The sequence below is a fragment of the Streptomyces sp. NPDC090077 genome (assembly GCF_044747545.1).
GTDB lineage: Bacteria > Actinomycetota > Actinomycetes > Streptomycetales > Streptomycetaceae > Streptomyces.
This window is the reverse complement of record NZ_JBIVEG010000004.1, coordinates 313,494-366,484: the sequence shown is the minus strand read 5'-3', so window position 1 is coordinate 366,484 and position 52,991 is coordinate 313,494. Positions and strand designations below refer to the sequence as shown.

The following is a 52,991-nucleotide window of genomic DNA, read 5'->3' as shown; positions in this document are numbered from 1 at the left end:
GCAACACCCCGTCACACCGCGCCGGGCGCGTCATACGTGACATTCCGATCGACGAGGAGCCGTGCCGTGCCGGAGGCCGTGACCGTGCGGGAGCTGTGGGACCGGACCCATCTGGCCCTGCTCCCCTGGACCCGCGTGCCCGCGGCCGAGCTGCACGCACGCTCCGCGGAGGCGGTCACCGCTGCGGTGGCCGTGCTGTGGGGCGGCTGTGACGACGCCCTCCTCGACGCGCCGGCCACGGACGTGCAGGTCCACGCACTCGTCGGCGCGGCGACGGCGTACGGGCTCGGCTGGCGCGACGCGCTGCTCGGCGACGTCGCGGCGGACGCGCGGGCCGCGGGGCTGGGCCCGGGCCCGGCCGGCCTGTGGACTCCGGCCGGACAGTGGAACCGCGGCCGGGGGCGGGCGTTCCGCTCCACCCTCCGCCAGAACCTGGAGTTCTTCGCCCGGCATCCCTGGGCGACGGAACTGGCGCTCCTGCGGGCCGTACGGAACGCCGTCGAGGCCTCCCCGGCCGACCCGCGGGCCGCTCTCGGCTCGCTCTACCGCACGGCATGGGCCGACGGGGCCACCGAGCGCCTGGGATGGGACGACGCCGAATGGTGGCAGTACCTGGACGTCGCCGGGCTGGCGTCATGGGCGGTGGTCGCGCTCGGCCTGCCCGCGGAGGACCCCGCGAGCGCGGGCCAGGCGGTCGAGGAAGCCGCCGAGGCGGTCAGTCCGCACGGCTGGACCCGGGCGGGGACGGACCTGCCGGAGGGCTTCCTCGACGCGGCCTGCGCAGCGCTCGGAGCGTGACTCCGTCGGCCGGTGCGCGGCGCGGCGCGACAGACGCCCCCTAGTGTCCGGTGGTGGTCACCGTTGCGGTGAAGCCGCCGTCCTCGAAGGTGCGGATGCGGTCCCCCGTCACCTTCGTGATCTTCACCTGGTCCAGCCGGACGGTGGTGTCGACGACCGACGCGATGGCCGCGACCCCTCCCCCGCCGCCCCGGACGACGTCCTTGACCGCGGTGAACCTGCCGTCCTGGAAGGCCATCGCGAAGTACTCGTTGTCGATGAAGGTGTTGTGGCGGGTCTCCATCACCCCGAAGGCGTAGAGGCCCAGCTGGTTGCCCACGAGGCGGTTCCCGGTGACCGTGACGCCCGTGTTCGCGAGGATGCCCGCGTGCTGGGTCTCGGTGAAGAAGTCGGTGCCGCACCCCTCGTCCGGCTCGCGGCAGGCGTTGTCGCTCACCGTGTTCCCCTCGGCCCGGCCGGTGGCCTCGACGTACTCGATGCCGTCGGTGGAGATGGTCTTCTGCCCGGTGACGACGTTGCGCAGGACGGTGGCCTTCGAGTCGGCGCCGAGCACGACGATGCCGGAACCCTGGTAGTCCGTGATCCGGGAGTCCCGGATGTCCGCGGATCCGGCGCCGACGGGGAAGTCCCCGATGAGGACGGCGCTGGCGCTCCGGAAGCAGGGGGCCATCGGCGTGTCCTTGATGTGGCTCACCGCCGCGTGGCTCAGGTCCAGGTGCGCTCCGCCCAGGACCCGGATGCCCGCTCCGAGCGCACCCTCGTCACAGGTGCCGGATCCCGGCCCGCTCACCGACAGGCGGGAGATCTTCACGGACGCCGCGTTGTCGAGGGAGACGATCGAGTTGCGGCCGTCGGGGCCCTGCACCAGTTGCCCGGGGGCGAGGATGGTGGTCCTGCCCGCGCCCGCCCCCGTGAGGGTCAGGTCCTTGCGGATCGTCACCTGCTCCCGGTAGACGCCGGGACGCAGCGCGATGCGGTCCCCCGGGCCGGCGGCGTCCACCGCGGACTGGACGGTGGGGTACGCGGCCGAGGGGACCACCAGTTCGCGCGGCTGGGAGGCGGCGGACGAGGGGGCGAGGGAGCCGAGGGCCACCGAGGCGAGCAGCGTTGCGGCGGCCGCCGCGCAGCGTGAGCGGAGGGGGTTCATTGCGTTCTCCTGCCGTGGGGAGGGCCGCCGGCCGCGCGTGGCCGCCCGGCGCCGTGGGACACGTGGCGGAGCGGCGGGAGCAGCCGGTTCGCACGGGGCCACCCGAGCACAGGGCGGGCGTGATCCACTGGGGCCGTGCCGCAGCGGTGGGCCGTCCGGAGCAGCGGGACCACACGGCCAGGCCGTGCCCAGGCCCGGACACGGCCCGGGCGGGCGGGCGGCCTACTGCTCGGCGGACGGGGTGCGGTGCGGGTCCGGGCGGAAGCCGACGGCCAGGACCACCGCGCCGGCGAGGGCGAAGCCGGCCGTCCAGAGCGCGCCGACGTGCATGGCGTGGAAGAACGCGGCGTCGGCCGCCCCGGCGAGCCGGGCGTCGTGCGTGGCGGCCGCCACGTGCCGGGCCAGCTCCGCCGAGACCCGGGCCGGGGCTCGTACGTCGTCCGGGAGGCCGGTCAGGGAGCCTTCGATCGCGCGCCGGTAGACGATCGAGGTGATCGTGCCGCCGGCCGCGATGCCCAGGACGCTGCCGGTCTGGCGCAGGGCGCTGTTGACGGCGCTGCCGGCGCCGGCGCGTTCCAGCGGCAGGGAGCCGAGTACCGCGCCCGTGACGGGTGCGATGACCATGCCGACGGCGGTGCCCTGGACCGCCATCACCGCGGTGTACCAGGCGATCGGCGTGGTCGCCCCGAAGAGCGCCGGAGCCGCCATGGCCAGGGCCGCCACGGCGAGCGAGACGGAGGAGACGAGCCGTACGGAGGTGCGGCGGGCCAGCCGGACGGCGACCGGCGAGCCGACGACCACTCCGAGCGCGGCGGGGAGCCCGAGCAGCGCGGCCTCGAAGGCCGAGTAGTGGCGGGCGCCCTGGAGGTAGAAGGCGAGGTAGAACGATCCGGACGTCAGGGTCAGGAAGACCAGCATCAGGGTCAGGTTCCCGGTGGCGAACCCGCGCTGGGCCAGCAGCCGGGGGTCGAAGCCCGGGTGGGCGGTCCGCAGCTCCGCGACGACGAACGCGCCGAGCAGGCCGATGCCCGCGGCGGTGCTGCCCCAGACGCCCGGGTGGGCGAAGGACGCGTCCTGGCCGGCCCGGATCAGGCCGTACGCGAGAAGGCCGAGGCCGCTCGTGGACAGGAGCAGCCCGGCCGGGTCGAGGGGCCGGACCTGCGGGCTGCGGAAGTTGGGGACGCAGCGCGCGACGAAACCGAGGCCGACGAGGACCACCGGTACGTTGACCAGGAACACCGAGCCCCACCAGAACGCCGCGAGCAGCGCCCCGGCGAGGATCGGCCCGGCCGCGAGTCCGACCCCGGCGAAGGACGACAGGGTGCCGAAGGCGGCCGGGCGCTGCGCGGGCTCGAAGGTCCAGCCGACCATCGCCATGGTGGCCGGGACGAGCAGTGCGGCGCCGGCTCCCATCACGGCGCGGCCGGCGATGAGCTGGGCGGGGCCGGCCGCGTAGGCGGCAAGGACGGATGCCGCGCCGAACAGGGCCATGCCCGCCAGGAGGGTGTTGCGGTGGCCGAAGCGGTCGCCGAGCGCGCCTCCGGTGAACATCAGGCCGGCGAAGGCCAGTGTGTAGGCGCCCGTGGCCCATTGGAGCTGGCCGGGGGTGGCCCCTAATCCCCTGACGGGGTCGGACAGCGTCTCGAAGGCCGTGGACAGGATGGTTCCGTCGAGCCAGATGAGGAGCTGGGAGAAGACGAGGACGCCGAGGACGAGGCGGCGGCGGGCCGGCGGGAGGGGCGACCGGGCCTGCGTCGGCGCGGGTGCGGCGGTCGGTGGTGTGGCGGATGGCATGCGTGACTGCTTCCGGTTCGGGGCGGGTTCGGGACGGGTTCGGCGCGGGCCGCGGCGTATGATCGTCAAGTACCTGACGGTTGCCTCATCGTGACAAGTCGTCAAGTACCTGTCAATCATGAATGCGGAGGTCGCCCATGGGCGAGCAGAACCAGGGCCGGGTGCTGAGCTTCCTGGTCCGCCACACCTGGCTCGGCATGCGGGCGGCGATCGGGGCCGAACTGGCGGAGTTCGGGCTGACCGTCCCGCAGTTCGCGACGCTGATGATGGTCAGGGCGTCGCCGGGCATGTCCGTGGCGCAGCTGGCCCGTTCGGTCGGGAGCACCCGCCAGGCGGCGAACGAGATGCTCACGGCCCTGGAGCGGGACGGCCTGATCTCCCGCTCCCCGCACCCCACCGACCGCAGGACGCACCAGCTGCACGTGACCGCCCTCGGGAGCGACCGCTACGAGCGGGCGCTGCCGGCCGTCGTCCGCCGGGAGGCCGAGCTGGAGCAGGGGCTGGGCCCGGAGCAGCGGGAGGCCGCCCTCGCCTGGATGTCGGCCGTCACGGCGGCCTGCGAGGCGCCAGGGGGCGGGTGCGACGCGTGATCCCGCCGCCGGGACCCTACCGCGTCCGCTCCACGGCCACCGTCCAGGCGGCCACGTCCGCGGCGGTGGCCGGGCGGGGTTCGGCGTCGTAGAGCTGGGCCACGCCCTCGTCGGGGCGGGTGGCGGGGTTGGTCGCCCAGAAGTACGTCTGCCCCACCTGGTACTTGTGGGCGGACTCGTCGCTCTGGCTGACCAGCACCTCCCCCGAGGCGCTGCCCTTGAGGACGTGCCCGACGCGCACCCGGTAGGCGTCGGAGGGCAGGCCTTCGACGGTGCGGCGGCCGAGGTCCTCGACGACCGTGCCGGTGAACACGGCGGTGGCGTCCGGGGCGACGAGGAGCGGGTCGGTGGTGTCGAAGGCGTGGACGGCCTCGCCCTCGGTGTGTGCGTCGCGGTACCGCTCCCAGCCCAGCCAGGCCCCGCCGACGAGTGCCGCCGCGGCGGCGGCCGGGACGGCGGCCGCGAGCAGCAGCCTGTTCACGGCCGTCCCCACAGCCGGTGGTAGGAGATGCGGTCGTTGGCGGTGACCCGGTCGATGCCGAAGCGGGCGGCCTCCGCGTTGTCGGCCCACATGATCGAGCCCGCCTCCGTGCTCTTGTGGCAGAACCCCAGCGCGTGGCCCAGTTCGTGGGTGGCGACGCGGCGCCGGTGGGCGGTCGTGCCGCGCGTGCCGCCGGCGTCGAGGTAGTGGCGGTTCATCGTGATGGTGTCCGTCCCCGGGCGGCCGGTCCAGCGGGCGAGGACGTTCTTCCAGTCGCCGCCGCTCGACCGGGTGTCGTTCCACTCCAGGTCGGCGATCTCCGATGCCGTGTCCGGACGGAAGGCGACCTTGTGGAGGCTGCCGCCGGTCCACTGGCCGACGGCATGGGCCCGCGCGTCGTCGAATACGGTGTCGTCCTCCCAGGCGATGACCCCGTGGTCCACGGAGGACCGTCCCCGGGAGTCGTGGCCGGAGGGGACGCACGCCTCGGGCCCCCGGCCGGGGGCCGGACCGGGATGCGGCAGCGACAGCAGGACCGTCGCGGCGGTGGAGGCCGCCAGCCCGCTCAGGAAGAGGAACACCCGGGAACGTTACCCAAGGTCAGCCCCCGTGCACAAAATGTGGCCGCGGGGCCCGCGACCCCGGGGCGCGTGCGGGATCGGCAGCGTGGGGCGGAGCGGTCGGGAGGGTGCGGGAGACCCGGTCTTCCGTGCCGGGTTCGACGATCACGAACTGCCCCATCATGCCCCGGTCCTCGTGGCGCAGGATGTGGCAGTGGAACATGTAGGGCGTCACGGGATCGGTGAAGCGGCCGAACTCGACGGCGAGCCTCGCCGTGGACTTCGCGGGCACGAAGACGGTGTCCTTCTGCGACTGGTACCAGGCCGGGGGCTGCCTGCCGTCGATGTCGAGGACCCGGAGGGCCACCTCGTGGATGTGGAAGTTGTGCGCGTGGTCCCGGGCTTCGACCTCCCAGATCTCCCTGGCCCCGGCCGGCACGACCTCGTCGATACGCCCCATGTCGTAGTCGCGGCCGCCGATCGCGTCGTCCCCGTCGAGCCGGAACCTGCGCACCCGGGCTCCCGCGGGGACCTCGATCGGCGGGGTCGACGCCAGGCGGGCGGGCACCTCCGGTGACGGGCGCAGCCGCTCGGCGGCGATGAACTCCAGCAGGTCGAAGTCCCCCTTGTCGATCTCGTCCCGGCCTCCGAAGCCGCGCATGACGACGCTCTCCCCCGGGGAGAAGGCGACGACGATCTCGGCCCGTTCGGCCGGACTCAGCGAGATCCGGTCCACCCGTACCGGCGCGGGGAGCAGCCCGGCGTCGGCCCCGACGACCTGGAACGCGCGGCCGTCGGCGAACCCGAGGTGGAAGAGGCGGGCGTTGGAGGCGTTGAGGATCCTCAGGCGCACCCGCCGGGTCCCGACTTCCAGGTGGGGGGCGAGGGTTCCGTTCACAAGGGTCCGGTTGCCGAGGAAGAACACCGAGGAGTCGAGCCCGTCCTCGGACAGGGTGCCGTCGTCGTTGAGGACCTTGTCCTGCACGATCAGGGGGAAGTCGTCGACGCCGTAGGTCCGGGGCAGGTCCAGGGCCCGGGATGCCGGGTCGTCGAGCAGGAACATCCCGGCCAGGCCCCGGTACACGTGCTGGACGGTGTAGCCGTGGGGGTGGGGGTGGTACCAGGTGGTGGCGGCGGGCTGGTCGACCGTCCAGTGCGGGGTCCAGGTGGCGCCCGGTGCGATGGTCCGCTGGGGTCCGCCGTCCATCAGGGCCGGAACCCTCATGCCGTGCCAGTGGACGGTGGTTTCCTCGCCGAGCCGGTTGACGACCTCCAGCCTGACCCGGTCCCCGCGCGAGGCGCGCAGCGTCGGGCCCAGGTAGGACCCGTTGAACCCCCAGGTCGGGGCGGGCCTGCCGGGCAGGAACTCGGTCCTGCCCCGCTGTGCCGTCAGGGTGAAGGTCTTCACCCCGGACCCGTCCACGACGGGTTCCAGCAGGGGCGGGATCCGCAGCGGGTTGGCGAAGCCGGGGGCGCCGCCGCCGGTCGGCCTGGCGGTCGCCGGGCGGTCGGGGCCGCCCGCGGGCGCTCCGCAGCCCTGGAGGCCGGCTGCGGCTGCCGCCGCGGCGGTGGCGGTCAGCAGGATGAACTCGCGACGCTTCACTTGATCAATATGGGGCAAGGGGTGCCGCATCCCCCGTATCCGCCCGTCGGTGCGGGTGTCGGGACCGCACCCCCGCTCCCCCTGCCCGCCGCCGTGCTACATGCGGGCCGGGGCGGGGTCGGAATCGTTCAGCTCGGCGATCAGGGCGTTGCGGCCGGCCAGCATCTCCGTGAGGATCCGCCGTGCGGCGCGCAGGAGTTCGGCGACGTCGCCGCCGGCGAGGGCGTACGTGACGGTCGAGCCCTCGCGGGTGGAGACGACGATGCCGGAGCGGCGCAGGACGCCCAGCTGCTGCGACAGGTTGGACGCCTCGACGTCGATCTCGGCCAGCAGGTCCCGTACGGGCATCGGGCCGTCCTGGAGGAGCTCCAGCACGCGGATGCGTACCGGGTGACCGAGCATCCGGAAGAACTCGGCCTTGGCCTGGTACAGCGGGACCTGCATTCCCACGACGCTCCTGTTCTCCTCTTCGAACGGACCCCGGCTCGGGCGGGGGGCCACCGCCCCCACCCATCGTGGCGTCCTGTCGGCCCACGCGGAACCGATGATGACTGGTTTCACATGTTCCGAGTTGAAGAGTTCTTCAACTCATGGGCATGCGTGGGCCCGACGGACGCCGCGGCTAGACCTCCAGCTCGGCTTCGATGCGGCTGAGCTGGTGGCGGGCCATCGCCAGGTTCGACCGGCCCCGGTCCAGGACCAGGTAGAGGAACAGACCGCCGCCGGAGCGGCTGCGCCGGATCCGGATCAGGTGGTACTGACCGCCCAGGGTGATCAGCACGTCCTCGATGTCGTCCTGCATGCCGAGCATCTCCATCGTGCGCAGCTTGGCCCGGATGACGTCGGTGTTCCCTGCGGCCGCCACCGTCAGGTCCAGGTCCTTGCCCCCGCCGAGCGTGCCCAGGGCCATCCCGCTGGCGTAGTCCACCAGGGCCACTCCCAGGGCCCCTTCGATCGAGGTCATCGCTTCCTTCAGTGACACTTCCACGTTCGCCATGGCTGTTCTCCGTTGGTGTCGGGTGCCGGGCGCGGCACGGATCTTCCGTACCGGGACGCTACCGATCGCGCGGCTCCGTCTGGCGGGATCAACGGAATTGGCCGGATTCCGCTGCCGTCACGCGGCGCGGGCGGCGGGCTCGCGCAGCCGTGCCGCCGCCGTGCGCCAGGCGTCGGTGACGGCCTCGTGCGCCTGGCGGGTGCGGGCGGCGGTGTCGCCGGTCAGTTCCAGCGGGCGTCCGACGTGGACGTGCAGCCGGGGCCGCCGCAGCGGGGCGGTGACGAGGCCGGCGACCTGCTTGGCGGTGCCTCCGGAGGTGATGCGCCGGGCCCCGGCGTGGCCCACCGGTACGACGGGCGCCCCGGTGCGGGCGACGAGCCGCGCGAGCCCGCTGCGGAAGGCGAGGGGCGCGGCCTCGGCGGCGTCGCGGCGGGAGGGGATGCCGCCTTCGGCGTACATGAGCACCGAGCGTCCCGCCGCGAGGGCGGACGCGGCGTGGTCGAGCGCCTCGGCGGCCCGCCGGTCCCCGCGGTGGACGGGGATGTGGCCCTCCCGGACGAGCAGGCGGCCCAGGAGCGGGGCCCGCCACAGGCCGGCGGCGGCCATCACGACGGGCTCGACGCCGCAGCGGCGCAGGGCGGCGAGGACCACGGCGGGGTCGGCGAGGGAGGTGTGGTTGGCGACGATGACGCTGCCGGGCGGCACGTGGGCGTCGGGTTCGGTGGTGACGCGGACGTGCCCGAAGGTGGGGACGAGGAGTTGGGCGAGACGGCTGAGCATGGCGTTCTTCCCGTTCGTGACGGCGGCTGCGGCGGCTGCGGTGGGTGCTCCCAGGGTCGCCGCCGCGCGCCGGGCCCGCCTGAGTCGTCCTACTCAGGCCCAACGGGTCGCGCTACCCAGAGGATGCGCGTGACCGGCTGCGCGGGGAGGCCGCGCCGGCGGCTCAGCGGCGCCGGCCGCGCAGCCCCTCGGGACCGACGAACCCGCTCTCGTCGTGGCCGGCTCCGAGGAACGCGTCCACCTGCGGGGCGGAGGCGAGCCGGGCCTGCCAGGTGGTGACGACCTCGTACGGCCCGGCGAGGGAGAACGTGCGGCGGGACTCCTCCAGCGCCCGCGCCCATTCCTCCTCGAAGGCCGGCACCCAGCGCTCGCCCCGGCGGTCGGCGCGCAGGGCCGCGAGGAGTTCGGCCGGGGCGCCGGGCGCGGGGGCCCGGTGCGGGGCGGGTACGTGTTCGGGCTGTGCGCTCACGGCTCCTCCAGGCGGTCGTCCCCCCACGGTAGCCGCCGGGGGTCCGGCCGGAGGGCGCGTCGGACGCCCCCGCGTCCGTCAGGCGCCGGCCGGTGCGGCAGGTTCCCGGCGGTGTTCCAGCCAGGTGCGGCCCAGGTCGTCCCAGATCATCTGGTACCGGCCGAAGACCTCGTCGAGCTGGGCGAAGGTGAGTTCCTCGGGGGAGGTCGAGGCCACGAGGTATTCGAGGTCGTCGGCGAGCCGCCGGAAGCGGTACTGCGCCTCTTCCATCAGGACCGACCGGGAACGCCAGTTGAAGAACGGCTCGACGGCTCCCAGCAGGGTCACCGGTGCCCCGCACGCCAGGGCCGGACGAATATTCGGTGTCCGAGGACCTGATCATGGTGGTAGACAGGCGCGGTGCAAAACACTTTTGACTTCACCGACCTCCTGCGGCTCATAGACGAACGGTCGACCGCGTTCCGTGCCGTGGTGGCCTCCGCGCCCGATCTCGACGCGCAGGTGCCCAGCTGCCCCGAGTGGAAGCTGTTCGACCTCGTCCGGCACCTCGGCGGCGGCGACCGCTTCTGGGCCGCCATCGTCGCCGCGGGCCCCGCCGACGGTCCCCCGGCCGGGGCCGCCGAGGCGCGCGCCGCGCTGGTCGTCCCGCGGGAGCGCGAGGCGCTGGCGGCGTGGCTGGACGAGTCGACGCGGCAGCTGCTGGACGCACTGCGGGAGGCGGGCCCCGACGCCGGCTGCTGGGCGTGGTGGGAGGAAGTGCAGTCGCCGCTGACCGCCGGGACGGTCGCCCGGCACCGGGTCCAGGAGACCACGGTCCACACCTACGACGCCCAACTCGCCCTCGGAGAGCCGCAGCCGCTGCCGGAGGAGGTGACGCTGGACGGTCTCGAGGAGTTCCTGACCACCTGCGTCGCCACCGCCGCCGCCTGGCCTCACAAGCCCGCCGTCCTCGACTTCCGCACCACCGAGGGCCCCGTCTGGCGCCTGACGCTGGACGGTTCCGGCGCCCGGGTCACCCTCCTGCCGGCCGGCGCCGAAGCGGCGGACCAGGACCCGGCAGCGGCCTGGGCCGGCCTCCACGGCACGGCCGGCGAGCTGGTGCTCGCCCTCTACGACCGCATCCCGTTGGACTCCCTGCGGGTCGACGGGGACGCGGCACTGTGGGACCAGCTCCGCGACTGGGACCCGACGGCCTGAGAGGCGTACGCCACCCCCGCGTCCCGGAGGCGCGGGGGCGGCGGTGCTGCCCCCTCAGGCGACGGCGGTGCCGTCCAGCTCGACCATCAGGCCGGGGATCGCCAGCCGCGTCACCCCGAGCATGGTGCTGGCCGGCGCCACCCGGGCGGCGGCCAGCCGCCCGGCCAGCACGCCGTAGTGCCGGAAGAGCAGGTCGACGTCGGTCGTGTAGACGTTGAGGCGGATCAGGTTCGACAGGGACATGCCGGCCTCGGCGAGCACGGACTCCAGGTTGTCGACGCTCAGCGCCAACTGCGCCTCCATGTCGCCCTCGTGCTGCGGCTTGCCGTCGGCGCTCATCGCGGTCTGCCCGGATACGTACAGGGTCCGGGTGTGCCCCGTGACCAACTCCCCCTGGTTGAATCCCAGTTCCGTCGACCACGACACCGGGTTGACCGCCGTTCGTTCCATCGCCACGTCAGCTCCATTCGATCCGCTGGAAGTTCGTACGCACACAAGTCCGCCGGCCCGGCAACCGCCGGCCCCGGCCTCGTGGGAACGAGCCTCGCAGCGAATCACGACATCCTCCGTCAGGTATTCCGTTAGGGTTCCGGCATGCGCGCCGACCGGCTGGTCTCCCTGGTGCTGCTGCTGCGGCAGCGGGGTCGGCTGACCGCGGACGCCCTGGCCCGTGAGCTGGACGTGTCCACCCGCACCGTGCTGCGCGACATCGAGGCGCTGTCCGCGGCCGGTGTCCCCGTCTACGCCGAGCGCGGCCGGCACGGCGGCTTCTCGCTGCTGCCCGGCTTCCGGACCGAGCTCACCGGGCTCAACCACGACGAGGCCCTCGCCCTGCTGACCGCCGGACCGGGGCGCGGCGAGCCGGTGTTCGGCCTCGGCTCGGCACTCGCGTCGGCCATGCGCAAGGTCGTCGACGCGCTGCCCGAGGGCCACCGGGCCGTCGCGAGCGACGCGGCCCAGCGGTTCCTCGTCGATCCCGAGACCGACCTGCTCTCGCGCCGCTCCGCCGCCGAGGAGATACCCGGCACCGTGTTGACCGAGGTCCGGCGGGCGGTGCTGGCGGGGCAGAAGCTGCGCATCCGCTACGCGGCCACGGGCGAGGCGCCCCGGTGGCGTACGGTCGACCCGATCGGGCTGGTCACCGTACGCGACCGGAGCTACCTCCTGGCCGCGCGCGAGGGCGCCGACCGTACGTACCGGCTGTCGCGGATGCCGGCGGCCGAGGTGCTGCCCGAGCCCGCCGAGCGGCCGGACCGGGTCGATCTGGACCGGATCTGGCGGGAGCGCTCCGCGCGGTTCCTCTCCGGCAGCGAGCACCTCGCCGTGCGGGTACGGGTGGACCCGGCGCACCGCGAGGAACTGCTGGACACCGCGTTGGCCGTCCGCGCGGAAGAACCCGCCGCGGACGACGGCTGGGCACGGCTGGAGGTGACCTTCCAGGACTCCCGGCACGCCGAATGGGCCCTGTGGCGGCTCGGCACGGCGGCCGAGGCCCTGACCCCGCACTCCCTCCGCGCCGCCCTCCAAGCCCGCGCCACCGCACTCGCCACCCGCTACGCGGCCCCGCCCGGGGAGTGAGGACCCGCCTCCTGCGGCCGGTGGCTAGGGGGTGTCCGGGGTGGGTACGGGGATGGTCAGGCGGGTGGCCACGGTGGTGAGGGAGGGGCCCAGGGGGAGGGCGATGCGGGTGGTGGCGTCGCGGTCGCCGCGGGTCGGGTCCTGGTTGACGATCAGGACCGGTTTGCCGGCGCGGGCCGCCTCGCGGACGAAGCGGAGCCCGGACATCACCGTCAGGGAGGAGCCCAGGACCAGCAGGGAGGCCGCCCCTTCGAGGAGGGCGCGGCAGTGTGCGACCCGCTGCGGCGGGACGGATTCGCCGAAGAACACCACGTCGGGTTTGAGGATGCCGCCGCATTCCGCGCACGGCACCACGCGGAAGTCCGCGACCTGCTCGTCCGTGAGGTCGGCGTCACCGTCCGGGTTCATCGCGGCGGCCACCGGCTCGAATCCCGGGTTGGCCGCCTCCAGCCGGCGGGCGAGGTCGCCGCGCGTCCCGGTGGCGCCGCAGGTGAGGCAGACGACCCGGGCGAGGCTGCCGTGGAGCTCCACCACCGGGTCGCTGCCGGCGGCCTGGTGGAGGCCGTCGACGTTCTGGGTGATGACCCCGGCGAGCAGCCCGTGCCGTCCGAACGCCGCCACGGCCCGGTGCCCGGCGTTGGGGCGGGCGCGGCCGAAGGTGCGCCAGCCGAGGTGGCTGCGGGCCCAGTAGCGGCGGCGGGCCCGGTCGCCGGCGGTGAAGTCCTGGTAGGTCATGGGGGTGTGCCGGGTGAGGCTCCCGCCCGCGCCGCGGTAGGCGGGGATGCCCGACTCGGTGGAGATCCCCGCCCCGGTGAGGACGAGGACCCCGCCCGCGCCGAGCGCGTCGGCGACGGGGCCGAGGTCCGTGGTGCCGGGCGGCAGGTCCTCGGTCGGGGTCCAGCTCAGCGTGGGGCGCGTGCGCATGCTGCCAGCGTACGGAAACTAGGCCAGCAGCCACTGGGGCGGGTGGGCGGGGTCGGCCGGGCAGGTGAAGACGTGCAGGTCGCGGTCGCGGCCGAAGCGGAGCCGGGTGGGGGCGGTGACCGAGTCGTCGCGGAGGAGCGCGTGCGGGCCCGGCCGGGACGGGTCCCGGTCCTCCAGCGGCAGCCAGCTGTGCGAGCCGCCGTCCGCCTCGCCGCCCTCGGCGGTCAGCAGCAGCCGCATCGGGGCCGTGCAGGCCGTGCAGTCGACGTCCATCGGGCCGGTGGACGCCCAGCTGGGGTAGCCGCCGACGCGCCATCCGGGCGGGATCGACAGGTCGTACTGGTAGCAGGGGGCGTCCGGGCCGTGTTCCGCGGCCTGGGCGTCGTCCCAGGCGTCGATGCGGGCGATCAGCGGGGCGGGCAGGGTGTCGTCCTCCGCCCAGGGGTAGGTGTCCACCTCCTCGGGGTGCAGGACGCACGGCTCGGGCAGTTCGTGCTCCCAGGGCAGCAGGGCCGGCTCGGGGGCGGCGGGCAGGCGTTCCGCGCGCTCGGCCTCCTCGGCGCGCCGCCACCGCAGGAGGTAGCGGCGTTCCAGGTGCCGGCCGTGCGTGCGGGGGCAGCGGAGGAGCTGGACCAGGTCGGCGCCGCCGGGTCCGGCGGCCAGGCCCGGGACGTCCCGGCGGAAGAGCTGCGCCAGTCCCGTGAACGGCACGGGGCCGCCCCCCGCCGGGGCCCCCGCGGCGGGCCACGGGCGGCTCTCCGGCCGGGTTCCGGCGGCCCGGGCGGCGCGGATCTCGTCGGGGGCGTGGCCCTCGGTCTCGGGCTGGTGGGGCTCGTGGCACAGGGGCCACGGCTCGTCGGCCGGCCAGAGCAGCGGTCCGCCGACGTGGCTGTCGTACGGGCCGGGCGATCCGCGCCGGGGGTGCAGGCGGGTGGTCCGGCCGCGGTGGGCGGCCAGTTCCGGGAACACGGCCTCCACGGACACGGGTCTGGGCGGCGTGGTCCTCGTCATGGCGCGACCGTACGGGGTGGGGGTACGGCGGCGCGAGGCATTTCGCCGGGCGGTGGCGGCGGCCCGCGCGTCCGGCAATCCCCCGGTCGGGCGACCCGGCCCCGTTCGAGCGGGTTTCAACGCTGCCGGCCCGTGCCCCGCGCGCCCGGCGGGCGGGTCTGGGACGTGCGTTCGACGGCCGTCCCCGGGCGGGCCCGTTACGGTCCGTTCCGCAGCCCGTTCCCCTGGTCCGTCCCCCGTGAGGAGTGCGCGATGACCGTTCCCGAGGAACCGCGCGGTGCCGCCGCGCTGCTGGTCGACAGCCGCGGCCGCTACCTGTTGCACCTGCGCGACGCGAACAAGAGGATCTGCGACCCGGGCACGTGGTCCATCACCGTCGGAACCGCGACGGCGCGGAGTCGGCGAAGGGATCACTTCGACGCGGCCACCGACGGGCCCGGGGACCAGCCCGGGACCGGGTTCGTCTTCCGGGCCCGGCGGTGGACCGGAACGCCCGAGGTCCGGGAGCCCGACCGGTGCGTCTCCTGGGACTGGTGGCCGGCGGACGCGCTGCCGGAGCCGGTGGTCCCGTACGCGCGGACGGCGATCGAGGGCATCCGCGCGGGCCGGCTCTACAGCGAAATCGGCCGGGAGTGAGAGCGGTTCGCCCGCTCCCCCGCCCCGCCGCGCCCCATCCCGTGACGGTCCGCCACGAGGAGGTACCCGTGCCCCTGCCCCTGCCCCTGCCCCTGCCCCTGCCCCTGCCCAGTCTGCTGGGCGTGTTCGCCCACCCCGACGACGAGGCCCTCGTCGCCGGCGGAGTCCTCGCCCAGCACGCCGCCTCGGGCGCGCGGACCGCCGTCGTCACCACCACCTGGGCCCCCGGCACCCGCCGCGCCGCCGAGCTGTCCGACGCGCTGGCGGCGCTGGGGGCCGGCGAACCCCGCCTGCTGGGGTACGCCGACCACCGGGTCCCGGACTCCGCCCCCGGCCGGCCGCGGCTCTGTGACGCGCCGCTCGACGAGGTCGTCGGGCGGCTCGTCGGACACCTCAGGCGGTTCCGGCCGCGGATCGTCGTCACCCACGACGCGTACGGCCAGCTCACCGGGCACCCCGACCACCGCCACACCCACCGGGTCACGGCCCTCGCCGTGACCGCCGCCGGGCTGGAGCACCTCTACCCGGAGGCGGGCGCCCCCTGGCAGCCCCACGCCCTGTACGCGGCCACCCACCCGCACTCCGCCGTCGCCGACCTCGCGCCCCTGCTGGCCGGGGCCCGGAAGTCCGTCCTGAGCGTGCCGGACCACCTGGTCAGCGCCACGGTCGACGTACGCCCCTGGCTCGGCGCCAAGTGGGCCGCGGTCCTCGCGCACCGCAGCGAGGCCGCCCGGGAACGGGCGCTGCCCGGGATCCTGTCCCGCCTCCCGGCCGGGACGCGGGACCGCGTCCTCGCCACCGAGTACTTCACCCGGCTCCACACCCGTCCGGCCGCGCTCGGGCTGACCGGCCTGACGGCATGAGCGCCCGTCGGGACAACGGCCGGGGAGAAGTATCCACTTGTACTCGGCGCGCCCGGTCGGCAGGGTGTCCGGATGCGGGCTGATCTTGTTGCGGGGGCCGGGGGGAACGGATGCTGACGGGGATCGTGATCGATGCGCTGGACGTCGTACGCATGGAGCGCTTCTGGCAGGAGGCGACCCGGGGCCTGACGGACGGCCTCCGGCTGCGGTTCGTGCCGGCGGCGGCGCCGAAGGCGGGCAAGAACCGGCTCCACCTCGACCTGGCCGGGGGCCCGGACTGGGAGGCGGAGGTGGCACGGCTGCTCGCGCTCGGAGCCACCCGGGCCGACATCGGCCAGGGGGGCGTCCCGTGGGACGTGCTGGCCGATCCGGAGGGCAACGAGTTCTGCGTGCTGCGGCCGGGACACCCGGGCGTGCTCGCCGACTCCGGCCTGGTCGCGGTCTGCCTCGACATCGCCGAGGAGGACCGCCCCGCCCAGGAGGCCTTCTGGCCGCCCCGGGCGGGCTGGAACGCGGTGGAGTCGCACGCTTGGGGCTTCCGGCTCCGCAGGACTCCCACCAGCACGGTCTCGCTGGTGATGGGACCGCCCGCGGCGCCGAAGGCGGGGCGGAACAGGCTGCGCCTGGAGACCGCCCGATCCGGCGGGGAGCCGGGCGAGTTCCTCGACGCCGGCGGCAACGAGTTCCACGTCACCGGCTGAGCAACGCCCGTCCGGGACCCGGCTTGAGTCTCCCTCGGGGGGGGAGAGACGTCACGCTGGGGGCATGGACAGCGACGTGCTCTCCTCCATCGGAGAACCATCCCGCCGGACCGGCGCCTGCGACGGGCCGTGCTCCGCGCGGTCGCCAGGACCGGCCCCACCACCATGGAAATGGATCTGATGCACCGACTCGCCACGCTTTCCCGGACCGAACGCCACCGGCTGGTGTCCGGCTTCATCGACGAGACCTTGGAGGGGCTCGACACCGATCCCGAGTTCGTGGCCCTGATGCGGTCCGTCATGCCCGAACTCCCGGACGATCCCGGGCCCGAGCAGGTCGAGGCCTGGGTGGAGCTCGCCGGGCTCTGCCAGAGTCCGGACTTCCGTGCCGCGATCCGCCGCACGGCGCAGGACCAGGCGCAGGAACCCTGTGCCGAGCGTTACCGGGGCCTGCTGGCCACGGTCGACGGATGGCCCGGTTCACCGGCTCTCGCCCCGGTCCGCCCCTGGTTCACCACGGCCTTCGCCGGGACCGGTGCCGGCACGGGATCGGGGGTCTGAGGCGGTGCGGACGCGTGAACTGAAGTTCGGCCTGTACGCGGACGAACAGGGCCTCGCCTGGGTACGGGGGCTCGTCGGGGAGGCGGTGGGCCGCCGCAGCGCCCGGATCACCGGGGAGAGCGTCTCCACGGACACCCTCCCCCACAGCGCGATGACGACCGCCGACCTGTACGACCACCTGGCGGAGCAGTGGGCCGTGGAGAACCCCGGGCGGAGCAGCGGATCCCGGCAACTCGTCCGGCTGTGCGTCCGCTTGGAGTGCTCCCTGCGGACGTGGCGGGCGGTGCGCACGTCGGTGATCGCGTCCATGTGCCCGGCCGGGACGGCCCCCCACGTCTGCCGGGTGCCGTGGATGGCGGGCTGACGGCGGCTTGGCGTGTCGCCGCGGAGGCCGGATGATGGCGGTCGTGACGACTGCACAGGAGACCGGGTCGGGTTCCGGCAGGCCGGTGGCGCTGGTGACGGGGGTCGGCCGCACCGTCGGGATCGGGGCCGGCATCGCCCGTGAACTGGCCGGGGCGGGCTGGGACATCGCGTTCACCTACTGGACGCCGTACGACGCGCGCATGGCCTGGGGCGTCGAGGCCGACGCGGCGGGCACCATCTCTGAGGTCCTCGCGGAGCAGGGTGCCAGGACGGTGGCGGTGGAGGCGGACCTCGCCGATCCCGGGGCTCCCGGGCGCGTGTTCGACGAGGTCGAGCGCCGGCTCGGCGGCGTCACCGCCCTGGTGATGTCGCACTGCGAGTCGGTCGACTCCGGCCTGCTCGACACCACGCTCGAAAGCTTCGACCGCCACTTCGCGGTGAACGCCCGTGCCACCTGGCTGCTGATCCGCGAGTACGGCCGCCGGTTCCGCGGTGCCGCGGGGACCGGCCGCGTGATCGGCCTGACCAGCGACCACACCGTCGGCAACCTGCCCTACGGGGCGAGCAAGGGCGCGCTGGACCGCATCGTCCTGGCCGCCGCCCATGAACTCGGCCACCTCGGGATCACCGCCAACGTGATCAACCCGGGTCCGGTCGACACCGGTTGGATGTCCGACGGCATCCGGGAGCACGTCCTCGACCGGACGCCGCCGGGCCGCCTGGGCACCCCGCAGGATGCCGCCCACCTGGTCGGGTTCCTCTGCTCGCCACAGGGGCAGTGGATCAACGGGCAACTGCTCAAGAGCGACGGCGGCTTCACCGCCTGACCTTGCCGCGTTCGCCGACCGCTGCGGCACAGCCCGGCCCGTCGGAGGACGGCACAAGCTCCCGCAGGACCGCCGCGCTGCGCTGTTCCCGGTCCTCGTCGGTTCCGTACGCCTGCGGGGCCGCGAGCGCGGCGAGGGCGGCCGCGACCACGGCGGCCCCGGCGGTGCACGACGACACCGTCCGGTTCGCACGGACCACCGTCCTCCCTCCTTCGAGCGTCCTCCGGCGTCCCGGGCGCGGCCAGTCGATCTCGGCGGTGCTTCTTCGCGGCGGTCCGTCAGGGGGCTGGGAAAACCGGTTCCCGCCGTGCCCGGGGGTGCAGCACAATCGCCGCATGGCAGACGTGGGAGTGTTCCGGCGCGCGGTCGCCGACTGGGCGGCGGGCGGCCCCGGCGGGCCGGCCGCGCGGGCGGCGGCCGAACTCGGGGTCGCGGTGGTGGTGCTGGTCGAGGGGCCCAGCGACCTCGCCGCCGTCGAGACCCTGGCGGCACGCCTGGACCGGGACCTGGCCGCCGAGGGCGTCTGCGTCGTCTCCATGGGCGGAGCGATGAACGTCGGCCGCCACGCCCGGCTCCTGGGCCCGGCCGGGCTGGGACTGCGCCTGACCGGACTGTGCGACGAGCGGGAACAGCCGTACTACGACCGCGCCTTCCGCGGGGCCGGCGCTCCCGGCCACGCGGTGTTCGTCTGTGTGCAGGACCTGGAAGAGGAGCTCATCCGCGCGCTGGGCCTGCCCGGGGTGGAAGGGGTCGTCGAGGCGGAGGGCGACCTCGTCCCGTGGCAGACCTTCGTCCGCCAGCCGGCGCAGCGGGGCCGGGACCCGCACCAGCGGATGCGGCGCTTCCTCGGGACCAGGAAGGGCCGCAAGATCCGCTACGGGCACCTCCTGGCGCAGGCCGTCGACCTCGACCTCGTTCCCGCGCCCCTCGCCGCCCTGTTCGGCGCCCTGCACCGTGCGGAGGACGCCGGTCTGGGGAGCCGCTGATCCGGCGCGCGCCCGCCCCCGGCTACGCGAGTGCGCCGTCGAGGGCGTCGAAGAGCCGCTCGACGTCCTCGTCCGTGGTGTGCAGGTGCGGGCTGATGCGGATCGACGCGCCGCGCACCCCCACGAAGACCTCCGCCGCCTCCAGCCGCGCCGCCACCCGTCCCCGCAGCTCTTCGGGGACGGCGATGCCCAGCATGTGCGGGCCGCGGGGCGCGGGGGTGGGCAGGGCCCGCTTGCGGGCCTCCTCCTCGATGCGGGCGGTGACCGCCGAGAGCGCTCCGGCGACGGCGGGAACCGTCCAGGCCGACAGCTGCCGCAGGGCGGCGACCGCCATCGGGGTGAGTTCGAACGCGGTGCGTCCGCCCGCGTCGAAGCGGCGGGCGCCCGGCTGGTAGTCGGAGCGGTAGTCGACGAGTCCGGCGAAGTCCTCGGAGCCCGCGCGCAGGATCCAGTTCTCCTCCAGCGGCCGCCCCTGGTGGTGGGCGGGAGAGGCGTAGAGGTAGCCCAGCCCGAAGGGGCCCAGGAGCCACTTGTAGCCGACGCTGACGAGGAAGTCGGGCCGGAGCACGCCCACGTCGAGCGGCACGGCCCCCGCCGACTGGCTGGCGTCGACGACGAACGCCGCGCCGGCCGCGCGGGCCGCCCGGGCGATCGGTTCCAGGTCGAGCAGGGCTCCGTCGGTCCAGTGCACCTGCGGTACGCAGACCAGGGCCACGGCCCCGTCCAGGGCGCCGAGGACGGCTTCGGTCCAGGTCGCGCCCGGTTCCCGCCGGACGGTGAGCAGGGAGGCGCCGGTGCGCTCGGCCAGCCGCCACCAGGTGTAGACGCCGGAGGGGTACTCGCCGTCGAGGACGAGGATCCGGCTCCCCGCGGGCGGGTTCAGATTGGCGGCGGCGACCGCGAGGCCGTAGCTGGTGGCGGGGACGAGGGCGATGTCGTCGGCGGTGGCGCCGATGATGCCGGCGAAGAGCGACCTGCGCTCCTCCGCCCCGTCGAACCAGTCCGCGGTGCGGATCCGCCAGGGCTGGGCCCGTCGGCGCAGGGCCGCCTCACCGGCGTCGCGGGCGGTCCGCAGGGTCGGGGCGAGCGAGGCGGTGTTGAAGTAGGCGACGTGGCCGGGGATGTCGAAGAGCTCCCGGGCGGTGCCGAACGGCGGGTGGCCGTTGGTCGTGGTCATGGCGCTCCTTGCCTGTCGGTGACGGGCTCCGCGGAGGCCGGGCCTGCCGCGTGGGTGCCGGCCCCGCCCCGCGCCGGGGCGGCCTCCCCTCCGATCATGCACGTCGTGGCCTCGGATCCGGCCGAGGCCGTCACCGGCCGGGGCCGGCCAGTCCGGTCAGCAGGACGTCGAGGGCCAGGTCGGTGGCTTCCGGGAGCGGTGTGTCGTCGAGGAGGGAGCCGACGGCCAGGGTCGCCAGGCCGTGCACGGTGGAGAAGGCGACCTGGGCGAGGCGGGCCGGGTCTCCCTCGCGGACGAGCCCCTCCGCCTGCGCCTGCGCGATGAGCCCGGCGGTGGTGTCCAGGCTGCGGTGCCCGAGCTCCCTGAGCTCGGCGCTGGAGTCGTCGGCGTGCTTGGCGCTGAACATCAGGCTCAGCAGGGGTGCGTGGGTGACGGCGAAGTCGACGTACGCCCGTCCCAGCGCGGCCAGGCGGGCGGGCACCGGGCCGGGCGCTTCGGCGGCGGCGCGCAGGCGGGCGTTGAGCCGGGTGAAGCCGCTGACGGCGAGGGCGTCCAGCAGCGCCTGCCGGTCGCGGAAGTGCCGGGACGGCGCGGCGTGGCTCACGCCGAGGTCGCGGGCCAGGGCCCGGAGGGACAGGCCGTCCGCGCCCGACTCGGTGAGGACGGTCTCCGCGCGCTCCAGCAGGGCGGTCCGGAGGTTGCCGTGGTGGTAGGGCCCCTCGGTCAAGGCGGGCTCCCCTCTCCTGATGTTGTCATTGACTGCAATGATGACGCCGCCTACATTCGAAACCGTCCACCGCGTGAAACGGAGCAGCCGACGATGCCTATGACATACCAGGGGACCGTGACCCTGATCACCGGGGCGAGCGCCGGACTCGGCGTCGAGTTCGCCCGCCAGTGGGCCGAGCGCGGAGCGGACCTCGTGCTCGTGGCCCGCCGGCTCGACCGGCTGGAGGAGCTCGCGGCGGATCTGGAGAAGCGCTACGGCGTCACCGCCCATGCGATCGCCGCGGACCTCGCCCGGCCGGGAGCCGCGGCCGCGCTGCGCGCGGAGCTCGACGCCCGCGGGATCACGGTGCACTCCCTCGTCAACAACGCCGGGTTCGGCAGCCACGGACCGTTCGTCCGCCAGGACATGGCGCAGATCAACGAGATGATCCAGCTGAACGTCACGGCCGTCACCGAGCTCACCCGGGCCTTCCTGCCCGACCTGGTGGCCGACGGCCGGGGTGCGCTGGTCACCGTCGCGAGCGCGGCGGCGTACCAGCCGACCCCCGCGATGGCGGTCTACGGCGCCAGCAAGGCCTTCGTGCTGAGCTTCACCGAGGCCGTCGGCTACGAGACCCGCTCCTCGCCGCTGCGGGTGCTCGCCGTGTCGCCGGGGCCGGTCAGCACCGAGTTCTTCGACGTCGTCGGCAGCCGGGACGCGGCCGTGGGCCGGATGGCCACGCCCGAGCAGGTGGTGACCGCGACGCGGCGCGCGCTGGAGCGCGCCAAGACCCCGCCCAGCATCGTGGCCGGCCTCGCGAACCGCGTCTCCGCCATCGCCTCAGCGCTGACGCCCCGGCGCCTCACGCTGGCCGTCTCGGGGCGGATCCTGAAGGCCTGATGCCCGGCGCCCGAGGGGGGCGCGGGTATGCGGGAACGCCCGGCCGAGGGGTCTCGGCCGGGCGTTCCCGGTACGTGCTGTGGTGTGGTCCGCCGGTGGTTTAGTACCAGTGGTTGGCCTGCCAGAAGTTCCAGGCCTCGACCGGGCTGCCGTAGCGCTCGTTCATGTAGTCCAGGCCCCACTTGATCTGGGTGGCCGGATTGGTCTTCCAGTCCGAGCCCGCCGAGGACATCTTCGACGCCGGCAGGGCCTGCACCAGGCCGTACGCGCCGGAGGAGGAGTTCGTGGCGGTGTAGTCCCAGCCGCTCTCGTGCGTGACGATCTTGTCGAAGGCGGCGAACTGGGCCGGGTCCTTGATCATCTGCTGGGCGATCGCCTTCGCACCCGACGGAGCGGCCTGCGCCGGAACGGCGGCGAGCACGGAACCCGCAACACCCAGAGCGAGGACGGAACCGGCCAGAGCCTTCTTCGAAGCGGCGATGCGGCGGATGACAGCGTTGGACACGGAGGAACCTTCCGACGGGAACAAGGACAGCCGCCGCATGCCGAAGACATGCGTGAACCACTCACACAACAGGAGAGGGGATCGACCGGCGGGGGACTCGAAGCCCCGGCCGCCTCGGCGACATCACCAGTTAGCCAGCCCGCCGCCCACCTGGCAAAGCCCCCCACCTACTAGCCCCCCTCGCAGACCCGGACCCAGGACCCGGCCCGCAAGCGGTGCGCGGGCGGGCCGGCCGGTCTACTAACCCGGGCCGGATGTGACCTGGGTCCTGTGGGCCGCCTCACCGCCCCACCCCCCGAAACTCACCCCCCGTAACCGGACGGACCCGCCGGGGTGGGTGGCCCGGGTCACTTCCGGCCCCCGAATCGAAGGAGACCGGCGCGTCGAACGCGGCTTTCCGAGTCGCGGCCCGTGCGGCTGCGGGGCTACGCCGAGCGGCGCGGCAGGCCGCTGGTCACACGGCTCCACAGGGAACGCGTGGCGCCGAAGCCGCTCTCGTGCGTCCAGACGTGGGTGCAGCCGGGGCACTGGAGGTGCAGGAGGCTGCCCTTGTTGGAGAGCAGGTAGCGCCAGTGGCGGGAGCAGGCGCGGCGCTCACCGCACGGCGCGCAGTCCCGGGTGTCCTCGCAGCCGGGGCACGGCACCCAGGCCCGGCGGCCGATCTCGGCCTGGGGGTCAAGCGGCAGCATGGCCGTCCCCGCGCCCGGGGAGCACCCCGGCCGCCACCAGTTCGTCGTACGTCCGCTGCTGCTCGGCGTCGAGGCCGGAGTAGAGCAGGTCGTACGCCGCCTCCTCGCCCCTCAGCACCTCCACCGGATCCCAGTCGGGACCGATCGCGGCCATCACCTGGGCGCGTCGGAGCATCTCCTGGGAGGTGAGGTCGACGACGAAGTCGACCGGCTCGGCGTCGTCCGGGCCGGTGGGGGGCGTGGAGGGGTGCGTGGACATGAGGCAGAACTTAGGTATGCCTTCCCTCCCGGGTCAAGGGAGGGTGGGCGGAGTCACATCCCACCCTCCAGGGGACGATCCGCGCATATCCCACCGCTCGTCAGGAGGGCGTCCCGGGACGGCCCGTCCGGGCCGGTCAGCTGCGCTCGAAGACCACCTCGGGGTCCGCCGCCGTCGGCCCGTCCAGGCGCGGCGCGGGCAGTCCCTTGAGGTGCCGGTCGAAGAAGTCGCCCGTGTAGGCCCGGGTGATCTGCTGCGACCGGATCCCCGCGAGGGGGGTCTCCGCGTGCGGGGCGCCCGCACCGTCGGCGAGGACGGGCCAGTCGGTGAATCCGGGGTGGCCCATGCCGGCGACGGTCAGCCAGCGCTTCCACCCGTCCATGCGCGGCCAGGCGTCGGCCCAGCTGGTGTCCTCGATCTCCGGCGGGGTCAGGGCCGGATCACCGCCGAGCAGCAGGAAGGGCCGTCCGCCGAGGCCGGTCTCGGGCAGCGGGGCGAAGAAGGTGCCGTCCAGGTTCACTCCGGCGGCCACCCGTGGGTCGGCGGCCATGGCGGCGGCCGCCGAGGCGCCGCCGATCGAGTGCCCGGCCATGCCGATGTGCCGGGTGTCGATCAGCCGGGAGTGGCGCCAGGCGGGGCGGTCCCCGGTGAGCCGGTCCAGCAGGAACGTCACGTCGCGCGCACGGGCGTCCGACACGCGGTGCAGCGAGCGGTCGGGAAAGACCTGCTCGCAGGCCTTGCAGCCGAGCAGCCTGCCGCCGGGGAAGGTGGTGCCGTCGGATTCGTAGGCGTGGTCGAGGGCGGCGACCACGTAGCCGCGCGAGGTCAGGTCCTCGGCGAGCCCGGTGAGCGAGGCGCGGGGCAGGGTGAACCCGGGCGAGAGGACGACGAGCGGGTACCGGCCGCCGACGCGCGGCAGCGCGCCGTCACGGGCGTGGGTGCGGACGGCGGCGACCTGTTCGGGGGTGGCGTGGCGGCCGAGCTCCCCGCGGTCCGTGAGCAGGGCGCGCGCCTCGGCCGGGCTCATGTAGGGGGCCGGGCGCCCGGTGCCGCGGACGGCGGGGTAGTAGAGGGACACCAGCAGTTCGCGGTCGGCGGCCGGGACCCAGGGGTCCTTGCGTCCGGTGTCGACGAGGTGGAGGGTGTCGCGGCCGACGGCGAAGACACCGGTGGGGCGCGGCAGTTCGAGTCGGGCGGCACCGACGGGGGCCTCGGCCCGGTCGCCGGCCGCGGGGGTGGCCGCGGTGGCGGTCGCCGGGACGGCGGCCAGCAGGAGCCCGGCCGCGGCAGTCGCGGCGAGCATGCGGATGATCTTGGTCATGCTCACACCATAAGGCGTGTTAGGCAAGGCTCACCTAACCGGATGCGAAATGGCCGGAACTGGCGATCGAGAACCGGCCATTCGGGCGCGTCGCCCCGCGAGGGCGCCCGCCGTGGACGGGGTCCGGCCGCCACACTGACGGGCATGAGGATCGCCGTCATGACAGCGGGGTCGCGCGGGGACGTCGCGCCGTACACGGGGCTGGGGGCCGGGCTGGCCCGGGCCGGACACGAGGTCACCCTGGTGACCCACGACGTGTTCGAACCGCTGGTGGCCGGGTCGGGGGTGCGCTTCCGGGCCCTCCCCGGGGACCCCAGGGCCGAGTTGCACTCGGCGCGCGGGCTCGGGCTGCACCGGAGCCGTAGCGGGGCGGCGAAGCTGCTGCGCGCGGTCGCGCTGGCGAGGCGCATCGCCCCCGAGATGACGCAGCCGCTGGTGCGTGCCGTGCGCGACGCGGACGTCGTACTGGCCGGGGGAACGGTCGCTCCGCTGGCGTACGCCATCGCCGAGGGCCTCGGTCGGCCCAGCATGGGCCTCTTCCTGCAACCCCTGCACGGCACGCGGGAGTTCCCGCCGCCGATGCTCGGCACCCGTTCCGCCGGCGGTCTGGGCAACCGGCTCGGCGGGCAGGCCGTCGTCACGGCCGTCGACCAGGTCTTCACCCGGGCCGCACGGGCACTGGCCGCCGAGCACGGCCTGCCCCGGACCCGTCTGTCCGCCGCCCGCCGCGCCCGCGAGCGGCAAGGCTGGCCTGTGTGGCACGGCTTCAGCGAGCTGGTGGTCCCCCGCCCCCGCGACTGGCGCCCCGGGCTGGAGGTCTCCGGGTACTGGTGGCCCCACGACGGCGCGGACCGCCTCCCGCCGGAGCTGGAGGAGTTCCTCGCGGCCGGGCCCGCCCCGGTCTACGTGGGCCTCGGCAGCGCCACCACGCCCGATCCGGGGCGGGTCAGCGCCGCCGTCGTCGCCGCACTGCGCGCCGCCGGCCTGCGGGGCGTGGTCCAGCGGGGGTGGGCCGGGCTGTCCGCCGCACAGGACGGCGTGATCACCATCGGGGACGTCCCGCACTCCCTGCTGTTCCCCCGCATGGCCGCCGTCGTCCACCACGCCGGGGCGGGCACCACCGGCGCGGCCCTGCGCGCGGGCGTTCCCTGCGTACCGGTGCCCGTGCAGTTCGACGCCCACTTCTGGGCGGCCCGCCTGGTGGAGTTGGGCACCGCGCCCCGTGTGCTGCCGCTGCGCCGGCTCGGTGCCGCCGCCCTCGCCTCGGCGCTCCGGGAGGCCGTGGGCGACCCGTCCTACCGGGAGCGGGCCCGGTACCTCGCCGGCCGGCTGGCGGCGGAGGACGGCGTCGCCCCCGTGGCCGCCGCGCTCGAACGGCTGGCGCGGGCCTGACGGGTACCGCTCAGCGGCGCGGCGGCTGCTGCCAGGGCTGCTGGTACTGCGGCGGCTGCTGCTGGTACTGCCCGGGGTGCTGGTACTGCGGCGGCTGCTGGTACTGGCCCGGCTGTTGATACTGGCCGGGCTGCTGGTACTGCGGCGGCTGCTGCTGGTACGGGGCCTGGGCCGAACGGGCGCCGCGCAGCAGGGCGTCGAAGCGCGCGTACAGGTCGTGGGCCGTGTCGGGCGCGGCCGCGTACGCGGTGACCGTTCCGTCGGTGAGCCGGACGGTGATCACGCTGCCGCCGCGGGAGTCGGGCTGGTGCCAGACCCCCGCGAGGGCGGTGGCCGGGACCAGGGTCCCTTCGCTGCCGTCGCTGCCGCTGCCCCAACGGCGGCGCAGGACCCGCCGGTAGCCGGGGAACAGCAGCAGGGGGAAGCTCACGACGACGAACAGGAAGAGGAAGATGCTCCCGAGCACCCCGCTGGTCCAGTGCAGCAGTGCGATGATCGCCCCGTAGCAGACCGAGGCGATCGCCACCATCAGGCAGGCCGTGACGGCGGCCTCCGGTGCCCCGTTCTTCTTGAGCACGCTGTAGAGGCCGATCGACGCGAGCATCACCAGCAGGGTGACGCAGCCGGCTCCCTCGCCGAACAGCTTCTCCGCGAGGGATTCGTCGCTCCCCTCCTGCTTGGCGGTGTAGCCGTGGTCATGGAACTGGACGGACATCCGCCCGCCCGGCGTGGCGGTCACGCCATTGATCGTGTACATGGTGATCACGCTAGCGTCGCCCTCCGGCCGGCCGGGGACCGCCCCCCGGTCAGGCAGCCCGTCAGACGGCGACGGACGCTCCGGCCCGTGCGATGACCACGTCGAGCAGGGCCAGCAGGCAGTCCCGGGCGTCCGTACGGGAGCGGGCGTCCAGCAGCAGGACGGGGGTGGCCGGGTCGCGCAGGTGCAGCGCGGCGGCGATCTCCTCGGCGGTGTAGGGCTGTTCGCCGTGGAAGCAGTTCGCGCCGACGACGAACGGCAGCCCGCGGCTCTCGAAGAAGTCGATCGCCGGGAAGCCTCGGTCCAGGCGCCGCGTATCGACGAGCACGAGGGCGCCCAGGGCCCCGTTCAGCAGGTCGTCCCACATGAACCAGAACCGCTCCTGGCCGGGCGTGCCGAACAGGTAGAGGACGACTCCCGCGTCGGTGAGGGTGATCCGGCCGAAGTCCATCGCGACGGTGGTCAGGGTCTTGGACTCGATGCCGTCGAGGTCGTCCACGCCGATCCCGGCGCTGGTGAGGCGTTCCTCCGTACGCAGCGGCTCGATCTCGGAGACCGCCTCGACCAGGGTCGTCTTGCCGACTCCGAACCCGCCGGCGATGAGGATCTTGACGGGGGCGGCCGCCCCGGCCGTCGGGGCATCCGAAGTGTCATATCCGGGCAAGGTTGTCCCTGATTTTCATGAGCAGGTGGACATTGGTGGTCTCGGCGCCCTCCAGGGGCGGCCGGTGGTGGACGAGCCCGCGGTCGGCGAGTTCGCCCAGGAGCAGCGTCATCGGGGTGAGGCGCATGTGCATGCGGGCGGCGATCTCGGCGACCGCCAGTCCGCCCGGCCGTCCGCACATGGCGAGGACGGCCTGCCATTCCGTGGCCAGACCGGCAAGGACGTCGTCGCCGACGGCCGCCGCCTCGACGGTGGTGTCCATGGTGAGGACGGTCTGCGGGGCGGCGGCCGTACGGCCGTCGGTCAGCGCGTACAGCCGTGTCCGGCGGGGGCTTCTGCGCGGCGGCTCGTCGGGCATTACGGCGTCGGCGGGGTGGTGCGCTCGGGGGTTCCCAGCCATTCGCCGAGCGCCTGGGCGGTGCGTACGGCCTCGCCCCCCAGTTCGCCGAGCCGTGCCTTGCGGGACGTGACGACGATGAGGGTGCTGCCTTCACCGCAGCCGACCACGCAGAGGTAGCGGTCGTCCATCTCCACGAGCTGGCGGATGACCCGGCCGCCGTCGATCTCCCGGGATATCGCCTTCATGGTGGAGGCGATGCCGGAGGCCGCGGCCGCGATGCGCTCCGCCTGGTCCCGCTCCAGCAGGTAGGCGCTGAGCTTGATCCCGTCGTTGGACAGGAGCACGGCTCCCTGGATGCCGGCGATCCTGCTCAGGTTGTTGTCCAGGATGCCGTAGATCATGTCGTTGGCTGTCGTCGTCATGGCTGGTCCGCTCCGAGCTCTGCTTCCACTTTCTTGGTCCCCTCTTCGTAGTCGGCCCAGGCGTCGGCCACCTCTTCGGGTGTCTCCGTGTCCCGGCCGGCTGCCGGTTCCGGGGCGCGCGGGCCCCGGAGTTGCCGGGTGAGGTGGGTCTGCGGGACGCGCTCGGGCAGGGCCGGCCGCGCGTCGGGGCCGGCCGCGGAGCGCATCGGCGCTGCGGGGGCCGGCGCGGGGGCCGGCGGGGCTCCGGCAGCCGGCGGTACCGGCTCGCGCACGGGTGTGCGTACGGGCTCGCGCACCGGTGTGCGCACGGGGTCCGGCACGGCGGCGGGCCGGGGGACCCGCTCGGGCAGCGGCCGGGGCTCCGCGGCCGGCGGCACCGGGGGCCGCTCGGCGGCGGGCACCAGCAGCACGCGCGGCAGGATCACCACGGCGGCCGTTCCCCCGTACACCGAGCGGCGCAGCGTGACCCGGGCCTGGAGCTGGTCGGCCAGGTGGCCGACGACGAAGAGGCCGAGCCGGTGCGCGTTCTCGGCGAGGACGGAGAAGGGCGGCGCCGAGTGGAGGCGCTCGTTCATGGCCTCGTACCCGGCGGCCGAGACGCGCGGGCCCCGGTCCTCGATCTCGACCGACAGGCCCTCCGCGACGAGTTCGGCGCGGACGACCACCTTCGACCGCGGCGGCGAGAAGCGGGTCGCGTTGTCCAGCAGCTCGGCGAGCAGGTGGCTGATCTGGCTGATGACGTGCGGCCGCACGCTCGCCTCGTCCAGGGCCTGGCGTTCGATGCGGCGGAAGTCCTCGACCTCCGCGGCGGCCTCGCGCAGCAGGTCGGCGACGCGCATGGGCTCGGTGTGCGGGTCCGGGATCTCGCCGCCGGCGAGGATGAGCAGGTTCTCGATCTGGCGCCGCATCCCCACCGTCAACTGGTCGGACCGCATCAACTGGGCCAGGAGCGCCTCGTCGTGGCCGAAGGTGTCCTGGAGGTCCTCGGTCAGGCTCAGCTGGCGGCTGACGAGGTTTCCGGTGCGCGAGGCGATGCCCGAGGCGAAGAGGCCGAAGCCGTGGCGCTCGGCGGCGAGCTGCCGGTGCCCGTCGACGGACACGGCGACCACGCGGGCGAAGGCGTCGGCGATCTGGCCGACCTCGTCCTCGCGTCCGTGCACGGCCGGCAGGGCCTCCGTGTCGACGGGTTCCCCGCGCTGGAGCCGGGCCACCACCTCGGGCAGGGTCTCCTCGGCGATGGCGACCGTGCGGGTGTGCAGACGGCTCAGGCGGCGCAGGACCGACCGCGTGGTGAGCACCACGACCGCGGTGACCAGCAGCAGGGCGCCGCCGCTGGCCCCGACGAGCCAGTAGACCTCGGTCTGGAGTTCGGCGGCCTTCGCGTCGGCGTGCGCGAGGACGTTCTTGGCCCGGGCCGTGTTGAGTTCGGCCAGCCGGGGCGCGAAGGTGTGGTGCGCGGCGGGCCAGTCGTCGACGTCGGCGGGCAGTTTCACGCCGGTCGGCGTGTCCTTGTGGTTGGCGATGACCGCGTTCTCGACGCGGAGCTTGGTCTGCCAGGCGTCCGAGCCGCTGAGCTTGTCGTACACGGCCAGTTCGGCGGGCGGCAGGTACGGCACGATCCAGGTGTCGTACAGGTACCGGTGGGTGCCGACGGCGTCCAGGAACTGGGAGAAGCCGGTGGCCGCCAGTTCGCGGGAGGGTCCCGCGAGCGTGAGGGCGGTGTCCTCGCGGGCGACCATCTCGGCCGCGGAGAACAGGGCCACGACGGGCTTGCTCTCCTGGGCGAGTTCGGCGTCCTCGGCGTGGCTGAATTCGTCCTGGTAGGCGCGGATGATGTCGTCGATGGCGCCGGTGTAGTAGCCGACGGCCTGGTCCGCGCTGCCGCTGTGCGCGTCGACGCGCTTGCGGTACGAGGCGAGCAGGTCGAGCCGCCCGCTCACGGAGGCGAGGCGTCCCTCGCGCTGCCCGGAGTGCTCCGCGGTGCCGCTGCCGGCGAGCCGGCGGAACTCGGCCGCGGCGCGGTCCGTCGCGGCCCGCCGGTCGCGCAGGGCCTCGTCGGCCACGGAGGATCCCGCCCACCGCGCCGCCGTCACCGCCCGCTCGGCCTGCAGCTCCGTCATCAGCCTGACCAGCGGGACTCCGATCCGTTCGCCGGCCTCCACGTCGGCGCGCAGGTGCGCCGACTGGGCCAGCAGCCGCTGTGCGGTCACGGTGACCCCGGTCCCCATCGCCACGGTCGGGACGACGGCCAGGCAGACCAGCAGCGTGCGCAGGCGTACCGTGCGGCGGCGCCGGGCGGGGGGCGGCGGGGTTGGCGGTCCTTCGGGAGCCATCGCAGACATCGGTCCTCGGGAGCGGCGGAGGGGGCGGGTCCGGACGAGGGCATGGGGGAACTGCCGACACGGCCCTGCGGGGTGAGGATGCCGATCATATCCAGCCAGTCCGAATAAACGGAGACCTTACTTCCCTGCTCCCGCGTGGTAAAAGGCCCCGGCCGGCATCGGCGGGCGGTGGCTGGGGAAGGCTGGTCGCGATCGGTACGGGTCGCCGTCACGGGAGGCGGATGGGATGCGCACGCTGACCTTTGTCGTGGGAACGGGCCGCAGCGGGTCGACGGCGCTGTCGGGCATCGTCAACGCGCACCCGGACGTGCTCAGTCTGAACGAGCTGCTGTCCTCGGTGCAGAGCCGGGGCTTCCCCGAAGGCCCCGTCACGGGTGAGGGGTTCTGGCGGCTGCTGGCCGATCCCAATCCACTGTTCGAGCGGATGATCCGCAGCGGGGTGCCGATGCCGGAGTTCGTCTACACCCGGCGCCCGGGCCGCTTCGCCACCGCCACCACCGGGATCCCCGCCCTGTCGCTGATGGTGCTCCCGCACCTGACCGAGGACCCGGACGGGCTGTTCGACGAGCTGGAGCGGGAGGTGCGCGGCTGGCCGGCCCGGACCGCCGCCGGACAGTACGAGGCGCTGTTCGGCCTGCTGTGCGCCCGGTTCGGTTCCTCGGCGGTGGTGGAGCGGTCGGGCTATTCGTCGGACCGGGTGCCGCTGCTGCGCCGGTCCTTCCCGCAGGCGCGGTTCGTGCACCTGTACCGGGACGGGCCGGACTGCGCCCTGTCCATGAGCCGGCACACCGGCTACCGGCTGATCTACCTGCTGCGGGAGATCCTCGCCCGGACGGGCGCCGAGCGGGTGGAGGAGCTGACCGGGGAACAGGTGCGGTCCCTGCCGCCCGAGCTGTCGCGGCTGCTGGCGGAGCGGTTCGACGCCTCGCTGGTGCTCGACCCCGAGCTGCCGGCGGCGGGGTTCGCCGCGCTGTGGTCGGAGCTCGTCGTGCGGGGCGTGGCGCACCTCGACGGGGTTCCGGCGCCGATGCGCACCGCGCTCTCCTACGAGGACCTCCTCGACCGGCCCCGCGAGGAGCTGGCGCGGCTGGCCGGCTTCATCGGCGTCGAGCCCCTCCCCCGCTGGCTGGACGCGGGTGCCGCGCGGCTGGACGCGGGCCGCCGGGGCGCCTCGCTACGGCTGCCTCCGGCCGAACTCGCCGCGCTGCGGGAGGAATGCGCGCCCGGCGTCCGGGCCCTGGCGGGCGCTCCGCGGTAGTCGCCCGGCCCGTGCCCGCGGGCCGCACCGCCCGGCCCGGGTCAGGAGGGCTTCGGCGGCGTCCAGTCCGGGTCGCGGCCGCTCAGCCCGATCGTCCGGTCCAGCAGCGGGGCGTCGTCCGGTACCGGCACGACGGGGCCGAAGATGCCTCCGCCGCGGTCGTCCTCCTGGGCGGCCGCGTACAGGAACTCGTACGAGACGCGCAGCGCGGCAGGGTCGGGTGCGTAGTCCTGGCCGGTGGCGCGGGCCAGGTCCCAGCCGTGGACGACCAGTTCGTCGGCGGCCACCGCGGCGGCGACGGCGCCGGGGAGGTCCACGCCGCCCGCGCGGGTCGCCCCGGTCCAGGCGGCCGGGTCCCGCCAGGCCTCGGCGAGTTCGGCGAGGAGTTCCGGCAGCCGCTCGCGCCAGTCGGCGGGCAGCAGGGGCGCGGCCGTGCCCGGGGGCGTGTCGGTGGTGGGGCCGAGGTCCTTGCGGGCGGCGTCGCGGAAGGCCGCGGCCAGGCCCGCCAGGTGGCCCAGCAGCTCGCCGACCGGATAGGCCGGGCAGGGGGTCGGCCCGGCGAGCCGGGCGTCCGGGACTCCGGTGACCAGGCGGGCCACGAGGGCCGCCTGCGGTCCGAGATCGAATTCCGTCGTGCTGTTGCCCACGACCGGAAGGGTAGGGCCGCGCCGCGGCCGGAGCGGGCCTGACATGCCCGTCCGGAAATAATCGGATGAGCCGTGCGGCCGGTGGTTGCTAGGGTGCGGAACGCCGTGACAGGACGCGAGGAGGTGACACCCATGAAGGCTGTATCGAGGTGGGTGCTCCCCAACTTCCGTCACGGTGTGCGACTGACCTAGGTGTCGTCGGGAGCGCCTCTGCAACCAGGCTCTCCTGAAAGGCGAACACCATGAACACCATGAACACCGTGATGATCGACCGGGTCGACGAGACCCGCTGGCAGGCCGTGGAAGACGGCCGGGTCGTCGGCCACGGCGACGTCGCGCAGCGGGCCGACGGACGGCTCTTCGTCAGCATCGACGTGTGGCGGGACGCGGCCTTCGAGCGGCTCGCCGCCGCGATGCTCGCGGACCTGCCGGGTCCCCTGCACACCCTGGTCGGCGAGACCGACCATGGCCAGAGCTCCCGCTGGGAACGGGCCGGCTTCGCTCCCGGACGACGCGAGTGGGAGTACGTGCTGTCCACCGATCCGCGCGAGACCGGACTCGACCCCTCGGACGTGCCCGACGGTGTGCGGATCCTGCCCGGGGCGCAGGCGGACGAAGGCCTGCTGCGCGCCCTGGACCGGGCGGTCCGCGAGGAGGTCGGGGCGGGCGCCGGCTGGCGGACCATGCCGGCCGAGGTCCTGCCCCGGCCGGACGGGCCGCTGCCGCTGGACCCTTCGCGGTGCACGGTCGCGGTCCGGGACGGCGCGTACGTGGGGCTGGTGCGGGTCGTGCCGGTCCCCCGCCGGGCGCGGATCGGGCTGGTGGCCGTACGGGCCGCCGAGCAGCGCCGGGGCATCGGCCGGGCGCTGCTGGCCCACGCCCTGGGCTCGCTGCACCGCGCCGGGACCGGCTCGGCCTGGGCCGAGGCCGACGCGTCCAACACGGCGGCGATCGCCCTGCTGGAGCGCACCGGCGCCCGCCGGGCCGGCGGCAACGTGGAGCTGGTGCGCCACTGACACCGGGCCGGCCCACCGGCCCCACACCCCCATCCACACCCGAGAGACGAGGGACATTGGCAAGAACATCGAAGGGCCTGGAGATCGAGGGCACCGTCGTCGAGTGCCTGCGCAACGCCACCTTCAAGGTGGAGCTCCAGAACGGGCACCAGGTGCTCGCACACATCAGCGGGAAGATCAGGAAGAACTACATCCGCATCCTCCCGTTCGACCGGGTGCTCGTCGAAGTGAGCACCTATGACCTGACCCGCGGCCGGATCCTGTACCGGTACCGGACCTGACGGGTCCAGGGGCGCGGTCCGTCCGGATTGCGCCCCGACTCACCCTGTTCGTAAGGGTGTTGCTCCGGCGGCCGCCGGTGGAAGAGGCGGCGCCGGAGCTCTTGTCGTGTCGTCGGGGTTCGCGAATGATGCTTCCGGCGCGGCCGCGCCGAACCCCGACGAGCCGGAGGCTGCTGTGCGGACGAGTCATCACATCCGGAGGACGGCGGTGGCCGTCGGCGCCGCCCTCGTACTGGTGGTCGCCGTACCGCAGGTGGCCTTCGCGGCTCCGCCGCCGGCCCTGCCGGTGAACGCCGACGCGATGGAGCTGGCCTTCCAGCCGGCGTACGACTACGACACGGACGGCTGCTACCCGACGCCCGCCATAGGCCCCACCGGGGTGCTGAACGGCGGGCTGAACCCCACCGGAGCGCTCAACGGCAACTGCCGCGACGCCTCGGACCTCGCCAACACCAACGGCTACTCCCGTGCCACCTGCAACAACGGCTGGTGTGCCGTGGCGTACGCGCTGTACTTCGAGAAGGACCAGGCCATCCCGGGCATCAGCCTCGGCGGCCACCGCCACGACTGGGAGCACGTGGTGGTGTGGATCCAGAACAACGAGGCGAAGTACGTCTCCGCCTCCGCCCACGGCGAGTTCAACACCTACCCCCGCGACCAGATCCGCTGGGACGGCACCCACCCGAAGATCGTCTACCACAAGGACGGCATCGGCACGCACTGCTTCCGTCCGGCCAACACCAACGACGAACCGCCCGAGAACCACCGGGGCACCTGGCAGTTCCCGGCGCTCGTCGGCTGGTCGGGCTATCCCGCGACGCTCCGGGACAAGCTCAGCCAGGCGGACTTCGGCAGCGCCCACTTCGGCCTCAAGGACGGCTCCTTCGCCTCCCACCTCGCGAAGGCCAAGCCGGCGGGCATCCCCTTCGACCCGAACCAGTAGGCCGGTCAGCGGGACGGGAAGCCGTCCCGGTCCAGGGCGTAGACGGTGCAGGGGCGGTCCAGGACGGTGTCCTCGCGCAGGCGCGTGAAGCCGAGGCGCGAGGCCACCGCGGTGGAGGCGGTGTTGCCGTGGTGGATCATGGCGGTGATCCGCGGGAGCTCCAGCGTGCCGAAGCCCCATGCGAGCACCGCTTCGGCCGCCTCGGTGGCGTAACCGCGGCCCCAGTGGGCGCGGGCGAAGGTCCAGCCGATCTCCGTCTCGTCGAACTGCTCCCACCAGTTGAGGCCGCTGCGCCCGATCGGCTCGCCGGTCTCGCGCAGTTCGACGGCGCACAGGCCGTGGCCGCGCCGCTCCCACTGGTCCTGGATCGCGCGCAGGCGTATCGCGGCCTGCTCCCGGGTGTAGCGGCCGACGAACCGGCCGACTTCCTCGTCCGCGTGCAGGCCGACCCACCAGTCGGTGTCGGCTTCGGTGAGCGGGCGCAGTCGGAGGCGTTCGGTGGTGATCACTTGCGTACGGTCCTTCGTCTCGACGGGATGTAACTGAATGGGTTACGACAGCGGCCGAAAAGGGGGCCTGCCCCGGTGGGACCGGCCTGCGCGGAGCTCGGGTCGCTCAGGTTCCGGGAACCGCCGCTCTCGCCACGTCGGCGACGGTGACGGCCGCCAGTTCGGCCCTCATCGCCTCCTCCGCGCGGTCGTAGACCCCGCGCAGCACGGCGGGGATGCCCCGCGCGACGGGGCACGCCCGGTTGGGCGGCGAGGCGTGCAGGGGGATCAGCGGCTCGGGTTCGACCGCGAGGTGCACGTCCCTCAGCGTGATCGATTCCGGAGCGCGGGCCAGCCGCCAGCCCGCGCCCTGTCCGCGCTGCGACTCCACCAGCCCGGCGTCACGCAGGCTCCCCAGGATGCGGCGGATGACGACGGGGTTGGTGTTGACGCTGGCGGCGATCTGCTCGGACGTCACGATGCCGCCGGGCCGCCCGGGGCAGACCCGCGCCATCCAGGTCAGCGCGTGCGTGGCCACGGTCATCCGGCTGCTCGCACTCATGGGACCTCCCGCCACCCGGATGCGGCGCACCCCCTGTCGTAACCCATTCTGTTACGACAGGGGGTGCGTGTCCAGCCGCCAGGGGCTTCAGCGGGTGCTCTGGTGGTCCACGATGTCGCAGTCGGTGTAGGCGGTCGGCCTGGTCATCAGCGCGGAGAGCGCCCGGGTCACACGCGCGGCGGCGCGGCGATTCCACGGGATCGGGCTCGGGAGCGGGTTCAGCTCCCCGTCGGGGCGGGCTTCGGCGGGTTGAGCACGCCCTCCGGGGGGCCCAGCGTGACGGGGGCGGCGGTGGGCTTGAAAGTGTGCATGACCCGCACCTGGACGGCCTTTCCGGTGAGGTGCGAGAGGCGCATGGTCACCTCGTACCGGGTGATCCGCTTCTGCTCGTCCAGGCGCAGGTCCACGTCGACTTCCTCCGGGCGGTGGTCCGGGAACGCGCTGGTCAGCATGTCGAAGCTGGACTTGGGCAGGTGGTTGTGGCTCATGGAGACGCGCAGCTCGCGTCCGTCGGACCCGGAGCGGACCAGGTCGTCGGCGGCTCCGAAGGGAAAGGCCGCCAGCAGCCGTGCGGTCATCAGGGGGTTCGCGGCGCGCGCCCGCTCGGCCACGACGTTCCACTCCTCGGCCTTCACCGCGAGCTGCGCCTGCGACCTGGCCACCCAGGCCGGCTTGCCCGTCCGGTCGTCGACCGCCTTCCAGTACCGGACGTACGTCTGCCCGCCCGCGTACCGGGCGGCGTCGGTGTGCCCGTCCTCCGTGAACTCCATGTGGATCGAGCCGCCCACGGCCGCGTCCGCCGCGTCCCCCCGGTACCGGCCGGTGCCGGGAACCGGGCTCGGGGAGCCGCCGAGGAGGTCCTTCGGCGGGGTGAGCAGCACCTCGGACTCCAGGCCCGGGGACTCGAGCAGGGCCCGGCCCGCCGCCCTGACGGTGTCCAGGTCCTCGACCTCCTGCGCCGTCAGGCACTTCCCGACGCCCTTGGGCATCTTGCAGGAGGACTCGCCGGAGCAGGCGGAGAGCGTGGTGAGCGTCAGGACGGCCGCCGCCGCCCACGCCGCACGCCGGAAGGAGGCAGCAGGCATGTGTGTGTCCGGTCCCCGTGTGTGGTCGATCCGGGGACGCCGAAGCAGCCCGGTCCCCCGGCCAGGCCCCGTCAGGCTACCCGACCGTTCTTACACGCCTTTGCCGTTGCTCTGCCGCGGCCCTGAAAGCCGCCCGGCACAGTCGGTTCCACGGCGGGCGCACCACGGCGCCCGGCCGGCGGACGAAGAGCGGGAGCGCAGATGGCTGGCACGGGTGTACTGCAACGGGTGGGTCTGGCGGCGGGGGCGGCGGCGCTGCTGGTGTCCACGCTGCCGGCGGTGACGGCCACGGCGGCGGCCGGGACGGCCCGGCCCGAGTGGTGTCCGACCGTCGAGGGGCACCGCGTGGACTGCGGCTCGATGACCCGCCCCCTGGTGACCGGCCGGCCCGGCCTCGGCACCGTCGACGTGAGCTACGCGGTCGTCCGCCACCGCTCCCCCGGTCCCGCCAAGGGCACGGTCGCCGTCAACCCCGGCGGCCCGGGCGAGGTGGCCATCGAACGCGCGCCGGTCTTCGGCGAGATGCTGAAGGACCTGCTCGGCGACCACGACGTGCTGCTCATCGACCCCCGGGGCACCGGCAAGTCCCAGCGGATGCCCTGCGGGGTGACCGACGCCGAATACCGCTTCGGCACCCGTGAGCAGCAGCGCGACGCCGTCACCCGCTGCGCCGCGAACCTCGGGCCGCGCGCCCAGGGGTACACGACGGCCGCCACCGCCGACGACTTCGACGCGATCCGCGCCCGGCTCGGCGTCGACAAGCTCACCCTCTACGGCCTGTCCTACGGCACCTACCTGATGCCGGTCTACGCCTCCCGCCACCCGGCGCACGTCCGCAACATCGTGCTGTCCGGGGCGTACCCGCTCGCCTTCGACCCGCTGAACCGGCCCGGAGCGCAGGCCGTTCCGCTGTCCCTGCGACGGATCTGCGAACGCAGCGCGGCCCGTCCCGAGGCCCAGGGCAGGCCCGCCTGCAACGGTGACAAGGCGGTCCGGGACCTGGCCGCCACCGCCGCCGCCCTGCGGGAGCGGCCGGTCGACGTGGACATCCCGCTGGAGGGCGCGGCCCCGTTCCGGATGCGCCTGACCGAGGGCAAGCTCGCCAACCTCGTCTACGAGGGCGCCAGCCGGGAGGTCGGGGCGGACCCGGGGGCGCCCTCGCTGCTCGGCGGTCTGCCGCACGCCCTGGACCGCTTCACCGCCGGGGACCGCGGGCCGCTGCTGGACCTGGTGCGCGCGGAGGGTTCGACCGGGTCCGCCGAGGACCAGGCCCCGTACATCGCCGTCGTCTGCAACGACTACCGCAAGGCCTGGAACACCGCCTCGCCGCTGCCCGAGCGGTGGCGCCAGTACCGCTCGGCCCTCGCCGCGGCGGCGGAACGGCCGGGCGCGTTCGGCGCGTTCGGCGCCGCCGGGTACCTGGAGGGCCCCACCGACGGCGGTGACGTCTGCATCGGCTGGCCGCGCGAGAACACCGCCGGGCCCCAGCCGACGCACCCCCGGATGCCCGACGTGCCCGTCCTGGTGCTCTCCGGCGACCTCGACAACAACACCCCGGACGCCAACGGGCGGCAGGCCGCCCGGCAGTTCCGCGACAGCCGCTTCCTGTCCGTGCGCAACACCGGCCACGTGCCGGAGATGGAGCAGAGCGGCTGCGTCGTGGGCCTGTCCACCCGGTTCATCCGCACCGGCCGCACCGGGGACACCGGCTGCGTGAACCGCGTCGAGCCGATCTCCGTCACCCCGGTCCGGCGCTGAAGGGCCGCCGACGTGACCGCTCCCGCCGGACGCGATGATGATCACATGACTGACGCGATCACGGCGCACCGCCGCACGGTGCTGGTCGTCGAGGACGACCCGGGCGTACGCAGCACCCTGGACCAGCTGCTGCGCTTCGAGGGGTACCGGGTGGTGCAGGCGGCCGACGGAGTCCAGGGCCTGGCGGCCGTGGACCGGGAGGAGCCGGACCTGGCCCTGGTGGACGTGGTCATGCCCGGCCTGGACGGGCTGTCGCTGTGCCGGACGCTGCGCCGCCGCGGCGACCGGCTGCCGCTCCTGGTGCTGACCGCCCGGGACCAGGTCGGCGACCGGGTGGCGGGCCTGGACGCGGGCGCCGACGACTACCTCGCCAAGCCCTTCGCCACCGAGGAGCTCCTCGCCCGCATCCGCGCGCTGCTGCGGCGCACCGAACCGGAGGACACCGCCTCGGGGGTGCTCACCGCCGGGGACCTGGTGCTGGACCCGGCCGCCCGCAGCGCCGGGCGCGCCGGGCGGGCACTGGACCTGACGAAGACGGAGTTCGACGTCCTGGAACTGCTCCTGGCGCACCGGGGAACGGTGCTGACGCGCAGCCAGATCTACGAGCGGATCTGGGGCTACGACTTCGACACCTCCTCGCGCTCCCTCGACGTCTACATCGGCTACCTGCGCCGCAAGACCGAGGAGGGCGGGGCGGCGCGGATCGTGCACACCGTGCGCAACGTCGGCTACACGGTGCGGACCGCCTGATGCTCCGTACGAAGATCACGCTCGTGGTCGTCGCGGCCGCGGGCCTGGCGATGCTGTTCGCCGCGTTCACCTCCTACCGGGGCATCGGCCTGCTCGTCGGGGACGAGCTCGAACGCGGGCTGGAGGACCGGGCCGGGGCCGTGGTCGCCCTGCTCGACGCCGGGCGGACCCCGCCCCCGCGGCCCGGCACGACCGAACAGGTCCTGTCGGCCGACGGCGGCGTCCGCCCCGTCGGCCGGGGCCCCGGCGGTCACGGCCCCGCCGCCCGTCTGCCGGTGTCGGAGGGGGCCGCGCGGGTGGCCCGTACCGGCACGGGCAGCAGCCGGGAGGACGTGGTCGTGGAGGGCACCGAGTACGGGATCCTCACCCTGCCGCTGCCGGCCGGCGGGGCGGTCATGGTGGCGCAGAGCTACGGCGGTGCCGAAGCCCTCGACCGGGGGTTCATGTGGCGGATCACCTGGACCACGGCCGCCGCCACCGCGGTCGCCGCGCTCCTGAGCTGGTGGGTGCTGGGCCGGATCCTGCGGCCGGTGAACCGCCTGGTCGACGCCACGCACCGGATCAGCACCACGCAGGACCTGGCCACCGCCCTGCCGCCCGCCGGACGGGACGAGATCGGCCGGCTCACCCGCAGTTTCGCGACCATGCTGGACGCCCTGCGCCGCTCCCGCGCCCAGCAGCGCCAGCTCGTCGAGGACGCCGGGCACGAGCTGCGGACCCCGCTGACCTCGGTGCGCGGCAGCGCCGAACTGCTCCAGCGCGCCCGGGGGCGGCTCGCGCCCGAGGACGAGGAGCAGATCCTGGCGACCCTGGTCCGCGAGACGGTCGCCCTGGACGACCTGGTGCGCGAGGTCGTCGAGCTGGCCACGGACCGGCACACCGGGGAGGAGCCCGAGGCGGTCGACCTGGCGGAGGCCGCCGAGGACGCCGCCCACCGCTGCCGGCGGCGCAGCGGGCGTACCGTCACCGTCGAGGCCGCACGGGGCGGCACCGTGTACGCGCGGCCGCGGGCGGTGCAGCGCTGCCTGGACAACCTGCTGAGCAACGCGGTGAAGTTCAGCCCGCCCGGCAGCCCGGTCCTGGTCCGGGTGGACGGGCCTCAGGTCGGCGTCCACGACCGGGGGCCCGGGATCCCGCCAGGACAGGAGCGGGCCGTCTTCGACCGGTTCCACCGGGGGCCCGGCACCCAGGGCACGCCGGGGTCCGGGCTGGGGCTGGCGATCGTCCAGGAGCTGGTGGCGGCCGACGGGGGTTCCGTGTTCGCCCGCACGGCCGACGGCGGCGGCGCCGTCGTGGGCCTGCGGCTGCCGGTCCGGGCGCCGCGGGCCTGAGCGGGGGCGCCGGTGCCCGCTCGGGCGCCGACACGCCCCCGGCACCGGATGCGGCGGATCGCCGGGCCGGTGGACGAGGATCACACCGCGGCCACCGCCCCTCCCCCCTCCCCGCCGGAGTCACCATGACCCCCACCTGGGCCCCCCGTCGCACCCGCCGGTCCGGTGCGTCGATCCTGCCGGTCCTGCTCCCGATCGCGCTGCTCATCGTGGTGGCGGTCGGGGTGGGGTCGTGGCTGCAGTTCAAGGAGCGGCAGGCGCTCGACACGGTGCACGCGGCGGGGTCCACGGCCGCCGACCGGGTGGACGTGCGGGCCACCGTGCAGCGCGTCGACGCCGCGTCCAGGGACCTGGTCCTGCGGGTCCGGGTCACCCCGCGCGGGAACCTGGGCGAGGAGGGCGACACCGCCCCGGTGGGCGAGCTCAGCCTCCAGACCTCCGCGGCCACCCTCGGCGACCTGTCGTTCAAGGCGCACGAGCGGACCGCGACCAAGGACGTACAGGTCGCGATCACGGGCGGGTCCATCAGCGACTACCCGTTCGACACCTACGAGACGGACATCGAGTTCTGGGCGCAGCTGGACGGGAAGCCGGTGCCGGTGCGGTTGCTGTTCTCCAACAACGACCCCCTCTTCTCGGTGTCCGCGACGCCCTCGGAGGTCCCGCAGGAGGCCGTGCTGGGGCTGGAGCTGGTCCGGTCGGGCAGCCTGCTGGTCTTCGCGGTGCTCATGATGGGCGTGATGTGGGCGCTGGCGGCGTCCGTGCTGATCGGGGCCTGGTACCTGACGACCCGCCGCGAGGGACTGGTCTGGCCCGCCCTGGGCTGGATGGCCGCCACCCTCTTCGCCCTCGCGGCCTTCCGCAACACCGCGCCCGGCAATCCCCCCATCGGCTGCGTACTGGACTGGTTCGCCTTCCTGTGGGCCGAGACCATCATCGCCCTGTGCCTGCTCGCCGTGGTCGTCACCGGCGTCCGCGCCGCCCTGCGCCCGGACGAGGAGGCAGAGGCGGACGCGGACGCGGCGCAGCCGGCGCCCTAGCCCACCCGGAGGGCGGCCAGCCGCTCTTCGAACGGCACCACGGTGAAGCCCTCCGCCGGGTCGACCGACGTGATCGCGCCCGTCGGCGAGCGGGGCGCGATCGCGGCGGCGGTGTCCACGTCGGGGGCGGCCGTCCCGGCGGCGGGCGCCAGGAAGCGCGCCAGTTCCGCGCCGGCCCGGGCGATCCGCCGTTCCAGCCCCTCCTGGCCCCAGTCCTCCGAGGCCGCGTAGACGGCGGTCGGCAGGACGAGCGCGCGCAGGTGGGTGAAGAGCGGGCGCATCGCGTGCTCGGTCACCAGGGAGTGCCGGGCGGTACCTCCGGTGGCTCCGAGCAGCACGGGCTTCCCGGTCAGGGCGTCCTTGTCGATGAGGTCGAAGAACGACTTGAACAGGCCGCTGTAGGAGGCCGCGAAGACCGGGGTCACGGCGATCAGGCCGTCCGCGGCGGCCACCGCGTCGAGCGCGGCGGCCAGCCGGGCGGGCGGGAACCCGGTGACGAAGTGCCGGGCGATCTCCGTGGCCAGGTCCCGCAGCTCGATCACCTCCGGTTCGGCGTCCAGGTGCCCGAGCGTCGCGGCCGCGAGCCGGTCGGCGAGCAGCCGGGTGGAGGAGGGCGCGCTCAGCCCCGCCGATACGACGACGAGCTTCATGCCCGCTCCTCCCCGTCCGTGGTGTTCCGGGCGGCGGCCACCCGGGCCCGGTGCGTCGGCGCGTCCGGCACGCCGGCCGGGCGCAGGTTCGCGAACTCCTTGCGCAGCACGGGCACGACCTCCTCGCCCAGCAGGTCGAGCTGCTCCAGGACGGTCTTGAGCGGCAGGCCCGCGTGGTCGAGCAGGAACAGCTGGCGCTGGTAGTCGCCGGCGTAGTCCCTGAAGGACAGGGTCCGCTCGATGACCTGCTGCGGCGAGCCCACGGTCAGGGGCGTCTGGGAGGTGAACTCCTCCAGGGAGGGCCCGTGGCCGTAGACCGGCGCGTTGTCGAAGTAGGGGCGGAACTCGCGCACCGCGTCCTGCGAGTTCCTGCGCATGAACACCTGGCCGCCGAGGCCGACGATGGCCTGTTCCGGGGTGCCGTGCCCGTAGTGGGCGTAGCGCTCGCGGTAGAGGTTGACCATCTGCCGGGTGTGGGAGGCCGGCCAGAAGATGTTGTTGTGGAAGAAGCCGTCCCCGTAGTAGGCAGCCTGCTCGGCGATCTCCGGAGAGCGGATGGAGCCGTGCCACACGAAGGGCGCGACGCCGTCGAGCGGGCGCGGGGTCGAGGTGAAGGACTGGAGCGGCGTACGGAACTTGCCCTTCCAGGTGACCACGTCCTCGTCCCACAGGCGGCGCAGCAGCGCGTAGTTCTCGATGGCGAGGTCGATGCCGTCGCGGATGTCCTTGCCGAACCAGGGGTAGACCGGGCCGGTGTTGCCGCGGCCCGTCATCAGGTCGACGCGGCCGTCCGCGACGTGCTGGAGCATCGCGAAGTCCTCGGCGATCTTCACCGGGTCGTTCGTGGTGATCAGCGTGGTCGACGTGGACAGGATCAGGTTCTCGGTGCGCGCGGCGATGTAGCCGAGCATCGTCGTCGGCGAGGAGGGGACGAACGGCGGGTTGTGGTGCTCGCCGGTGGCGAAGACGTCGAGGCCGACCTCCTCGGCCTTCTGCGCGATCGCGAGCATGGCCTTGATCCGCTCGTGCTCGCCGGGCGCGCGTCCGGTCGTCGGATCCGGCGTGACGTCACCGACGGTGAAGATCCCGAACTGCATGGCTCCCCTTCCCAAGATTGTTTACGATTCAACTATACCCCGGAACGCAAGAGGACGCCGCCACATTCCCGGCTCCGGCGGGAACCGGCCGAACCCGTCCGCGCGCGGGCGCATCCCCGGCCGGAGCGCTACCCTCCGCGGCATGATTGACATGGACACGCCCTACAGGGCCCGGCGGGCCGTCCGCGCCGCCTCGGGACTGCGAAGAACCCGCCTCCGCCTCCTCCTGTGCCTCCTCCTGGCGGCCCTGGTCGGCGCACCGGCGGCCGCCGCCTCGCCGGCGGCGCACACCGCCCCGTCCGGCGGCCCGTCGGCGGCCGCCGCGGCCCGCTGGGGAGAGCGCCGCCTCGACGAGGTCTCCTTCCTGACCACCCACAACTCGTTCACCAACTACGAGGACTCCCGATGGAGTTCGGTGAACCAGTCCGAGTCGGTGCGCGCCCAGCTCGACAACGGGGTGCGCGGCCTGAGCCTGGACACGCACTGGTACGAACGCAGCACCTGGCTGTGCGTCATCAGCTTCGGCAGCGACTGCTACCCCAGCGACGTCTACCTCTGCCACGGCGACTGCAAGACCTTCGCCGGAGCCACCTACGCACTGCCCCGGCAGTCCTTCCACGGCACGATGCAGACCGTGGTGGACTTCCTCGCCGCCCATCCCCAGGAGTTCGTGACCGTCTTCCTGGAGGACTACGTCAGCGCCGAGCAGCTGCGCCAGTCCCTGGGCAGGGTCCGCGGGCTCGACGCCCTGCTGTTCCGGCCCGACGCGTGGGGGGTCCGGGAGCACGGATGGCCGAAGGTGGCCGATCTGGTCACCGCCGGCAAGCGCCTGCTGGTGTTCTCCGACCGGCCGGACCGGGAACAGCTCGGTGTCGCGTACGACCGGTCGTGGACGGTCGCCAACTACTGGAGCCTCGGGGACCTGGGCGACGACCTCTCCTGCGTCAGCCGCTGGCCCGACGTGCCCCTGGACCGCCAGGAGCCGGGGTTCCGGAGGCTGTTCACGATGAGCCACCACCGCAACGTGCCGACCGTCCTCACCGCGTCCCTGGACAACGGCGCCAAGCTCGGGAACCGCATCGCCGGGCAGTGCCGGGCCGCGGCCGGGGGACGGGCGCCGAACTTCGTCTCCGTCGACTTCCACCGGCTGTCCGACGGCAGCGGCCGCACCCCCGCGTCGATCGTCGCGGAGCTGAACGCGGGCCCCTGAGCCCCGGACCGGCTGCGCCCGCCGCCCGGGCGGCGGGCGCAGCCGGTCCCGCTCAGAAGCCGCAGGCCGCCCGCGCGTCCCGGAAGCGGTCGGGGTGCCGCCGCCGGTACTCGACCAGCGACTGCGCGACCGCGGCGCCCTCGCCCACGGCCGCGCCGACCCGCTTGACGGATCCGGACCGGACGTCGCCCACGGCGAACACCCCGGGCACGCTGGTCTCCATCTGGAGGGCGTCCGGGCCCGCTCCCCCGCTGCCGGTCAGCACGTACCCGCGCTCGTCGAGCTTCAGCGCGCCGCCGAGCCACTCGGTGGACGGGCGGCCGCCGATCAGGACGTACAGGCAGTGCGCGCCGACGGTCCGCTCGCCGCCGTCGCGCTCGCGCAGCCGGAGGCCGGTGAGGGTGTCCCCGCCGAGGCACTCGGCGACCTCGGTGCCCAGCAGGACCCGCAGGCCCGGGGTCCGCTCGATGCGCTGCACCAGGTAGCTCGACATGGACGCGCCGAGGTCGGTCCCGCGGACCAGCAGGGTGACGGAGCGGGCGTAGCGGGCGAAGTAGAGGGCCGCCTGGCCCGCGGAGTTCCCGGCGCCCACCATGTACACGTCCTCGCCGGCGGTCGACGGGGCGTCGGACAGGCAGGACCCGTAGTACACCCCGGAGTTGAGGAGCCGGTCGGTACCGGGTGCCGTCAGGCGGTTCCAGTCCACCCCGGTGGCGACGACGACGGCCGCCGCGGTCACCGAGCCCGCCTCCTCGGTGCCCGCCTTGACGAACTCGACGCGGTGGCCGCCCTCATCCGTGGCCGAGACCCGGCCGGCCACCCGGGTGGGCTGCCACTCCACACGGGCCCGGCGGGCCTGCTGGAGGGCGCGCTGGGCGAGATCGCCGCCGGTCAGGCCCACGGGGAAGCCGAGGTAGTTCTCGATCCGCGAGGTCGATCCCGCCTGCCCGCCGGGGGCGTCGTCCTCGATCACGACCACGCTCATGCCCTCGGCCGCGGCGTACACCGCCGCGGACAGGCCGCCAGGACCGCCGCCGACCACGGCGACGTCGTAGTGGTCCTGCCCGGCCGGGCGGATGAGGCCCAGCCGTTCGGCCAGTTCGCTGATCGAGGGGTCCGCCAGTTCGGTGCCGTCGCCGAGCCGGACGGTCACCGGGGCGTCCCGGCCGTCCTCCTCGGGCAGCCAGCGGAAGATCACGCCGCTGCGGGCGAGGAAGTCGCGCACGGCATAGGCGGCCGGCGAGAAGCGGCTGCCGCGCACCTCCGCGGTCGGCAGGTCGCCCCGGCAGTCGGCGTTCCAGGTGCACAGGGAGTCGTCGAGCGCGGCCCGGAGGTGCTCGGCCGGGTGCTCCCCGCCGGGTCCGGCGTCGGTGCCGGGCGCGTCGCCGGACGGGCGGGCCAGGGGCAGCCAGCGCACGCCGGGGGGCGCGGCGCCGGGCTCGGGGGCCTCGTCGGCGAGGACGGCGGCCACGGGTACGTTCCGGTCGGCCAGTGCGTTCAGCGCCCGGACCACCTCCGCGGGCCCGCCTGCCTGGAGCACGCGGAACGAGGTCCGGTACCAGCCCTGCACCAGCTCGGCCGTCTCGTGCCGGCGGATCGGATCGGAGTCGGACAGGACGATCACCGGCAGTGCGGCATCGGGCGTCAAGGGGTCCTCCCACAGTCACGTATCGAAAGATCGGCTTCCGCCCGGGTCAACGAGCGGGGAGGCGATACGAACCGGCCGGGGAGGAGCCGCCGCGGGCGGCGGGGCGGCAGCGGGCGCGCGGGCGCACCGCCGCCGCCGGGGGGACTTCAGAGGCGCCCGAAGAACTGGTTCCCGCGGGCCGCGTGGTTCTCGCTGGTGTAGTACTCCTTCATCGCGGAGCTGATCTCCTCGCGGCTCAACTGGCCGTCGCCGTCGAGGTCCAGCCGGTCGAAGGCCTCGTCGAAGGTCTGGCGGGGCAGCCGGAACATGCCGTGGAGCAGGGAGGTGTACTCCTCGCGGCTCAGCATGCCGTCGCCGTCGCGGTCGCCGAGCTCGGTCCAGGCGTTGCTCATGTTCCGGATCCGCTCCCAGATCCGGTTCTGGTCGGAGACGATCCGCGCCCGGAACGCCCTGCGGAACTCCTGCCGGTCCACTCCCCCGTCGGCGTCGCGGTCCATGCGCTCGAAGACCGTGTCCCAGAGCTGCGCCAGCGAGTCCCGCAGCCCCGCCACCTCGTCCGGGGTGAGGCCGAGCGACTCGGCGAGCCGGTCCGAGAGGCCGATGACGTCCGACTTGTCGAGCCGGCCGTCGCGGTCCGAGTCGAAGACGTCGAACGACCGGTCCAGCTTGATGTCCAGAACGCTCACGACAACACCCCTTCACTCCACGTATCCGCTCCGCCACGGTGCGGAGCGGGCCCAGGAAACCACACCATCCGGCCCCGCCGCAGCGAAGGCCGGGCCGACTGCGCGTTCCGGGTGACGGGAGCGGCCGTGCGTCCGGTGGCGTCAGCGCGCTCCGGCTCCCGTGCCGGGACCGCGGCGGTGGCGCAGCCAGGCCGTCAGGGCGGCCTGGAGTTCGGCCACTTCGCGGTGGCTGAGGTCCTCGCCGCGCGGGCCGGCGTGCAGCCGCACCCCCGCGCCCGTGACGCTCCAGCCGGCGCCGCGTCCCGGGCGGGAGGCGAGGGTGCGGCCTTCGGCGAGGGCGCCCAGGGCCTGCCGGACCGCCGGGGGGATCCCGGCCGGGCCGGGCGGGGGCGCTGCGGTGCGCGCCCGCGGGGTGAGGCCGATCGCGGCGTAGAAGGCGGTCAGCGCCCCGTCGAGGGTGCCGGGGCCCGCGGGGGCGGCTCCGGTGAACTCCGCGATCAGCTCCGGGTGCGCCCGGGGGGCGTGTTCGCCCCACGGGCGGGGGTGGAGGGGGTGCTCGTCCGCGTCGAGCCGGACGCAGACCGGCGGGATCAGCTCGCGGCCGTAGCCCTGGTGGACGAGTCCGGCGTATACGCGGCGCAGGGTGGCGGCCTGGCGCGGTACCGGGTGCGCGTCCGGGGCCGCCGGGGCCTGGGGTCTGGCGGGGCGCGGCGCCAGGCCCAGGAGTCCGCTGCTGTGGTGCAGGACGCCCGCCTGGGTGAGCACCACCGTGGCCTGCCGGCCCTTCCTGTCCCAGCCGAGCCGGAACCCGACCACCGTCGTCGCCATCAGCCCGCTCCTTCCCGGCCGCCGCCCGGCCCCGGCCGTCCGGAGCACGCTAACCGGGGCCGCGCCCGCCGGGGGCGGACATGGCCGAGGTCCGCCCCCCGCCGCGCCCGGTGTGGTACGGGCCGGCGGCCCGGCCGTCCCGCGCGGTGGACAGAAGCTCGACTTGTGTCCAACTGGCCTGCGACGATGCGGTCATGACGCAGATCATCAAGGGGGGCAACCTGCCCGTGTCCGGCGAGCCCATGCGGGTCGCCGTGGTCCGTCGGGCGGCCGGTCCGGGTGTGCCCGAGATCGACCCGGCGGCACTGCTGCTCGACGACAGCGGGAAGGTGAGGGGCCGCAGCGACCTGGTCTTCTACAACCAGCGTGCGCACGCCACCAGTGCCGTGGAACTCCTGGGCAACGCCCGGAGCGAGGACGGGCGGATGGCGGACTGGCTGGAGATCGACCCGGGCCGGGTCGAGCCGGAGGTGGAACGCATCGTCATCGCGGCGTCCTCGGAGGGCGCGGCCTTCGGCGAGATAGCGGGGCTGTACCTGGAGGCCGTCAGCACGGCGACCGGGCGGCGGATGGTGGTGTACTCGGTCGACGAGGACGACGCCGCGACCGAAACGGCCTACGTGCTGGGCGAGTTCTACCGCCGGGACGGGGGCTGGAAGTTCCGTGCGGTCGGGCAGGGCTACGACGCGGGGCTTCCGGGGCTGGCCGAGGACTACGGGTTCACGGTGGAGGACGAGGCGGAGGAGGAGCCGGAGGAGGCGGACGCCGGTCCGCCTCCCGCGCCCGCGCTGCCCGAGGCCCCGCCGCCCGCCCCGCCGCTCCCGGAGCCGGTGGCTGCGGCCCCGGAGACGGCGGCCCCGCTGGAGGAGGCGGCTGCCCCGGCGGGCGACGCGCCCGTCGCCCCCGTCGGCGTCCCCGTCTCCAAGTCCGGTGCTCCGCTGCTGGGCACCATCACCCGGCGGATCAACGGCCTGCCGACCGACTTCGGGCCCGACTTCCCCGTCTTCACCCAGGAGGGCAGGGGCGAGGAGGTCGTCCGCGTGGAGACGGCCACGGCGGCCGGCTTCGCGGTGGTCGACCTGGTCCGGCTCGGGGACGGCCTCGTGGAGGTCAACGCGCTGAACCACCGCAACCGCGAGAAGACGCCCGCGGCCCTGCGCGGCTGGAACGAGGACTTCACCGGGCGCGGGATCGTGGACCACGACGGGAACGGACCGCTGCGGCTGCGGATCAAGGCGCGGGGCGAGTGGAAGATCACCGTCAACCCGGTCTCGGTGCTGCGGGACGCCTCCGAGCGCGTCGAGGGGGTCGGCTCCGACGTGCTGGCGTACGCGGGGCCCGCCGTCGACCTCGCCGTCAGGTACCGCAACAGCAAGGACGACGCCTGGTTCGAGCTGGAGTCCCTCCGGCGCAGCGCCTCGCGCCGCAGGCTGCACAGCGGTGACCGGTGGCCCGGCCGGAGCACGGTGGCGCTGACCCGCGGGGCGCGGCTGCTGATCGTCAGCTACGACAGCGCCTGGTCCCTCACCCCCCGCGAGGTCACCCCGCACCCGAACCGGCGGGAGGGCGAGGTGCCGCCGTTCTGGCGGCGCCTGCGCTGACCCGTGACGCGGCTCGGCCGGGCCCGCCCGTCGGCTCACCGGCCGGCGGGCGGGCTCCCGGCCATCTTGGAGTTGCGGTAGGAGTAGCCGAAGTAGATGGCGAGGCCGATCAGGAACCAGACCACGAAGCGGAGCCACGTCTCCACGCGGAGGTAGGTGATCAGCCAGATCGACGCGATGACCCCGACGGCGGGGGTGAAGGGCATGAGGGGCGTGCGGAAGGTGCGGGGCAGGTCGGGGCGCCGGTAGCGCAGGACGATGATCGAGGTGCACACGACGGCGAAGGCGAGCAGGATGCCGATGTTGGTGAGCTCCGCCGCCTCGCCGATCGGCACGAAGCCCGCGATGGCCGCCGACGCGACGCCGACGATCCAGGTGACGCGGGTCGGGACGTGCCGGGTGGGGTGGGTCTTGGCGAACCACTGGGGCAGCAGCCCGTCACGGCTCATGGAGAACCACACCCGGGTCACGCCGAGCATGAAGGTGAACATGACGGTGAGGATGCCGATGATCGCGCCGACGGCGATGATGTCGGCGACGACGGGCAGTCCGGCCGCCTTGAAGGCGCTGGAGAAGCCGCTCTCCGGGTCGATCTCGGTGTACTTCTGCATGCCCGTCAGGACCAGGCAGGCCAGGACGTAGAGCACCATCGCGATGGCGAGGGAGTAGAGGATCGCGCGGGGCATGTGCCGCTGCGCGTCCTTGGACTCCTCCGCCGCCGTGCTCATGGCGTCGTAGCCGAAGACCGCGAAGAACACGGTGGCCGCGCCGGTGAAGGCGCCGCCCACGCCGAAGGGGAAGAACGGCGTGTAGTTCTCCGTCTTGATGTGGAAGAAGCCGACGACGATCACCAGCAGGACGACCAGCACCTTGAGGACGACGACGACCGTCTCGAAGCGTGCGGCGTTCTTGATGCCGAGGGTGAGCAGGTAGGCCGTGAACAGGCACAGGACCGCGGCGATGAGGTCGAAGCGGTGTCCGTCGCCGGTGCCGGGGGCGCCGAGCATCCAGGTGGGGAGGGAGGCGCCGGTCTCCTCCAGGAGGAAGTTGAAGTAGCCGGAGATGCCGATGGCGACGACGGCGACGATGGCCGTGTACTCCAGCAGCAGGTCCCAGCCGATGAGCCAGCCGGCCAGTTCGCCGAGGACGGCGTAGCCGTAGGTGTAGGCGGAACCGGCCTTCGGGATCATGCCGGCGAATTCGGCGTAGGAGAAGGCCGCGGCGGCGCTGGCGACGCCCGCGATGAGGAAGGAGAGCAGCACGGCCGGTCCCGCGACGCCGTTGGCGACGGTCCCGGCGAGGGTGAAGATGCCGGCGCCGATGATGCCGCCGACGCCGATCGCGGTGAGCTGCCAGAGGCCGAGGGTGCGGGTGAGCTGTTGGGTGGGTGCGCCTTCGGGTTCTTCGATGTGCTCGATCGGTTTGCGGCGCAGTACGCCCTGCCCTGACCACAGGCTGGCCATGCTCCGATCCTTTCGGCCGGGTGACGGGCGCACATCATCTCCGAAGCGCCGACGTTGCGGAATTAGGCGCTCCGGTGAGGTGCGCCCATCTGGCGCGAACCCGTGGCCGGCTCTCGGGGTCAGTTCCAGGTCCGCAGCTTCTCCGGGTTGCGCACCGCCCAGATGCGCGTGATCCGGTCGCCCGCGAGGTCGAACGCGGCGACCGTGACGGTGGTGTCCCCGAACCGGGCGACCAGGCCGGGGCGACCGTTGACCGACCGTTCCAGGAGGGCCAGGCCGGGCGTGGACCTCCCGCCGGTCCCGGTGAGGTAGCGGGCGACCCGTTCGGCGCCCGTGACCGGGTGCAGGACGGCGCCGACCAGGCCGCCGCCGTCGGCGACCAGGGTGGCGTCGGGGTCGAGCAGGCCGACCAGGGCGGCGACGTCCTTGGCCTCCCAGGCCCGCTTGAAGTCCCTGATGACGCGGGCCCGTCCGGCGGCCGGGACCGGGTCGGGGCGCGCGCTGCCGATGCGGCGGCGGGCCGAGGACGCCAGCTGGCGGCAGGCCGCCGGGCTGCGGCCCAGGATGCCCGCCACTTCGGCGAAGGAGTAGCGGAAGACGTCGTGGAGGATGAAGGCGATCCGTTCGGCCGGGGTCATCGCTTCGAGGACGACGAGGAAGGCCATGTCGACGGACTCGTCGAGGGTGACCCGGTCGGCAGGGTCGGTGCCGGCGCCGCCGGGGGCGCCCGTCCACTCCGTACGGTCCGGCAGGGGCTCCGGGACCCACTGGCCGACGTAGCTCTCGCGCCGGGCCCGGGCGGAGCCGAGCACGTCGAGGCAGACGCGGCTCGCCACGGTCGTCAGCCAGGCGCCGGGAGACTCGACGGCCTCCTGCTTCTGCCGCGGCATGGCGTACCAGCGGGTGTACGCCTCCTGGACGGCGTCCTCGGCCTCGGCGAGGGAGCCGAGGAAGCGGTAGGCGAGGTTGGTCAGCCGGGGGCGCTCCCCCGTGATCACGCTCAGGCTGGGGTCGGTGGTCATGGCCTCGGCGGCTCCCTCGTTCGGCACTCCCGTCGGGGCCATCCTCGGGGAAACACCGAGGTGGAGGGCGAGTTGGTGCGTCACCTCACATTCTCGGCGGCTGCGTCGTCGTCATGACGAGACGGCGGGGCGATCCCGGAACACCGTCGGAAATCGGAGAGGGGCCCACCATGCCCGAGCAGACGTCGGTGTGGAAGTTCCTGCGGATCGCGGCGGGTTTGCAGACCGCCGGCATCTTCTTCCAGGCGGTCACCGCCGGGATGCTGCTGTCGTCGGAGTACGGGGAGGTGCTGCACGGCGCGGGAGCCCGCGGCATGTACGCCGCGTCGATGCTGTACGTGCTGGGCGCGGTCCTGGTCTGGCGGCCCGGCGGCGGGCCGGTGAGACCGGTGCTGTACGCGGTCGGCATGCTGGTGCTCGCCTCGGTGCAGGTCGTCCTGGGCATCGCCCACATGGCGGCCCTGCACGTCCCGTTGGGGGTGCTGATGTTCGGCCTGAGCCTCCTCCAGCTGGGGCACGCCGTGCTGGGCGGCCGCCTCCGCGCGCCGGCGGCCGGAGCCGCCTGACCGCGGGGCGGCCGCGCGCGTCAGGAGCCGGAGGCGTGGGGGCCGCCGGACGCCGTCCCGTCGCACATCGCTTCGCCGTACAGCTCGGCGAGGGCCTTGTCGACGGGGTGGGGCGGCCGGCTCCCCGAGGGGTCCGGTGCGGTCCAGCGCTGGAGGTTGACGGCCACCGACATCTGGCGCCGGCCGTCGTCCCGGGTCAGGGACATGGTCCCGGCTCCCCAGACCGAGCCGTCGTGGCCCCAGAAGGTGCCGCAGCCCGGGACGGTGACCTTGTGGAGGCCGAGGCCGTACTGGACCGTCGTGCCGTCCAGGGCGCGGACCGGTACGGTGCGCTGCATCTGCTCCAGGGAGGCGCGGCTGACGATCCGGCCGTCGAGGAGCAGGGCGTAGAAGCGGTTGAGGTCCGCCATGGTCGACACCAGGGCGGCGCCCGTCCCGGCCCAGGACATGTCGTAGACGCTGTAGTCGCGCGGCGGGTCGAGCAGGCCGAACGCGGCCTCGTACATGCGGGAGTGGGGGCCGTCGACGGACGGGCCGGACGGGAAGCCGGTGTCGCGCAGGCCCGCGCGCCGGATGACGTTGCGGGTGATGTACTCCTGCGCCGGGGTGCCGGTGACCCGCTCCAGGAGCTCGCCGAGCAGCAGGGTGTTGGTGTTGGAGTAGACCCCCGGCAGGGATCCGGGCTCGCTCGCGGGCGGGGCCGAGACGCCGAGCC

61 protein-coding genes (1 of these 61 only partly in view) are annotated in these 52,991 nt (G+C 74.2%); 24 read left to right on the top strand and 37 right to left on the bottom strand.

Annotated elements, in window-relative coordinates:
• The first annotated feature begins 66 nt into the window (after positions 1-66).
• Entirely contained in the window at positions 67-798 is a 732-nt protein-coding gene (locus ACIPW5_RS10415) for a hypothetical protein (protein WP_401243059.1), read from the top strand.
• 40 nt (positions 799-838) lie between these two features.
• On the opposite strand, the gene ACIPW5_RS10410 is transcribed toward ACIPW5_RS10415, so the two are convergent.
• Positions 839-1,945: a nitrous oxide reductase family maturation protein NosD gene (locus ACIPW5_RS10410; RefSeq protein WP_401243057.1), complete on the bottom strand. Its 1,107-nt coding sequence runs from the start codon at positions 1,943-1,945 to the stop codon at positions 839-841.
• A 222-nt stretch (positions 1,946-2,167) separates the two neighbouring features.
• Entirely contained in the window at positions 2,168-3,739 is a 1,572-nt protein-coding gene (locus tag ACIPW5_RS10405; protein WP_401243054.1) for an MFS transporter, read from the bottom strand.
• A 137-nt stretch (positions 3,740-3,876) separates the two neighbouring features.
• Here ACIPW5_RS10405 and ACIPW5_RS10400 point away from each other — a divergent pair, with 137 nt between their 5' ends.
• Positions 3,877-4,329, top strand: a complete 453-nt coding sequence (locus tag ACIPW5_RS10400; RefSeq protein WP_401243051.1) for a MarR family winged helix-turn-helix transcriptional regulator — start codon at positions 3,877-3,879, stop codon at positions 4,327-4,329.
• 16 nt (positions 4,330-4,345) lie between these two features.
• On the opposite strand, the gene ACIPW5_RS10395 is transcribed toward ACIPW5_RS10400, so the two are convergent.
• The 8 genes from ACIPW5_RS10395 to ACIPW5_RS10360 form a co-directional block, all read right to left on the bottom strand.
• A complete protein-coding gene (locus ACIPW5_RS10395) occupies positions 4,346-4,810 on the bottom strand; it encodes a hypothetical protein (protein WP_401243048.1) in 465 nt (154 codons plus the stop codon).
• Positions 4,807-5,391 carry a hypothetical protein gene (locus ACIPW5_RS10390; RefSeq protein ID WP_401243046.1) on the bottom strand — a complete coding sequence of 195 codons (585 nt, stop codon included), beginning with the start codon at positions 5,389-5,391 and terminating at the stop codon, positions 4,807-4,809. The genes ACIPW5_RS10395 and ACIPW5_RS10390 overlap by 4 nt, the downstream gene beginning before the upstream one ends.
• 19 nt (positions 5,392-5,410) lie before the next feature.
• Positions 5,411-6,973 (bottom strand): multicopper oxidase family protein, encoded by a 1,563-nt coding sequence (locus ACIPW5_RS10385; RefSeq protein WP_401243044.1) that lies wholly within the window; start codon positions 6,971-6,973, stop codon positions 5,411-5,413.
• A gap of 96 nt (positions 6,974-7,069) precedes the next feature.
• Positions 7,070-7,417, bottom strand: a complete 348-nt coding sequence (locus tag ACIPW5_RS10380; RefSeq protein WP_401243043.1) for an ArsR/SmtB family transcription factor — start codon at positions 7,415-7,417, stop codon at positions 7,070-7,072.
• 178 nt (positions 7,418-7,595) lie between these two features.
• Positions 7,596-7,970 (bottom strand): hypothetical protein, encoded by a 375-nt coding sequence (locus ACIPW5_RS10375; RefSeq protein WP_007261943.1) that lies wholly within the window; start codon positions 7,968-7,970, stop codon positions 7,596-7,598.
• Positions 7,971-8,087: 117 nt separating this feature from the next.
• Positions 8,088-8,750 carry a lysophospholipid acyltransferase family protein gene (locus tag ACIPW5_RS10370; protein ID WP_401243040.1) on the bottom strand — a complete coding sequence of 221 codons (663 nt, stop codon included), beginning with the start codon at positions 8,748-8,750 and terminating at the stop codon, positions 8,088-8,090.
• 163 nt (positions 8,751-8,913) lie between these two features.
• A complete protein-coding gene (locus ACIPW5_RS10365; protein WP_401243039.1) occupies positions 8,914-9,219 on the bottom strand; it encodes a DUF6247 family protein in 306 nt (101 codons plus the stop codon).
• A 78-nt stretch (positions 9,220-9,297) separates the two neighbouring features.
• A complete protein-coding gene (locus tag ACIPW5_RS10360) occupies positions 9,298-9,546 on the bottom strand; it encodes a hypothetical protein (protein ID WP_401243036.1) in 249 nt (82 codons plus the stop codon).
• 72 nt (positions 9,547-9,618) lie between these two features.
• Here ACIPW5_RS10360 and ACIPW5_RS10355 point away from each other — a divergent pair, with 72 nt between their 5' ends.
• Positions 9,619-10,416, top strand: coding sequence for a maleylpyruvate isomerase family mycothiol-dependent enzyme (locus ACIPW5_RS10355; RefSeq protein WP_401243033.1), 798 nt, complete (start codon positions 9,619-9,621; stop codon positions 10,414-10,416).
• A gap of 54 nt (positions 10,417-10,470) precedes the next feature.
• Here the strand turns inward: ACIPW5_RS10355 and ACIPW5_RS10350 are convergent, their stop codons facing one another.
• Entirely contained in the window at positions 10,471-10,866 is a 396-nt protein-coding gene (locus ACIPW5_RS10350) for a RidA family protein (RefSeq protein WP_401243150.1), read from the bottom strand.
• A gap of 144 nt (positions 10,867-11,010) precedes the next feature.
• Here ACIPW5_RS10350 and ACIPW5_RS10345 point away from each other — a divergent pair, with 144 nt between their 5' ends.
• Positions 11,011-11,994 carry a helix-turn-helix transcriptional regulator gene (locus ACIPW5_RS10345; protein ID WP_401243032.1) on the top strand — a complete coding sequence of 328 codons (984 nt, stop codon included), beginning with the start codon at positions 11,011-11,013 and terminating at the stop codon, positions 11,992-11,994.
• A gap of 24 nt (positions 11,995-12,018) precedes the next feature.
• On the opposite strand, the gene ACIPW5_RS10340 is transcribed toward ACIPW5_RS10345, so the two are convergent.
• On the bottom strand, positions 12,019-12,918 hold the full coding sequence (locus tag ACIPW5_RS10340) for an NAD-dependent protein deacetylase (RefSeq protein ID WP_401243029.1): 900 nt from the start codon (positions 12,916-12,918) through the stop codon (positions 12,019-12,021).
• A gap of 18 nt (positions 12,919-12,936) precedes the next feature.
• Entirely contained in the window at positions 12,937-13,929 is a 993-nt protein-coding gene (locus tag ACIPW5_RS10335) for a hypothetical protein (RefSeq protein WP_401243027.1), read from the bottom strand.
• Between the two features lie 252 nt (positions 13,930-14,181).
• On the opposite strand from ACIPW5_RS10335, the gene ACIPW5_RS10330 reads away from it, so the two are divergent.
• The 6 genes from ACIPW5_RS10330 to ACIPW5_RS10305 all read left to right on the top strand — a co-directional run bounded on the left by ACIPW5_RS10330 (position 14,182) and on the right by ACIPW5_RS10305 (position 17,883).
• On the top strand, positions 14,182-14,565 hold the full coding sequence (locus tag ACIPW5_RS10330; RefSeq protein WP_401243024.1) for an NUDIX hydrolase: 384 nt from the start codon (positions 14,182-14,184) through the stop codon (positions 14,563-14,565).
• A gap of 68 nt (positions 14,566-14,633) precedes the next feature.
• Positions 14,634-15,428 carry a PIG-L deacetylase family protein gene (locus tag ACIPW5_RS10325; RefSeq protein ID WP_401243022.1) on the top strand — a complete coding sequence of 265 codons (795 nt, stop codon included), beginning with the start codon at positions 14,634-14,636 and terminating at the stop codon, positions 15,426-15,428.
• Positions 15,429-15,538: 110 nt separating this feature from the next.
• Complete coding sequence (locus ACIPW5_RS10320; protein WP_401243019.1) at positions 15,539-16,129, top strand: VOC family protein; 591 nt, start codon at positions 15,539-15,541, stop codon at positions 16,127-16,129.
• A gap of 180 nt (positions 16,130-16,309) precedes the next feature.
• Positions 16,310-16,690, top strand: a complete 381-nt coding sequence (locus ACIPW5_RS10315; RefSeq protein WP_401243017.1) for a hypothetical protein — start codon at positions 16,310-16,312, stop codon at positions 16,688-16,690.
• A 4-nt stretch (positions 16,691-16,694) separates the two neighbouring features.
• Positions 16,695-17,054 carry a hypothetical protein gene (locus ACIPW5_RS10310; protein WP_401243014.1) on the top strand — a complete coding sequence of 120 codons (360 nt, stop codon included), beginning with the start codon at positions 16,695-16,697 and terminating at the stop codon, positions 17,052-17,054.
• Positions 17,055-17,097: 43 nt separating this feature from the next.
• Positions 17,098-17,883, top strand: a complete 786-nt coding sequence (locus ACIPW5_RS10305; protein WP_401243012.1) for an SDR family oxidoreductase — start codon at positions 17,098-17,100, stop codon at positions 17,881-17,883.
• Here ACIPW5_RS10305 and ACIPW5_RS10300 read toward each other — a convergent pair.
• On the bottom strand, positions 17,873-18,082 hold the full coding sequence (locus ACIPW5_RS10300) for a hypothetical protein (protein WP_401243009.1): 210 nt from the start codon (positions 18,080-18,082) through the stop codon (positions 17,873-17,875). The two genes, ACIPW5_RS10305 and ACIPW5_RS10300, sit on opposite strands and share 11 nt — an antisense overlap.
• A gap of 136 nt (positions 18,083-18,218) precedes the next feature.
• Here ACIPW5_RS10300 and ACIPW5_RS10295 point away from each other — a divergent pair, with 136 nt between their 5' ends.
• A complete protein-coding gene (locus ACIPW5_RS10295; RefSeq protein ID WP_401243006.1) occupies positions 18,219-18,869 on the top strand; it encodes a TOPRIM nucleotidyl transferase/hydrolase domain-containing protein in 651 nt (216 codons plus the stop codon).
• Positions 18,870-18,891: 22 nt separating this feature from the next.
• Here ACIPW5_RS10295 and ACIPW5_RS10290 read toward each other — a convergent pair whose 3' ends face one another.
• Positions 18,892-20,046 carry an aminotransferase class V-fold PLP-dependent enzyme gene (locus ACIPW5_RS10290; RefSeq protein WP_401243003.1) on the bottom strand — a complete coding sequence of 385 codons (1,155 nt, stop codon included), beginning with the start codon at positions 20,044-20,046 and terminating at the stop codon, positions 18,892-18,894.
• 130 nt (positions 20,047-20,176) lie between these two features.
• Complete coding sequence (locus ACIPW5_RS10285) at positions 20,177-20,773, bottom strand: TetR/AcrR family transcriptional regulator (protein WP_401243001.1); 597 nt, start codon at positions 20,771-20,773, stop codon at positions 20,177-20,179.
• A 93-nt stretch (positions 20,774-20,866) separates the two neighbouring features.
• Between ACIPW5_RS10285 and ACIPW5_RS10280 the strand changes: the two genes are divergently transcribed.
• Positions 20,867-21,655 carry an SDR family NAD(P)-dependent oxidoreductase gene (locus tag ACIPW5_RS10280; RefSeq protein ID WP_401242998.1) on the top strand — a complete coding sequence of 263 codons (789 nt, stop codon included), beginning with the start codon at positions 20,867-20,869 and terminating at the stop codon, positions 21,653-21,655.
• 100 nt (positions 21,656-21,755) lie between these two features.
• Here ACIPW5_RS10280 and ACIPW5_RS10275 read toward each other — a convergent pair whose 3' ends face one another.
• The 4 genes from ACIPW5_RS10275 to ACIPW5_RS10260 all read right to left on the bottom strand — a co-directional run bounded on the left by ACIPW5_RS10275 (position 21,756) and on the right by ACIPW5_RS10260 (position 24,429).
• A complete protein-coding gene (locus ACIPW5_RS10275; protein ID WP_401242995.1) occupies positions 21,756-22,199 on the bottom strand; it encodes a transglycosylase SLT domain-containing protein in 444 nt (147 codons plus the stop codon).
• Between the two features lie 386 nt (positions 22,200-22,585).
• Entirely contained in the window at positions 22,586-22,849 is a 264-nt protein-coding gene (locus ACIPW5_RS10270) for a hypothetical protein (protein WP_401242992.1), read from the bottom strand.
• Positions 22,836-23,108, bottom strand: coding sequence for a DUF6400 family protein (locus ACIPW5_RS10265; protein ID WP_401242990.1), 273 nt, complete (start codon positions 23,106-23,108; stop codon positions 22,836-22,838). Before ACIPW5_RS10265 ends, ACIPW5_RS10270 begins: the two co-directional genes overlap by 14 nt.
• A gap of 136 nt (positions 23,109-23,244) precedes the next feature.
• Entirely contained in the window at positions 23,245-24,429 is a 1,185-nt protein-coding gene (locus ACIPW5_RS10260) for an alpha/beta hydrolase family protein (RefSeq protein WP_401242987.1), read from the bottom strand.
• A 144-nt stretch (positions 24,430-24,573) separates the two neighbouring features.
• Here ACIPW5_RS10260 and ACIPW5_RS10255 point away from each other — a divergent pair, with 144 nt between their 5' ends.
• Complete coding sequence (locus ACIPW5_RS10255; RefSeq protein ID WP_401242985.1) at positions 24,574-25,821, top strand: glycosyltransferase; 1,248 nt, start codon at positions 24,574-24,576, stop codon at positions 25,819-25,821.
• 10 nt (positions 25,822-25,831) lie between these two features.
• Here the strand turns inward: ACIPW5_RS10255 and ACIPW5_RS10250 are convergent, their stop codons facing one another.
• From ACIPW5_RS10250 to ACIPW5_RS10230, 5 genes are all read right to left on the bottom strand, one after another.
• Positions 25,832-26,578: a hypothetical protein gene (locus ACIPW5_RS10250; RefSeq protein ID WP_401242982.1), complete on the bottom strand. Its 747-nt coding sequence runs from the start codon at positions 26,576-26,578 to the stop codon at positions 25,832-25,834.
• Positions 26,579-26,639: 61 nt separating this feature from the next.
• Complete coding sequence (locus ACIPW5_RS10245; protein ID WP_401242980.1) at positions 26,640-27,242, bottom strand: GTP-binding protein; 603 nt, start codon at positions 27,240-27,242, stop codon at positions 26,640-26,642.
• Positions 27,229-27,600 carry a DUF742 domain-containing protein gene (locus ACIPW5_RS10240; protein WP_401242977.1) on the bottom strand — a complete coding sequence of 124 codons (372 nt, stop codon included), beginning with the start codon at positions 27,598-27,600 and terminating at the stop codon, positions 27,229-27,231. Before ACIPW5_RS10240 ends, ACIPW5_RS10245 begins: the two co-directional genes overlap by 14 nt.
• The gene (locus ACIPW5_RS10235) at positions 27,600-28,004 is read right to left on the bottom strand and encodes a roadblock/LC7 domain-containing protein (RefSeq protein ID WP_401242974.1); all 405 of its coding nucleotides are present in this window, start codon (positions 28,002-28,004) and stop codon (positions 27,600-27,602) included. Before ACIPW5_RS10235 ends, ACIPW5_RS10240 begins: the two co-directional genes overlap by 1 nt.
• Positions 28,001-30,337: a nitrate- and nitrite sensing domain-containing protein gene (locus ACIPW5_RS10230; protein ID WP_401242971.1), complete on the bottom strand. Its 2,337-nt coding sequence runs from the start codon at positions 30,335-30,337 to the stop codon at positions 28,001-28,003. Before ACIPW5_RS10230 ends, ACIPW5_RS10235 begins: the two co-directional genes overlap by 4 nt.
• Before the next feature lie 235 nt (positions 30,338-30,572).
• On the opposite strand from ACIPW5_RS10230, the gene ACIPW5_RS10225 reads away from it, so the two are divergent.
• Entirely contained in the window at positions 30,573-31,604 is a 1,032-nt protein-coding gene (locus ACIPW5_RS10225; protein ID WP_401242968.1) for a sulfotransferase, read from the top strand.
• Positions 31,605-31,645: 41 nt separating this feature from the next.
• Here the strand turns inward: ACIPW5_RS10225 and ACIPW5_RS10220 are convergent, their stop codons facing one another.
• Positions 31,646-32,251 carry a TIGR03086 family metal-binding protein gene (locus ACIPW5_RS10220; protein WP_401242966.1) on the bottom strand — a complete coding sequence of 202 codons (606 nt, stop codon included), beginning with the start codon at positions 32,249-32,251 and terminating at the stop codon, positions 31,646-31,648.
• Between the two features lie 251 nt (positions 32,252-32,502).
• On the opposite strand from ACIPW5_RS10220, the gene ACIPW5_RS10215 reads away from it, so the two are divergent.
• From ACIPW5_RS10215 to ACIPW5_RS10205, 3 genes are all read left to right on the top strand, one after another.
• Complete coding sequence (locus ACIPW5_RS10215; RefSeq protein ID WP_401243147.1) at positions 32,503-33,267, top strand: GNAT family N-acetyltransferase; 765 nt, start codon at positions 32,503-32,505, stop codon at positions 33,265-33,267.
• Between the two features lie 56 nt (positions 33,268-33,323).
• Positions 33,324-33,548, top strand: coding sequence for a translation initiation factor IF-1 (infA, locus tag ACIPW5_RS10210; protein ID WP_401242963.1), 225 nt, complete (start codon positions 33,324-33,326; stop codon positions 33,546-33,548).
• A gap of 175 nt (positions 33,549-33,723) precedes the next feature.
• Entirely contained in the window at positions 33,724-34,491 is a 768-nt protein-coding gene (locus ACIPW5_RS10205) for an NPP1 family protein (RefSeq protein WP_401242961.1), read from the top strand.
• A 5-nt stretch (positions 34,492-34,496) separates the two neighbouring features.
• Here ACIPW5_RS10205 and ACIPW5_RS10200 read toward each other — a convergent pair whose 3' ends face one another.
• The 3 genes from ACIPW5_RS10200 to ACIPW5_RS10190 form a co-directional block, all read right to left on the bottom strand.
• A complete protein-coding gene (locus ACIPW5_RS10200; RefSeq protein ID WP_401242958.1) occupies positions 34,497-35,000 on the bottom strand; it encodes a GNAT family N-acetyltransferase in 504 nt (167 codons plus the stop codon).
• Between the two features lie 106 nt (positions 35,001-35,106).
• On the bottom strand, positions 35,107-35,541 hold the full coding sequence (locus tag ACIPW5_RS10195; RefSeq protein WP_401242956.1) for an Rrf2 family transcriptional regulator: 435 nt from the start codon (positions 35,539-35,541) through the stop codon (positions 35,107-35,109).
• Positions 35,542-35,759: 218 nt separating this feature from the next.
• The gene (locus ACIPW5_RS10190; RefSeq protein ID WP_401242953.1) at positions 35,760-36,626 is read right to left on the bottom strand and encodes a hypothetical protein; all 867 of its coding nucleotides are present in this window, start codon (positions 36,624-36,626) and stop codon (positions 35,760-35,762) included.
• A gap of 201 nt (positions 36,627-36,827) precedes the next feature.
• Between ACIPW5_RS10190 and ACIPW5_RS10185 the strand changes: the two genes are divergently transcribed.
• From ACIPW5_RS10185 to ACIPW5_RS10170, 4 genes are all read left to right on the top strand, one after another.
• Positions 36,828-38,384 carry an alpha/beta fold hydrolase gene (locus ACIPW5_RS10185; RefSeq protein ID WP_401242951.1) on the top strand — a complete coding sequence of 519 codons (1,557 nt, stop codon included), beginning with the start codon at positions 36,828-36,830 and terminating at the stop codon, positions 38,382-38,384.
• Positions 38,385-38,429: 45 nt separating this feature from the next.
• On the top strand, positions 38,430-39,134 hold the full coding sequence (locus ACIPW5_RS10180) for a response regulator transcription factor (RefSeq protein WP_401242948.1): 705 nt from the start codon (positions 38,430-38,432) through the stop codon (positions 39,132-39,134).
• Positions 39,134-40,465, top strand: a complete 1,332-nt coding sequence (locus ACIPW5_RS10175) for an ATP-binding protein (protein ID WP_401242946.1) — start codon at positions 39,134-39,136, stop codon at positions 40,463-40,465. The genes ACIPW5_RS10180 and ACIPW5_RS10175 overlap by 1 nt, the downstream gene beginning before the upstream one ends.
• Before the next feature lie 125 nt (positions 40,466-40,590).
• Positions 40,591-41,505 carry a DUF4436 family protein gene (locus tag ACIPW5_RS10170; RefSeq protein ID WP_401242943.1) on the top strand — a complete coding sequence of 305 codons (915 nt, stop codon included), beginning with the start codon at positions 40,591-40,593 and terminating at the stop codon, positions 41,503-41,505.
• On the opposite strand, the gene ACIPW5_RS10165 is transcribed toward ACIPW5_RS10170, so the two are convergent.
• Positions 41,502-42,155, bottom strand: a complete 654-nt coding sequence (locus tag ACIPW5_RS10165; RefSeq protein ID WP_401242940.1) for a CE1759 family FMN reductase — start codon at positions 42,153-42,155, stop codon at positions 41,502-41,504. The two genes, ACIPW5_RS10170 and ACIPW5_RS10165, sit on opposite strands and share 4 nt — an antisense overlap.
• Entirely contained in the window at positions 42,152-43,252 is a 1,101-nt protein-coding gene (locus ACIPW5_RS10160; RefSeq protein WP_401242937.1) for an LLM class flavin-dependent oxidoreductase, read from the bottom strand. The genes ACIPW5_RS10165 and ACIPW5_RS10160 overlap by 4 nt, the downstream gene beginning before the upstream one ends.
• Positions 43,253-43,394: 142 nt before the next feature.
• On the opposite strand from ACIPW5_RS10160, the gene ACIPW5_RS10155 reads away from it, so the two are divergent.
• Entirely contained in the window at positions 43,395-44,462 is a 1,068-nt protein-coding gene (locus tag ACIPW5_RS10155; RefSeq protein ID WP_401242935.1) for a PI-PLC domain-containing protein, read from the top strand.
• A gap of 52 nt (positions 44,463-44,514) precedes the next feature.
• On the opposite strand, the gene ACIPW5_RS10150 is transcribed toward ACIPW5_RS10155, so the two are convergent.
• From ACIPW5_RS10150 to ACIPW5_RS10140, 3 genes are all read right to left on the bottom strand, one after another.
• Positions 44,515-46,110: an NAD(P)/FAD-dependent oxidoreductase gene (locus ACIPW5_RS10150; protein ID WP_401242933.1), complete on the bottom strand. Its 1,596-nt coding sequence runs from the start codon at positions 46,108-46,110 to the stop codon at positions 44,515-44,517.
• Positions 46,111-46,256: 146 nt separating this feature from the next.
• Complete coding sequence (locus ACIPW5_RS10145) at positions 46,257-46,796, bottom strand: EF-hand domain-containing protein (protein WP_401242930.1); 540 nt, start codon at positions 46,794-46,796, stop codon at positions 46,257-46,259.
• 141 nt (positions 46,797-46,937) lie between these two features.
• Positions 46,938-47,624 (bottom strand): hypothetical protein, encoded by a 687-nt coding sequence (locus ACIPW5_RS10140; RefSeq protein ID WP_401242927.1) that lies wholly within the window; start codon positions 47,622-47,624, stop codon positions 46,938-46,940.
• A 194-nt stretch (positions 47,625-47,818) separates the two neighbouring features.
• On the opposite strand from ACIPW5_RS10140, the gene ACIPW5_RS10135 reads away from it, so the two are divergent.
• Complete coding sequence (locus ACIPW5_RS10135; protein WP_401242925.1) at positions 47,819-49,225, top strand: TerD family protein; 1,407 nt, start codon at positions 47,819-47,821, stop codon at positions 49,223-49,225.
• Positions 49,226-49,260: 35 nt separating this feature from the next.
• Here ACIPW5_RS10135 and ACIPW5_RS10130 read toward each other — a convergent pair whose 3' ends face one another.
• Positions 49,261-50,688, bottom strand: coding sequence for an amino acid permease (locus tag ACIPW5_RS10130; protein ID WP_401242922.1), 1,428 nt, complete (start codon positions 50,686-50,688; stop codon positions 49,261-49,263).
• A gap of 119 nt (positions 50,689-50,807) precedes the next feature.
• A complete protein-coding gene (gene sigJ / locus ACIPW5_RS10125) occupies positions 50,808-51,752 on the bottom strand; it encodes an RNA polymerase sigma factor SigJ (protein WP_401243144.1) in 945 nt (314 codons plus the stop codon).
• A 128-nt stretch (positions 51,753-51,880) separates the two neighbouring features.
• On the opposite strand from sigJ, the gene ACIPW5_RS10120 reads away from it, so the two are divergent.
• Complete coding sequence (locus ACIPW5_RS10120) at positions 51,881-52,276, top strand: hypothetical protein (protein ID WP_401242919.1); 396 nt, start codon at positions 51,881-51,883, stop codon at positions 52,274-52,276.
• 20 nt (positions 52,277-52,296) lie between these two features.
• On the opposite strand, the gene ACIPW5_RS10115 is transcribed toward ACIPW5_RS10120, so the two are convergent.
• Positions 52,297-52,991, bottom strand: partial view of a serine hydrolase domain-containing protein gene (locus ACIPW5_RS10115; protein ID WP_401243141.1) — the 3' portion only. Its footprint extends 403 nt past the window's final position; only the last 695 of its 1,098 coding nucleotides appear in the window; its start codon lies beyond the right edge, outside the window; the stop codon is at positions 52,297-52,299.

Coding starts and splice junctions, on each gene's coding strand:
- ACIPW5_RS10410 (WP_401243057.1), bottom strand. CDS start 1,945: ATGAACCCCCTCCGCTCACGCTGCGCGGCGGCCGCCGCAACGCTGCTC.
- ACIPW5_RS10405 (WP_401243054.1), bottom strand. CDS start 3,739: ATGCCATCCGCCACACCACCGACCGCCGCACCCGCGCCGACGCAGGCC.
- ACIPW5_RS10400 (WP_401243051.1), top strand. CDS start 3,877: ATGGGCGAGCAGAACCAGGGCCGGGTGCTGAGCTTCCTGGTCCGCCAC.
- ACIPW5_RS10380 (WP_401243043.1), bottom strand. CDS start 7,417: ATGCAGGTCCCGCTGTACCAGGCCAAGGCCGAGTTCTTCCGGATGCTC.
- ACIPW5_RS10375 (WP_007261943.1), bottom strand. CDS start 7,970: ATGGCGAACGTGGAAGTGTCACTGAAGGAAGCGATGACCTCGATCGAA.
- ACIPW5_RS10370 (WP_401243040.1), bottom strand. CDS start 8,750: ATGCTCAGCCGTCTCGCCCAACTCCTCGTCCCCACCTTCGGGCACGTC.
- ACIPW5_RS10350 (WP_401243150.1), bottom strand. CDS start 10,866: ATGGAACGAACGGCGGTCAACCCGGTGTCGTGGTCGACGGAACTGGGA.
- ACIPW5_RS10345 (WP_401243032.1), top strand. CDS start 11,011: ATGCGCGCCGACCGGCTGGTCTCCCTGGTGCTGCTGCTGCGGCAGCGG.
- ACIPW5_RS10340 (WP_401243029.1), bottom strand. CDS start 12,918: ATGCGCACGCGCCCCACGCTGAGCTGGACCCCGACCGAGGACCTGCCG.
- ACIPW5_RS10335 (WP_401243027.1), bottom strand. CDS start 13,929: ATGACGAGGACCACGCCGCCCAGACCCGTGTCCGTGGAGGCCGTGTTC.
- ACIPW5_RS10330 (WP_401243024.1), top strand. CDS start 14,182: ATGACCGTTCCCGAGGAACCGCGCGGTGCCGCCGCGCTGCTGGTCGAC.
- ACIPW5_RS10320 (WP_401243019.1), top strand. CDS start 15,539: ATGCTGACGGGGATCGTGATCGATGCGCTGGACGTCGTACGCATGGAG.
- ACIPW5_RS10315 (WP_401243017.1), top strand. CDS start 16,310: ATGCACCGACTCGCCACGCTTTCCCGGACCGAACGCCACCGGCTGGTG.
- ACIPW5_RS10295 (WP_401243006.1), top strand. CDS start 18,219: ATGGCAGACGTGGGAGTGTTCCGGCGCGCGGTCGCCGACTGGGCGGCG.
- ACIPW5_RS10290 (WP_401243003.1), bottom strand. CDS start 20,046: ATGACCACGACCAACGGCCACCCGCCGTTCGGCACCGCCCGGGAGCTC.
- ACIPW5_RS10280 (WP_401242998.1), top strand. CDS start 20,867: ATGCCTATGACATACCAGGGGACCGTGACCCTGATCACCGGGGCGAGC.
- ACIPW5_RS10275 (WP_401242995.1), bottom strand. CDS start 22,199: ATGCGGCGGCTGTCCTTGTTCCCGTCGGAAGGTTCCTCCGTGTCCAAC.
- ACIPW5_RS10270 (WP_401242992.1), bottom strand. CDS start 22,849: ATGCTGCCGCTTGACCCCCAGGCCGAGATCGGCCGCCGGGCCTGGGTG.
- ACIPW5_RS10265 (WP_401242990.1), bottom strand. CDS start 23,108: ATGTCCACGCACCCCTCCACGCCCCCCACCGGCCCGGACGACGCCGAG.
- ACIPW5_RS10260 (WP_401242987.1), bottom strand. CDS start 24,429: ATGACCAAGATCATCCGCATGCTCGCCGCGACTGCCGCGGCCGGGCTC.
- ACIPW5_RS10255 (WP_401242985.1), top strand. CDS start 24,574: ATGAGGATCGCCGTCATGACAGCGGGGTCGCGCGGGGACGTCGCGCCG.
- ACIPW5_RS10250 (WP_401242982.1), bottom strand. CDS start 26,578: ATGTACACGATCAATGGCGTGACCGCCACGCCGGGCGGGCGGATGTCC.
- ACIPW5_RS10240 (WP_401242977.1), bottom strand. CDS start 27,600: ATGCCCGACGAGCCGCCGCGCAGAAGCCCCCGCCGGACACGGCTGTAC.
- ACIPW5_RS10235 (WP_401242974.1), bottom strand. CDS start 28,004: ATGACGACGACAGCCAACGACATGATCTACGGCATCCTGGACAACAAC.
- ACIPW5_RS10230 (WP_401242971.1), bottom strand. CDS start 30,337: ATGGCTCCCGAAGGACCGCCAACCCCGCCGCCCCCCGCCCGGCGCCGC.
- ACIPW5_RS10225 (WP_401242968.1), top strand. CDS start 30,573: ATGCGCACGCTGACCTTTGTCGTGGGAACGGGCCGCAGCGGGTCGACG.
- ACIPW5_RS10215 (WP_401243147.1), top strand. CDS start 32,503: ATGAACACCGTGATGATCGACCGGGTCGACGAGACCCGCTGGCAGGCC.
- ACIPW5_RS10195 (WP_401242956.1), bottom strand. CDS start 35,541: ATGAGTGCGAGCAGCCGGATGACCGTGGCCACGCACGCGCTGACCTGG.
- ACIPW5_RS10190 (WP_401242953.1), bottom strand. CDS start 36,626: ATGCCTGCTGCCTCCTTCCGGCGTGCGGCGTGGGCGGCGGCGGCCGTC.
- ACIPW5_RS10185 (WP_401242951.1), top strand. CDS start 36,828: ATGGCTGGCACGGGTGTACTGCAACGGGTGGGTCTGGCGGCGGGGGCG.
- ACIPW5_RS10180 (WP_401242948.1), top strand. CDS start 38,430: ATGACTGACGCGATCACGGCGCACCGCCGCACGGTGCTGGTCGTCGAG.
- ACIPW5_RS10175 (WP_401242946.1), top strand. CDS start 39,134: ATGCTCCGTACGAAGATCACGCTCGTGGTCGTCGCGGCCGCGGGCCTG.
- ACIPW5_RS10170 (WP_401242943.1), top strand. CDS start 40,591: ATGACCCCCACCTGGGCCCCCCGTCGCACCCGCCGGTCCGGTGCGTCG.
- ACIPW5_RS10165 (WP_401242940.1), bottom strand. CDS start 42,155: ATGAAGCTCGTCGTCGTATCGGCGGGGCTGAGCGCGCCCTCCTCCACC.
- ACIPW5_RS10160 (WP_401242937.1), bottom strand. CDS start 43,252: ATGCAGTTCGGGATCTTCACCGTCGGTGACGTCACGCCGGATCCGACG.
- ACIPW5_RS10155 (WP_401242935.1), top strand. CDS start 43,395: ATGATTGACATGGACACGCCCTACAGGGCCCGGCGGGCCGTCCGCGCC.
- ACIPW5_RS10140 (WP_401242927.1), bottom strand. CDS start 47,624: ATGGCGACGACGGTGGTCGGGTTCCGGCTCGGCTGGGACAGGAAGGGC.
- ACIPW5_RS10135 (WP_401242925.1), top strand. CDS start 47,819: ATGACGCAGATCATCAAGGGGGGCAACCTGCCCGTGTCCGGCGAGCCC.
- ACIPW5_RS10130 (WP_401242922.1), bottom strand. CDS start 50,688: ATGGCCAGCCTGTGGTCAGGGCAGGGCGTACTGCGCCGCAAACCGATC.
- sigJ (WP_401243144.1), bottom strand. CDS start 51,752: ATGGCCCCGACGGGAGTGCCGAACGAGGGAGCCGCCGAGGCCATGACC.
- ACIPW5_RS10120 (WP_401242919.1), top strand. CDS start 51,881: ATGCCCGAGCAGACGTCGGTGTGGAAGTTCCTGCGGATCGCGGCGGGT.